The sequence below is a fragment of the Hafnia alvei genome, from assembly GCF_900095695.1.
In the GTDB taxonomy this organism is placed as follows: Bacteria; Pseudomonadota; Gammaproteobacteria; order Enterobacterales; family Enterobacteriaceae; genus Hafnia; species Hafnia alvei_B.
Genome location: NZ_FMIQ01000068.1, coordinates 1 through 57,671, shown reverse-complemented (window position 1 = coordinate 57,671; position 57,671 = coordinate 1). Strand labels below are relative to the sequence as shown.

The 57,671-nt window shown below is 47.8% G+C and carries 41 protein-coding genes; 13 read left to right on the top strand and 28 right to left on the bottom strand.

Annotated elements, in window-relative coordinates; translation table 11 throughout:
• The first annotated feature begins 284 nt into the window (after positions 1-284).
• A complete protein-coding gene (gene ssuE / locus BN1044_RS18675; RefSeq protein ID WP_072309942.1) occupies positions 285-854 on the top strand; it encodes an NADPH-dependent FMN reductase in 570 nt (189 codons plus the stop codon).
• A gap of 55 nt (positions 855-909) precedes the next feature.
• On the opposite strand, the gene pepN is transcribed toward ssuE, so the two are convergent.
• Complete coding sequence (pepN, locus tag BN1044_RS18670) at positions 910-3,528, bottom strand: aminopeptidase N (protein WP_072309941.1); 2,619 nt, start codon at positions 3,526-3,528, stop codon at positions 910-912.
• Positions 3,529-4,002: 474 nt separating this feature from the next.
• Between pepN and BN1044_RS18665 the strand changes: the two genes are divergently transcribed.
• The 5 genes from BN1044_RS18665 to BN1044_RS18645 all read left to right on the top strand — a co-directional run bounded on the left by BN1044_RS18665 (position 4,003) and on the right by BN1044_RS18645 (position 11,766).
• Entirely contained in the window at positions 4,003-5,733 is a 1,731-nt protein-coding gene (locus tag BN1044_RS18665) for a GGDEF domain-containing protein (RefSeq protein WP_072309940.1), read from the top strand.
• A gap of 219 nt (positions 5,734-5,952) precedes the next feature.
• Complete coding sequence (pncB, locus tag BN1044_RS18660; protein ID WP_072309939.1) at positions 5,953-7,158, top strand: nicotinate phosphoribosyltransferase; 1,206 nt, start codon at positions 5,953-5,955, stop codon at positions 7,156-7,158.
• Between the two features lie 265 nt (positions 7,159-7,423).
• Positions 7,424-8,824, top strand: coding sequence for an asparagine--tRNA ligase (gene asnS / locus BN1044_RS18655; protein ID WP_072309938.1), 1,401 nt, complete (start codon positions 7,424-7,426; stop codon positions 8,822-8,824).
• Between the two features lie 327 nt (positions 8,825-9,151).
• The gene (ompC, locus tag BN1044_RS18650; RefSeq protein ID WP_072309937.1) at positions 9,152-10,267 is read left to right on the top strand and encodes a porin OmpC; all 1,116 of its coding nucleotides are present in this window, start codon (positions 9,152-9,154) and stop codon (positions 10,265-10,267) included.
• A gap of 305 nt (positions 10,268-10,572) precedes the next feature.
• On the top strand, positions 10,573-11,766 hold the full coding sequence (locus BN1044_RS18645) for an amino acid aminotransferase (RefSeq protein ID WP_072309936.1): 1,194 nt from the start codon (positions 10,573-10,575) through the stop codon (positions 11,764-11,766).
• Positions 11,767-11,838: 72 nt separating this feature from the next.
• Here the strand turns inward: BN1044_RS18645 and BN1044_RS18640 are convergent, their stop codons facing one another.
• The 7 genes from BN1044_RS18640 to cmoM all read right to left on the bottom strand — a co-directional run bounded on the left by BN1044_RS18640 (position 11,839) and on the right by cmoM (position 22,617).
• Positions 11,839-12,486, bottom strand: coding sequence for an MBL fold metallo-hydrolase (locus BN1044_RS18640; RefSeq protein ID WP_072309935.1), 648 nt, complete (start codon positions 12,484-12,486; stop codon positions 11,839-11,841).
• An 83-nt stretch (positions 12,487-12,569) separates the two neighbouring features.
• On the bottom strand, positions 12,570-13,118 hold the full coding sequence (locus BN1044_RS18635) for a peptidoglycan L,D-endopeptidase MepK (RefSeq protein WP_072309934.1): 549 nt from the start codon (positions 13,116-13,118) through the stop codon (positions 12,570-12,572).
• Positions 13,119-13,296: 178 nt separating this feature from the next.
• Positions 13,297-15,111 (bottom strand): L,D-transpeptidase, encoded by a 1,815-nt coding sequence (ldtD, locus tag BN1044_RS18630; protein ID WP_072309933.1) that lies wholly within the window; start codon positions 15,109-15,111, stop codon positions 13,297-13,299.
• Positions 15,112-15,340: 229 nt separating this feature from the next.
• Positions 15,341-19,795: a chromosome partition protein MukB gene (gene mukB, locus BN1044_RS18625; RefSeq protein WP_072309932.1), complete on the bottom strand. Its 4,455-nt coding sequence runs from the start codon at positions 19,793-19,795 to the stop codon at positions 15,341-15,343.
• Positions 19,792-20,520 carry a chromosome partition protein MukE gene (gene mukE / locus BN1044_RS18620; protein ID WP_025800984.1) on the bottom strand — a complete coding sequence of 243 codons (729 nt, stop codon included), beginning with the start codon at positions 20,518-20,520 and terminating at the stop codon, positions 19,792-19,794. The genes mukB and mukE overlap by 4 nt, the downstream gene beginning before the upstream one ends.
• A complete protein-coding gene (gene mukF / locus BN1044_RS18615; protein WP_025800983.1) occupies positions 20,501-21,823 on the bottom strand; it encodes a chromosome partition protein MukF in 1,323 nt (440 codons plus the stop codon). Before mukF ends, mukE begins: the two co-directional genes overlap by 20 nt.
• Entirely contained in the window at positions 21,820-22,617 is a 798-nt protein-coding gene (gene cmoM / locus BN1044_RS18610) for a tRNA uridine 5-oxyacetic acid(34) methyltransferase CmoM (protein WP_072309931.1), read from the bottom strand. Before cmoM ends, mukF begins: the two co-directional genes overlap by 4 nt.
• Positions 22,618-22,781: 164 nt before the next feature.
• Between cmoM and elyC the strand changes: the two genes are divergently transcribed.
• Entirely contained in the window at positions 22,782-23,552 is a 771-nt protein-coding gene (elyC, locus tag BN1044_RS18605) for an envelope biogenesis factor ElyC (protein ID WP_072309930.1), read from the top strand.
• Complete coding sequence (locus BN1044_RS18600; RefSeq protein ID WP_072309929.1) at positions 23,549-23,812, top strand: hypothetical protein; 264 nt, start codon at positions 23,549-23,551, stop codon at positions 23,810-23,812. Before elyC ends, BN1044_RS18600 begins: the two co-directional genes overlap by 4 nt.
• Positions 23,813-23,824: 12 nt before the next feature.
• Here BN1044_RS18600 and BN1044_RS18595 read toward each other — a convergent pair whose 3' ends face one another.
• The 6 genes from BN1044_RS18595 to BN1044_RS18570 all read right to left on the bottom strand — a co-directional run bounded on the left by BN1044_RS18595 (position 23,825) and on the right by BN1044_RS18570 (position 30,594).
• The gene (locus BN1044_RS18595; RefSeq protein WP_072309928.1) at positions 23,825-25,192 is read right to left on the bottom strand and encodes an 8-oxoguanine deaminase; all 1,368 of its coding nucleotides are present in this window, start codon (positions 25,190-25,192) and stop codon (positions 23,825-23,827) included.
• A complete protein-coding gene (locus tag BN1044_RS18590; RefSeq protein ID WP_175421626.1) occupies positions 25,167-26,648 on the bottom strand; it encodes a uracil-xanthine permease family protein in 1,482 nt (493 codons plus the stop codon). The genes BN1044_RS18595 and BN1044_RS18590 overlap by 26 nt, the downstream gene beginning before the upstream one ends.
• A gap of 115 nt (positions 26,649-26,763) precedes the next feature.
• Complete coding sequence (locus BN1044_RS18585) at positions 26,764-28,122, bottom strand: nucleobase:cation symporter-2 family protein (RefSeq protein ID WP_432613001.1); 1,359 nt, start codon at positions 28,120-28,122, stop codon at positions 26,764-26,766.
• A 485-nt stretch (positions 28,123-28,607) separates the two neighbouring features.
• Positions 28,608-29,501 carry a YcbJ family phosphotransferase gene (locus BN1044_RS18580; RefSeq protein WP_072309963.1) on the bottom strand — a complete coding sequence of 298 codons (894 nt, stop codon included), beginning with the start codon at positions 29,499-29,501 and terminating at the stop codon, positions 28,608-28,610.
• Positions 29,502-29,657: 156 nt separating this feature from the next.
• Positions 29,658-30,413: a 3-deoxy-manno-octulosonate cytidylyltransferase gene (gene kdsB / locus BN1044_RS18575; protein ID WP_072309925.1), complete on the bottom strand. Its 756-nt coding sequence runs from the start codon at positions 30,411-30,413 to the stop codon at positions 29,658-29,660.
• A gap of 4 nt (positions 30,414-30,417) precedes the next feature.
• Complete coding sequence (locus BN1044_RS18570) at positions 30,418-30,594, bottom strand: Trm112 family protein (protein WP_072309924.1); 177 nt, start codon at positions 30,592-30,594, stop codon at positions 30,418-30,420.
• Between the two features lie 458 nt (positions 30,595-31,052).
• Here BN1044_RS18570 and BN1044_RS18565 point away from each other — a divergent pair, with 458 nt between their 5' ends.
• Both BN1044_RS18565 and BN1044_RS18560 read left to right on the top strand, forming a co-directional pair.
• Positions 31,053-34,277, top strand: coding sequence for a molybdopterin cofactor-binding domain-containing protein (locus BN1044_RS18565; RefSeq protein WP_072309923.1), 3,225 nt, complete (start codon positions 31,053-31,055; stop codon positions 34,275-34,277).
• A gap of 10 nt (positions 34,278-34,287) precedes the next feature.
• Positions 34,288-34,746, top strand: a complete 459-nt coding sequence (locus BN1044_RS18560) for a (2Fe-2S)-binding protein (protein WP_072309922.1) — start codon at positions 34,288-34,290, stop codon at positions 34,744-34,746.
• A 261-nt stretch (positions 34,747-35,007) separates the two neighbouring features.
• Here BN1044_RS18560 and BN1044_RS18555 read toward each other — a convergent pair whose 3' ends face one another.
• The 13 genes from BN1044_RS18555 to ansB form a co-directional block, all read right to left on the bottom strand.
• Positions 35,008-36,252 carry a winged helix-turn-helix domain-containing protein gene (locus BN1044_RS18555; protein WP_072309921.1) on the bottom strand — a complete coding sequence of 415 codons (1,245 nt, stop codon included), beginning with the start codon at positions 36,250-36,252 and terminating at the stop codon, positions 35,008-35,010.
• A 137-nt stretch (positions 36,253-36,389) separates the two neighbouring features.
• On the bottom strand, positions 36,390-36,599 hold the full coding sequence (locus BN1044_RS18550) for a cold-shock protein (protein ID WP_004095731.1): 210 nt from the start codon (positions 36,597-36,599) through the stop codon (positions 36,390-36,392).
• Between the two features lie 206 nt (positions 36,600-36,805).
• Entirely contained in the window at positions 36,806-37,015 is a 210-nt protein-coding gene (gene cspE / locus BN1044_RS18545) for a transcription antiterminator/RNA stability regulator CspE (RefSeq protein ID WP_004095733.1), read from the bottom strand.
• Positions 37,016-37,334: 319 nt separating this feature from the next.
• On the bottom strand, positions 37,335-38,321 hold the full coding sequence (gene lpxK, locus BN1044_RS18540) for a tetraacyldisaccharide 4'-kinase (protein ID WP_072309920.1): 987 nt from the start codon (positions 38,319-38,321) through the stop codon (positions 37,335-37,337).
• Entirely contained in the window at positions 38,318-40,066 is a 1,749-nt protein-coding gene (msbA, locus tag BN1044_RS18535) for a lipid A ABC transporter ATP-binding protein/permease MsbA (RefSeq protein WP_072309919.1), read from the bottom strand. The genes lpxK and msbA overlap by 4 nt, the downstream gene beginning before the upstream one ends.
• Positions 40,067-40,102: 36 nt before the next feature.
• The gene (locus BN1044_RS18530; RefSeq protein WP_254663939.1) at positions 40,103-42,319 is read right to left on the bottom strand and encodes a DNA internalization-related competence protein ComEC/Rec2; all 2,217 of its coding nucleotides are present in this window, start codon (positions 42,317-42,319) and stop codon (positions 40,103-40,105) included.
• Positions 42,320-42,622: 303 nt separating this feature from the next.
• Entirely contained in the window at positions 42,623-42,907 is a 285-nt protein-coding gene (gene ihfB, locus BN1044_RS18525) for an integration host factor subunit beta (RefSeq protein WP_004095742.1), read from the bottom strand.
• A gap of 85 nt (positions 42,908-42,992) precedes the next feature.
• Positions 42,993-44,669 (bottom strand): 30S ribosomal protein S1, encoded by a 1,677-nt coding sequence (gene rpsA / locus BN1044_RS18520; protein WP_072309917.1) that lies wholly within the window; start codon positions 44,667-44,669, stop codon positions 42,993-42,995.
• 221 nt (positions 44,670-44,890) lie between these two features.
• Positions 44,891-45,580: a (d)CMP kinase gene (gene cmk, locus BN1044_RS18515; RefSeq protein WP_025800967.1), complete on the bottom strand. Its 690-nt coding sequence runs from the start codon at positions 45,578-45,580 to the stop codon at positions 44,891-44,893.
• A gap of 350 nt (positions 45,581-45,930) precedes the next feature.
• Entirely contained in the window at positions 45,931-47,211 is a 1,281-nt protein-coding gene (gene aroA, locus BN1044_RS18510) for a 3-phosphoshikimate 1-carboxyvinyltransferase (protein ID WP_072309916.1), read from the bottom strand.
• 153 nt (positions 47,212-47,364) lie between these two features.
• A complete protein-coding gene (gene serC / locus BN1044_RS18505; RefSeq protein ID WP_072309915.1) occupies positions 47,365-48,453 on the bottom strand; it encodes a 3-phosphoserine/phosphohydroxythreonine transaminase in 1,089 nt (362 codons plus the stop codon).
• A gap of 275 nt (positions 48,454-48,728) precedes the next feature.
• Entirely contained in the window at positions 48,729-49,421 is a 693-nt protein-coding gene (locus BN1044_RS18500; protein ID WP_072309914.1) for a DUF421 domain-containing protein, read from the bottom strand.
• Between the two features lie 91 nt (positions 49,422-49,512).
• Positions 49,513-50,559 carry an L-asparaginase 2 gene (gene ansB, locus BN1044_RS18495; RefSeq protein ID WP_072309913.1) on the bottom strand — a complete coding sequence of 349 codons (1,047 nt, stop codon included), beginning with the start codon at positions 50,557-50,559 and terminating at the stop codon, positions 49,513-49,515.
• A 143-nt stretch (positions 50,560-50,702) separates the two neighbouring features.
• Here ansB and ycaO point away from each other — a divergent pair, with 143 nt between their 5' ends.
• The 3 genes from ycaO (at position 50,703) to pflB (ending at position 56,183) form a co-directional block, all read left to right on the top strand.
• A complete protein-coding gene (gene ycaO, locus BN1044_RS18490; protein ID WP_072309912.1) occupies positions 50,703-52,463 on the top strand; it encodes a 30S ribosomal protein S12 methylthiotransferase accessory factor YcaO in 1,761 nt (586 codons plus the stop codon).
• A 518-nt stretch (positions 52,464-52,981) separates the two neighbouring features.
• Positions 52,982-53,839 (top strand): formate transporter FocA, encoded by an 858-nt coding sequence (focA, locus tag BN1044_RS18485; RefSeq protein ID WP_072309911.1) that lies wholly within the window; start codon positions 52,982-52,984, stop codon positions 53,837-53,839.
• A 61-nt stretch (positions 53,840-53,900) separates the two neighbouring features.
• Positions 53,901-56,183, top strand: coding sequence for a formate C-acetyltransferase (gene pflB, locus BN1044_RS18480; RefSeq protein WP_072309910.1), 2,283 nt, complete (start codon positions 53,901-53,903; stop codon positions 56,181-56,183).
• 712 nt (positions 56,184-56,895) lie between these two features.
• On the opposite strand, the gene BN1044_RS18475 is transcribed toward pflB, so the two are convergent.
• On the bottom strand, positions 56,896-57,671 hold a 776-nt coding region (locus tag BN1044_RS18475), incomplete at its 5' end, for an Ig-like domain-containing protein (protein ID WP_217492955.1).

Below are 57,671 nucleotides of genomic sequence, written 5' to 3'. Positions count from 1 at the left end.
TTTATCCGGTGGCAAGTCGGGGCGGTATTATCCGGTATCTTTCAACAGATTGGAATTGATTAAAGACAAAAAGAACGCATTCAGCGCAAACGATTACTCTTACCTACTTATTTATAGACACTTAGCGGCGTTTAGGTTTTGAGATAGCGGCAAGATATCTGATTGCCTATATAAAATTTTTGAACTTAAAAGAATAAAAAGAAATTTTTAATAACTTATTTTGGCTGTTAGGGTGAAATGGAATTTAGATTTAACATTCTATTTACGCTTACTTGGAGCCTTCTATGGTTATTGTTTCGCTTGCTGGTAGCCCAAAACAGCCATCACGTTCTTCCGCCCTACTGGCAGTTGCTCACCGCTGGCTCGCACGTCATAACGTAGAAATCGTGCATTTTAGCCTGCAAGATTTCGTCGCCGAAGATCTCTTATTCGCCAATTTTAATAGCCCACCAATACTGGCATTGAACCAGGCTTTGAGCCGAGCAGATGGTCTGCTGGTTGCCACACCGGTTTATAAGGCAGCTTATTCTGGCGCATTGAAAAGCATTCTGGATCTCCTCCCCGAGCGTGCACTTGAACATAAAGTCGTGCTTCCGCTTGCTACAGCGGGGTCGTCCAATCATTTTTTAGCGTTGGACTATGCACTCAAACCCGTACTCAGCGCGTTAAAAGCCCAAGAAGTATTACACGGTGTTTTTGCAACCGACGTGCAGATTGATTACACCTCGCGTGAAGCCGCGCTGGACACTGCACTGACTGAACGCCTAGAAGCGTCACTGACCACATTTTATGCCGCCATTCAGCGTAGAGGACTATCTCTGGTCACAAAACAACATGCGACCAGCCATCAATAAAAAAAGCCCCGCGATACATGCTGCGGGGCTCCAATTTAGTGCTTTAAATCAATGGTTATGCATTGAGCGCTTTGGTGATTTTCTCAAACAGATCGCCGGATAGATTTTCCAATCCTTTCAGCTCTTCCAGTGATTTCCGCATCAGAGCCTGACGGCTTTCGTCGTAGCGTTTCAAGCGGATCAGAGGTTCGATCATGCGTGCCGCAACCTGTGGGTTACGGGTATTCAGATCTTTCAAGATCTCTGTTAAGAACGCATAGCCTGAACCATCTGCAGCGTGGAATGCTGACGGATTAGCCTGTGCAAATGCCCCCACCAGCGAGCGAATGCGGTTTGGATTGCTCAGCGTAAATGAACGGTGTTTAAGCAGCGCTTTTACATTGTCTAAAACCAACGCAGACGGGCTGGTCGCTTGCAGCATAAACCACTTGTCCATCACCAAACCATCTTGATGCCAGCGCTCGTCAAATTCTGTCATCAGGCGGTCGCGGCACGGCAGCTCTGCGCCAACGGCAGCCGACAGCGCGGCTAACGAATCGGTCATATTGTTCGCATTTTCATACTGACGCACCACTAACTCATCGGCCAGCACCACGTCTTCGCCAAAGGCTAAATAGCGCAGGCAGACGTTACGCAGCGAACGTTTGGCAATATCAGCATGGTCAATGCGATATTCAGGCGTACGGTTATTGTTGTAAACCGCCAGCCATTCGTCCGCCATTTCTTTCGCCAGTAGACGCGTGATTGCTGCGTGTACCGCACCGATCGCTTCAGGATCGATGATGCTAAACAGCTCGGCCATTTCATTCTCAGAAGGCAGCGTCAGAATTTGTGCCGCCAGTGCCGGATCCAACGTTTCATCCAATAGCACCGCACGGAACGCATCAACAACATGCATTGGCAGCGACAAAGGCTGATTCTGTTGGAATTTAGCGACGTTAAGGCGCACATATTTTGCCAACAACATTTGAGCCGCATCCCAACGCGAGAAATCATTGCGCGCATGCTGCATTAAGAAACTGAGCTGCTGATCGCTATACGGATACTCTAATTTTACCGGGGCTGAGAACTCACGTAACAAAGAAGGAATGGGCTTATGTGGAACGTTATCAAACGCGAAGCTTTGCTCAGACTCCGTCACATTAAGCACGTTACTCACAGGCTCGCCGTCAATCATCAGCGGGATCACGTTACCCTGCGGATCGTAAAGCTCGATATCCAGCGGGATATGCAACGGCAACTTATCTGTTTGCTCAGAGGTCGGCGGCGTTTGCTGTGTGACGTAGAGACGATATTGCTGATGCTCTGCATCATACTCATCACGCACACTGAGCTCTGGCGTACCCGCTTGGCTATACCAACGGCGGAATAGCGTCAAATCAACGCCAGAAGCATCTTCCATCGCCTGAACAAAATCATCACAGGTTGCTGCGCTGCCGTCATGACGTTCAAAATAGAGCTTCATGCCTTTCTGGAAGTTTTCTTCGCCTAATAACGTATGCATCATACGAATAACTTCAGAACCTTTCTCATAGACGGTTAGCGTATAGAAGTTATTCATCTCGATGACTTTATCAGGACGAATTGGATGCGCCATTGGGCTGGCATCCTCTGCAAACTGCGCACCACGCATCACTCGGACATTATCAATGCGGTTTACCGCACGTGAACCTAAATCCGAGCTGAATTCTTGATCGCGGAAGACGGTTAAACCTTCCTTCAAACTCAGCTGGAACCAGTCACGACAGGTGACGCGGTTACCGGTCCAGTTATGGAAATACTCGTGGCCAATAACGGCCTCAATGCCCAGATAATCTTTGTCAGTCGCGGTTTCCGCTTTAGCCAGAACATACTTGGAGTTGAATATGTTCAGGCCTTTGTTTTCCATCGCGCCCATATTAAAGAAGTCGACGGCGACGACCATATAGATGTCGAGGTCATACTCTAAGCCAAAGCGGGTTTCGTCCCACTTCATTGCATTTTTTAGCGATGTCATCGCCCAGCCAGTACGATCGAGATTACCACGGTCAACGTAGAGCTCTAATGCAACGTCACGGCCGCTTTGGGTAGTAAAGCTATCGCGCAAAACGTCAAAATCACCGGCAACCAGCGCGAACAGATAGCTTGGTTTTGGGAACGGGTCTTCCCATTGCACCCAGTGGCGGCCATCCTGTAACTCGCCTTGCGCAATACGATTGCCGTTAGACAGCAGGAATGGATAGCGCGCTTTATCCGCCACGATGCGCGTACGGAAGCGAGCCAGAACATCTGGGCGATCCTGATAATACGTGATATGGCGGAAACCTTCGGCTTCGCACTGGGTACACAGCGCATCACCCGAAAGATAGAGTCCTTCCAACGCACTGTTTTTAGCCGGATAAATTTCATTCACAATTGTCAACGTGAATGCTTCCGGCAGGTTTTCAAGAATGAGCTGATTCTCTGACTCGCGGTAGTGCTCCCAAGGAGCATCATTCACACTGACGCTCTTTAGGGTGAGATCTTCACCGTTGAGAATTAGAGGTGCCTGCGCAGCGCCTTGACGTTTAACCTGACTGACTGCGGTAACCGTAGTTACCTCTGCGTCTAAATCAAAATCCAGAGCCAGATCGGTGATCGTATAATCTGGCGCCTGATAGTCGTGACGATACTTGGCTTGAGGTTGTTGTGTCATAAATACCCTTATAGGATTCGCCGAAAATATGTGCCCTAAATAATTCAAGCTGCAGGAAGGCGGTATCGCGGTAGACCGCGCCATTGCTGAATAGCCACTGACTAAAAATCAGCACCCTAACCAACCATTAACTAAACTGTATCACACCGATCGAAAAACCGAAGCTCTGCCTAGAAACTCCGGTGCGTTTGCCTGTTATTCACGCAAGTGGCATCAAAAGCTTGCCAAGCAAAACTGAATCAGAACCGAGCGCAGCGCAATGCTTAAGTCATAAAAGGTAAAGGCTAGCTAAACATTCGCCATAATGGAGCAAGATTATTCTCAGTCCTAAATACTTACTCTGAGTGCCGATATTCTGACATAATGATCATAGTTACCTTATCGTTCGACGTTTCTTGTTCATTACGCCCGCTTTGGCGGCCAGTAATATATTAAATGAGCTCCTCGAAGTTCTAAAACCAGAAAACAGCGTGCATGAAGCTAAAAAACCTTATCTACATTTTCACCACGGCATTGGTGTTCTTTTTTGGTATTTTTATCTATAGCTCATTGCATAAAGCACATATCGATTTCGCGCAAAACCAGCAAAACCTCTACAAAGTAAAACGACTACGCGAGCTCACTGAAGTTTTCCAATCTGCACTGTTAGTTCATCGCTTAAAGCGTATCAGTTTCATGAGCGATTCCATTACGCAAAATGAGATCCTTGACGCAGAAAAACAGGTCAGGCTCGACTCTGAAGCACTGGTTCTTCCTCCTACTGACAAGTCAGCGACAGAATTAGAACAACAGACTCATGAGATGTTTAGCCAAGCAAAATCTCTCGTCTACAGACTGACGGCCAACGATAATCAAGAATTATCCGCAGCCGGCCCTCTAATGCAGGCTCAGCTTGATGTGAAGAGCAATTATTTTATCACCGAACTTAATAAGCTCTATTTCCTGTATGTCTATAACACGACGTTATCCGACACTCATTCCTACAAATTTATCGAGAGCGTCCGCTTAAATAACCGCTTAACGTTAACGGCAACCGAGCTTATTGATCAGTTAGTCGATATCAAAACGGATGAAGTGAAGCGCAATCAATCTTATCTACGTTCGATAGAGTTGATTGGCGTGCTGGACTCTTTGCGCTCGCGGGTAGATTTTATTATTGCAACCGCGCCTGGTGGAGCACATCCATCGGCAAACATTGACGAACTATTAAACAAACTCAGCAAAGACAGCATGCAGCATCTGACTGCCGACCTTACCAGCGTGATGCAGAGTCGCTCATCCAATGCATTTGACGGCTTCTACCGCTACATCATCAGCATTGATAAAGCCTCTGCTCTCTTCGTAAATAACAGCTATAACCTTGAGTTGCATGAGCTAGAAAAGAAGATAAGTATCAGCCGAGTTCAGCTTTACGGCATGATTTCACTGTGCTGGCTGCTAGCGTTATATATCGTGATGCCAATCTTGGTTTTTTCATCCAAAATTAGTCTGTGGCTGACGCTCACCAATAAAAATATCATGAAGTTATCTCAAGGCGACCTCAACATATATCCAGATAACTCGATCATGACCGGAGAACTGTCGGCAATATCCGATGCTATTAATCAGCTACGCCAAAATCAAATAGAAAAGCACCTGTTAGAAACTGAAAAGCAAGAGCTTATCAATGAGCTGCTCGAAGCATCTTCAACCGATCCGCTGACCAATATTTATAATCGTCGCAAATTCTTCAATCAGTGCAGCCAGATTACCGAGAAAGACTACCCTCTCGCCTTCTGTCTAATTGATATCGATAATTTTAAAAGACTAAACGACCGCTATGGCCATGACGTTGGAGATTTAGCGCTTATCGCCTTTAGCCAAACGCTGGAACAGTCGCTGCCGAAAAGTACGGTTTATTGTCGCTACGGTGGGGAAGAGTTTGCTATTTTAATTAAATATGAAGATATGCATCAATCAATGAAGATTATTGATGTGGTTCGCCATCGTACCGAAATGCTACGTATTGCCATCCCGAATAAGCCTAGCGTTGGCTTCACCATTAGCTGTGGATTGGCGCGTCTTGATGACTATCAAAATATTAACCACTCTATAAAGCAAGCGGATGAAGCGCTCTATTACTCGAAGAAACGCGGTAAAAACCAAGTCAGTTTTTATTCGCCAAGTGGATTCATTAGCTTTGATGCTAACAATGAAAATGCGTGATATTTGTTCAGGAAACGAGACTGGGATCAAGGTATGTATATTGTACAATTGCACAGTAACTTAATCGGTGCTACTGCAAATGGCACGTTTAATCCTCGACCTATCAAATGTCATATGGTGTTATGAGGCTTCAATCTCGGGATAAACTAGGTATACTCCTCCGACTTTGCCGACTATCCCGAACGTGGAATATCCCTGACGAGGATGCAGTAACGCGCCATGACTCAACATGCTTCCCCGATATTAACTTCATTATTGGATACTGACGCCTATAAGCTGCACATGCAGCAGGCGGTGTATCATCGTTACCGCAATCTCTCCGTAGCGGCTGAATTTCGTTGCCGTGGCGACGAGTTACTGGGCAGTTATGCCAACGAAATTATTCAGCAGGTTGCTTTGATGGGCGATCTTGCGCTGACAGATGAAGAATATAACTATCTCAGCACTCTGCCTTTCTTCAAAAAAGATTATCTGGACTGGTTGCGCGATTTTCGCTTTAACCCGCAACAGGTCGATATCCATGACGAAGATGGCCACCTCAATATCCGCATCACTGGCCCTTGGCGTGAAGTGATTATGTGGGAAGTCCCACTGCTCGCCGTTATCAGTGAAGTGGTACACCGCGCCCGCTCACCGCTGGCAACGCCAGAAATGGCCGTGGCACAGCTGCGTAAAAAGCTCGACTCATTTAAGCAACTGAGCGCAGATATCGATCTTTCTGGCTTCAAGCTGATGGATTTCGGCACCCGCCGTCGTTTCTCACACGATGTCCAACGTGCCATTATTGAAACGCTGAAAACGGATTTCCCACATTTGGTCGGCACTAGCAACTATAAGTTTGCCCAGCTGCTAGACCTTGCACCGATGGGGACTCAGGCTCATGAGTGGTTCCAAGCCCACCAACAGATTTGCCCGGTATTAGCAAACAGCCAACGGGCAGCCCTTCAGGCGTGGCTAGATGAATACCCCGATCAGCTTGGCATTGCCCTCACCGACTGCATCACGATGGATGCTTTCCTACGCGATTTTGGCCCGCAGTTTGCCAATCGCTATCAAGGTCTGCGTCATGATTCCGGTGAACCGGTTGAATGGGGAGAGAAAGCCATCGCCCATTACCAAAAACTGGGCATTGATCCGATGACAAAAACGCTGGTGTTTTCCGATAACCTCGATCTCGAAAAAGCCTTAGAGCTGTATCGTCATTTCCATAACCGCATTAATCTTGGCTTCGGTATCGGCACCCGTTTAACCTGCGATATTCCAGAGGTTAAACCACTAAACATTGTGATTAAGCTGGTTGAGTGTAACGGTAAGCCCGTCGCCAAACTGTCTGATAGCCCGGGTAAAACCATTTGCCATGACAAAGCTTTCGTTAAAGCGCTGCGCAAAGCCTTTGATTTACCGCTGGTAAAAAAAGCCAGTTAAATTATTTGGTTTAATCGTTCGCACAACAAATATTATGAGGGTGTATGCTACGCCCTCTTTTTTTGCCTAAAAAACGCCAATTTTTACTGATAAAATCGATTATTCTCCTTTTTTTCATTCAATCCCCCAATATCTCGTCAAGTTCTTGCGATTTGTCTGCGATTTCTTCTTGTGTCTGTTTGCATGACAAGTAACATAGCAACATGCCCGTATTATCTGGGCTGTAGGTTATTTATCATCCAAGATCAATAAAAGAGAGAAATCTATGAGCGTAGTGCCTGTAGTCGACGTACTGCAAGGTCGTGCCGCGGTAGACACTGAAGTCACCGTGCGCGGTTGGGTACGTACCCGGAGAGATTCTAAAGCTGGTATCTCCTTCCTCGCCGTTTATGACGGCTCCTGCTTTAATCCGTTACAGGCCGTCGTTAATAATTCTCTACCGAATTATGAAAGTGATGTTTTGCGCCTGACTACGGGCTGTTCGCTGGAAGTCACCGGTAAAGTTGTTGCTTCTCCGGGTGAAGGCCAGAGTTTCGAACTGCAAGCCACGGAAGTTAAAGTCGTGGGTTGGGTTGAAGATCCAGACACTTATCCAATGGCGGCAAAGCGCCACAGCATCGAATATCTGCGCGAAGTGGCTCACCTACGCCCACGTACCAATATTATCGGTGCGGTGGCTCGCGTTCGTCATACGCTGGCACAGGCTATTCATCGTTACTTCCATGAAAACGGCTATTTCTGGGTTTCAACCCCGCTGATTACCGCTTCTGATACCGAAGGCGCTGGTGAAATGTTCCGCGTTTCAACGTTGGATATGGAAAACCTGCCGCGTACCGATGAAGGTAAAGTCGATTTCGGTGAAGACTTCTTTGGTCGTGAAGCGTTCCTGACCGTATCCGGCCAGCTGAACGGCGAGACCTACGCCTGCGCGCTGTCTAAGGTTTATACCTTTGGCCCAACGTTCCGCGCGGAAAACTCGAACACCAGCCGCCATCTGGCTGAATTCTGGATGGTTGAGCCTGAAGTTGCATTTGCGGATCTCGACGATATCGCCGGCGTTGCCGAAGGAATGTTGAAATACGTCTTCCAAGCCGTGCTTGATGAACGTGCCGATGACATGGAGTTCTTCGCTCAGCGCGTAGATAAAGACGCCATCGATCGCCTGAAGCGTTTTGTCACCTCCGATTTTGCTCAGGTGGATTACACCGACGCGGTTGATATTCTGCTTAAGTGCGGTAAGACCTTTGAAAACCCAGTTTACTGGGGCGTCGATTTGTCTTCTGAGCATGAACGTTATTTAGCAGAACAGCACTTTAAAGCACCGGTGGTAGTGAAAAACTATCCAAAAGACATCAAAGCGTTCTACATGCGCATGAACGAAGATGGCAAAACCGTTGCTGCAATGGACGTGTTAGCACCTGGCATTGGTGAAATTATCGGCGGTTCTCAGCGTGAAGAGCGTTTAGACGTTCTCGATGCACGTTTAGAAGAAATGGGTCTGAACAAAGAAGATTATTGGTGGTATCGCGATCTTCGTCGTTACGGCACCGTTCCTCACTCTGGTTTTGGCCTCGGATTTGAACGTTTAATCGCCTATGTGACCGGCGTACAAAACGTTCGTGACGTGATCCCGTTCCCACGCACACCAAGAAACGCAACCTTCTAATTAAGTAATAAAACAACATTTCAACGTTTTGATCACAAAAAAGGGGCCAGCAATGCTGGCCCCTCTCTTTTTTAAACTTAGACCCCTGTCACAAAGTTCCCAAAATTTTACATTTTGAAACACATTCTTGCGTTCTGTTACTCGAATTATAGTTTTGTATCATTTTCGATGTAGATTATCGCTCTAGTGAATGGAACACTGCGATGCAGACACAGGAAGACACCATACTTTCTCTTTTAGTTCCGTAAGTGATGAAATAGTTCCGCGCAGAATTAAATTAGGCAGTGGCAGGTGTCAAAAAAAAAATAACTCCTTTAGAGGGTAACAATGATGAAACGCAATATTCTTGCAGTAGTGATCCCAGCGCTGTTAGCAGCCGGTGCAGCAAACGCAGCTGAAGTCTATAACAAAGACGGTAACAAGCTGGATCTGTACGGTAAAGTTGACGGTCTGCACTACTTCTCTGACGACAAAGGTTCAGACGGCGACCAGTCTTACGCTCGTTTCGGCTTCAAAGGCGAAACTCAGATCAACGACCAACTGGCTGGTTACGGTCAGTGGGAATACAACATCAAAGTAAACAACACCGAAAGCAATGGCTCTTCTAAAAACGCAACCCGTCTGGGCTTTGCGGGCCTGAAATTCGGTGATTACGGTTCATTAGACTACGGCCGTAACTACGGCGTAATCTACGACGTTGAAGCATGGACCGATATGCTGCCAGAATTCGGTGGTGACTCTTACACCAACACCGACAACTTCATGACTGGCCGTACCAACGGCGTTGCGACCTATCGTAACAACAACTTCTTCGGTCTGGTTGACGGCCTGAGCATCGCCGCTCAGTACCAAGGCAAAAATGGCAACGCGACCGAAAGCAACAACGGCCGTGACTACCAGCAGCAGAACGGTGACGGCTACGGTCTGTCTACCTCTTACGATTTCGGTATGGGCATCAGCGCTGGTGCAGCGTACTCTTCATCTGACCGTACCAACGAGCAAGTTACTCGTGGTCGCGTAGCTAACAGTAACGTTGCTGGCGGCGATAAAGCTGACGCATGGACCACTGGTCTGAAATACGACGCTAACAACGTATACTTGGCAGCTATGTATGCAGAAACTCGCAACATGACTCCATACGGTTCTACCGGTGTTGCTAACAAAACTCAGAACTTTGAAGTTGTTGCACAGTACCAGTTCGACTTCGGTCTGCGTCCATCCGTTGCTTACCTGCAGTCTAAAGGTAAAGACCTGAACACCAACGTAGATGGCAAAAAAGATCTGGTTAAATACGTTGATGTCGGCGCGACTTACTACTTCAACAAAAACATGTCTACCTACGTTGATTACAAAATCAACCTGCTGGATGACAACGATTTCACCAAAGCTAACAGCATCGCAACTGACGATATCGTAGCTCTGGGTCTGGTATACCAGTTCTAATCTGACGGCAACCTCGCGGTTGTAGCAGAACAGAATCAAAGGCAGAGCTTCGGCTCTGCTTTTTGTTATCTAGGGTTTGGCTCCACTCATCAAGAGTTATTTATCTCCCCTACTTTTAGTCCGTGTTCTACCGCCCTATTTCCTGCCTAATTTTCTGGTTTTCTTCTTATTTTTGGTGCTTTTATCGGCATTGAAGCATTCAGGTAACAACTTTGTATTCTTTTTGTGGCAAACGGTTGGCAAGCTCGCGGCGTAGCGGTAACCTGAGGGTTCTCTGGCTCAATCCCACACATGGAAGCTCTTACATGTTTGAAAATATCCCAGCCGCACCAGCGGATCCGATTTTAGGTCTTGCCGATTTATTCCGTGCCGATGCCCGTACCAACAAAATCAATTTAGGTATTGGCGTCTATAAAGATGAAACAGGTAAAACACCGGTTCTGACCAGCGTTAAAAAAGCTGAGCAGTATCTGCTGGAAAACGAAACCACGAAAAACTATCTGAGCATCGATGGTATTCCTGCTTTCGCTACCTGCACGCTGGAATTACTGTTTGGTAAAGAAAGCCCAATCATTCAGGACAAACGTGCTCATGCGGCTCAAACCCCAGGTGGGACTGGTGCTCTGCGCGTAGCTGCTGATTTTATTGCCAATAAAACCTCAGCCAAGCGCGTATGGGTGAGCAACCCTAGCTGGCCTAACCATAAAAGCGTATTTAACGCCGCAGGGCTTGAGGTACGCGAATATGATTACTACGACGCGGCAAATCATCAGTTAGACTTTGCAGCCCTCCAGAACAGCTTAGAGCAAGCAGAAGCCGGTGATGTGGTTCTATTCCACGGTTGCTGTCATAACCCAACCGGTATTGACCCAACACCAGAACAATGGGAAGCGCTGGCAGAAATGTCTGTCGCGAAAGGTTGGTTACCGCTGTTTGACTTCGCCTACCAAGGCTTTGCCAAGGGTTTAGAAGAAGATGCACAGGGCCTGCGCATTTTTGCCGCTAAGCATGATGAATTGCTGGTTGCGAGTTCATATTCCAAAAACTTCGGCCTCTACAACGAGCGCGTTGGTGCTTGCACGTTAGTTGCCGCTGATAGTGAAACCGCCGATAAAGCATTTAGCCAGATTAAAGCCACTATCCGCGCAAACTACTCCAACCCACCAGCACACGGTGGTTCGGTGGTAGCGACTATTCTGGGTAATGAAGCCCTGCGTACTATTTGGGAGCAAGAACTCACAGACATGCGCCAACGTATTCAGCGTATGCGTCAGTTGTTCGTTAACACCCTGCAGGAAAAAGGCGCTGAGCAGGACTTCAGCTTCATCATCAAGCAGAATGGTATGTTCTCATTCAGTGGACTCACCAAAGATCAGGTGATCCGCCTGCGCGATGAATTCGGCGTCTATGCCGTAAACTCTGGCCGCGTCAACGTAGCCGGAATGACGCCAGACAATATGGCACCGCTGTGTGAAGCCATTGTCGCCGTATTGAAATAAATACGCGCATTGAAACGACAAAAGGAGCCGAATGGCTCCTTTTTTATGCTGCAAATATCATTCACCGCGACGCTACCAAACCGCAGGTTCATCGCGAACAAATGGGTTGGTCTGGCGCTCTTGACCGAAGGTCGACATTGGGCCGTGTCCTGGAATAAACGCAACATCATTACCCAGAAGCCAAAGCTTAGTTTTAATTGAGTTAATCAATGCCTGATGGTCTCCACGGGGAAAATCGCTACGCCCGACACCGCCACTGAATAACACATCGCCTACCTGTGCCAAACGTGATTTTTCACTAAAGAAAATCACATGGCCTGGCGTATGACCAGGGCAATGGAAAACCTGCAACGTCTCATTACCTACCGACAAGGTTTCGCCGTCGTTTAACCAACGGGTAGGCACCAAGGGATCACAATCGCCAAGGCCAAACATTTTGCTCTGAGCTGGCAGCCCCTCCAGCCAAAACTGATCTTCTTCCTGCGGGCCATAGATCGGCACATTTAAGGTTTTCGCCAAGCTGCCAGCGGCTCCCACGTGGTCTAAATGTCCGTGAGTCAGCAGAATTTGAGTGACCGTTAAACCCAGTGCTTCAACTTCACGCTGAATTTTGGCTGCTTCACCGCCCGGATCGACGATCGCGGCCTGAAGCGTATCCTCACACCATAAAACAGTACAATTCTGCTGAAATGCAGTGACGGGAATGATTTTATATTTCATGTTTGCCCCAATATAAAAAACGCCGGCAAAGGCCGACGTTTAGGATCTCTTTGACTACCTAATAATACCGTCTTAAAGCGCCATTACCAATTTCTAACGGGGCCGGTATCAATATGCACGAAATTACTACGCGGATAATATCCAACGCCACCCGCTCGCATTTTCAATGCAGCTTTACGAATATTGGCTAGCTGGACACCTTCAATATGGAAATCCATCGCCTGCCCTAGCGTATGGTAGCTATGTTTCGCCACACCGCTGCCGCGCTCGCGTAATTCATTATTGGTGCGTGGGGAACGATAACCGGAAATAAGTTGAATCGGTTTACGTGTGCCAATCATCGCCTGCAAACGAAAAATTTGATCGAATAAGCGAGGGTCGATACTTTTTACTTTATTCGCGCGGTAGTCGCGGAACAAATGATTCAGGCGAACTAATTCTTCCTGAATATAGTTTTTTCCGTCGAAGAACTCAGCCTTAAGTTGTTCGCCAGTATTTAAATTATTGAGTAACAAAATACGAGGACGTGGTGTAGAAAGCGTTGCTAACGCTTGCCCTGGTAGCATTGCCATTCCCATAGCAACGCCACCTAAAGCCAACCACTTGCGACGATGAATATTAACTGGATCCATGAGATATGTTTTACTCGGCAAAATGTCTGAAAATCACGCACCAAAGCGCACCGTCAGGCACCATAACCGCCATGGAAGATCGAGTCAACCCGCTACCCGCCAAGGTTGACGGGTTATCACAGAATTTTATGGCTATTATTTACAACATTACAAAAACTATGGTTTTGCTAACTGCTTGCTAGAGTTGAAAAAGCCGCTCGGCTTGCGCAGCAATTTTTGCCCCTGAACGTACAGTGTCATCATAATTGTAAATATCTGTGCGGAACTGCGGCTTGCCATCTTCAGAAACCCATGCAGTCAAATAATAGAGGCGAACAGGAATGCGATGACGTATCGGGACATATTTCGTATTCCCCTCTTTCAACGCAGACGAAACCCGCGCGTCGTTCCAACCAGCATCTTGAAGTAGCATATTTGCCAGCGTCGAAGCCTTATTCACGCGAACACAACCTGAACTTAGCGCACGAATATCTTTTTCAAATAATCCGTGGTTTGGAGTGTCATGCAGATAAATAGCATCTTGGCTTGGCATATTAAACTTATATCGACCTAGCGAATTATTCGCGCCCGGTGCTTGCTGAATTCGATACGGGAAATTACGCGGCGACACAGACGCCCAGTCGATCATATAAGGATTGACCGCTTCGGCATCGTTGCTCCATCCAGAAAACAGGCGATATCCGTGGCGTTCGAAATAGCCCGGATCGTGCATAGCTTTCGGAACAATATCTTCACGAATCAGCGTTGTTGGCACGTTCCACGGTGGATTAACTACCACGTTATTCAATTCACTATTCATCAGCGGCGTTTTACGCGATGGGCGCCCCACAATCACTCGAGATGAAAGTACTTCAGCGCCGTTCTGGTAATAAATCAGCGAGTAGTTAGGGATATTAACCATAATGCCGGTATTCACTTCTCCCGGCAAAATACGCAAGCGTTGAATATTTAAGGCCAGCAGTGTAGCGCGCGTTTGCGGCGATACGTTCAGCCACTCGCGTGTGCGCTTGCCAATCACCCCGTCACTGGCTAAACCTTGCCACTGCTGGAAACGTTTCACTGCCTCAACAAGCTCAGGCGTATAACGGTTATCGATCACCGAAACGGACGCCGCTTTTGCTGGCTCAGCCTCTGGTGATGGTTGTTGCTTGGTCAAATCAGTAACCGCAGTGGTTGATGGACTGATGACCGCATTAGGATCCTGACTCGCAGGAGATTGCAACGGCTGCGCCTCAGGCACCGGCGTTGGCTTCACGCTGGAATCGCCTTCCAACATTCCTGTACGCTGCAACACTTCACGCAGCGCTGGCATATCCGCGCTCAGGTCACCCGGTTTTAAACTCGGGCCGTCGCTCACCACGGGCCAAGGGCGCGCATCCGCTAACAGATTTTTTAACGCCTTATGCATCGCGGCATACTGAGGATGCGCAGGTTCCAACGATTTAACAAAAGTATTCAAGCGGCCATCACGAATCGACAGCTGCCAGTTATTCACCAGCGTTGCCGGCGGCTCTGCCATTGCATAAGGCACCGAGCTGTATAGCCAACTGCCTTTGGTTGCGCTCACGCCAGAGACAAATTGCAAATAGCCCTGCATCGCGTCAGATAAAACGGCGTCACGCGCCATGCCACTAACATCAGGATTAGTCAGCGCCTGAACCCATTGGGTGAACTGAGGCTGAACGCCAGAGAGTGCAACTTCAGCGAGCTGCTGTTGAAATTGCTGAACGGCTGTACGATCTTGCCACATTGGCTGCATGTGGTTAGCGGCGTAGAGCGCAGAAAGTTGGTTCAAATAACGCAGCGAAACGCCCTGTGGAAGCTGCGACAACAGCGCCGAACGCGATTGAGGTACACTCATGGTCGCCACTGAAACCACGGGTTGATTAGCAACTTCTGCATAGGCTGGCATGATGCTTAGCGCCAATGCACTCATTGCTATTGAACCACCGACAACCATATGGCTTAGACGGAATCTGTTATTCAGCACCATCCCTTGCTCCCTAGTTAGCTCACAGGCACCGAATTTCGGAACCTTAGCTTAATTATACAAATAGAAATGACATTTTGCCGTTTCAGTGTCGGTTGGTGCGTCAACGACCCAGACATTGCACGTTAATTATATGATGATACGTCACTGGCTATATTCTGCCAAAAAAAACGGCCTTATATGAAGGCCGTTTGCGTTAATAATGATTTCAGTATGCGGAATTTACAAGAAATTATGTTTCAGATTCTTCTTGAGCCACTGATTCTATAGGACTTTTCTCAGGAGCAAAGCCTCTCAATCCCACGACATGAACATGTTCAGTGTTATTGAACACTTTACGCACCAGTTTATAGGTAGTGCCTTTTTCTGGGCTGATGTTTTCTGGTGCCGCAATAATTAACTGCATTTCCAGACGTTCACACAGCTCAAACAGCGTCGCAATGGATTTCGCATCCAGACGCGCTGCTTCATCAAGGAATAGCAGTCGGCATGGCGAAATATCTTTACCGCGCAGGCGGCGAGATTCTTCTTCCCAACTCTGAACCACCATCACCAGAATGGACATACCGGTACCGATAGCTTCGCCCGTTGACAGCGCCCCACTTTCAGCACGCAGCCAACCGTCTGAGCCACGGTTAACCTCTACTTCCATTTCTAGGTAATTACGATAATCCAGCAGCTCTTCGCCGATGGTTTGTGGCGTACGCTGCCCCATATCAATCTGTGGATTGAGGCGCTGATAGAGTTTTGCTAGCGCTTCAGAGAACGTCAGTCGATTGCTGTTAAACAGATCCTGATGTTGCTCTTGCTGTTCTGACAACACCGTCAGCAACGTTGAATGCGCTTCACGCACGTTAACATTCAAACGCACGCTATTCACCTGACCGAAGGCCACCGTCTGTAGGCCTTGGTTTAGCATACGAATACGGTTTTGTTCGCGCTGAATTGTTTTGCGAATAATATTCGCCACGCTCTTCGAACTGATCGCCAATTTTTGTTCGCGTGATGTCAGCTCTTCGGTCAAACGCGCCAGCTCAATTTCCATCTGTTCGATGGCATCGACAGGATCGTCGCTGCGGATAATATCCTGACGAATACGCTCACGTAGATGTTGGTAAACCGCAATGTAGAACTGGATTTTACGTTCTGGACGTTTAGGATCTTCTGACAGACGCAGCACATCGCGCAGATGTTCGTTGTCCGCTACGGCCAGCCGTAACGCACCCAGCGCCTTATCCGACATAGAACGCAATTCATCCGCATCCATATAGGCAAGCTCACGACGATGCAGACGTCGTTCAACGCCGTTGTCTTTCACCAAACGCATTACCGCACACCAGCCCGCTTTCGCGGTGGTCACTTGTTCGCGGATCTGGTGGTAATCGCGTTCGACCTTACGCAGGCGCTTTTGCAGATTATCCATTTCAGATTCACAGAACATGATCTGTTTTTCGAGCTGATTGCGACGCGCACGGTTGTTGCTCAGCGCGGTATGCAGCTCATCACGACGGATACGTGCACGCTCTTCCGCATTAGGATCGGCCTGAACCCCGATATCTTGCAACTCTTGCGACAGCTCTTTGAGCATGTCACGTTTAGCTTCAAACGAACTTTTTAGCGAAGCTAATACCTGATGATACTGGGCCAGCTGTGCCTGTTGTTGACGAAGCTGCTCACGCGTACGGCTGCGATCGGCTTCGGCATGCTCTAAACGCTGGCGCAATTTATCGTTGAGATCGGAGTTCTCGGTCAGCATACCGGCAGAATCGCTGTAGCTGAAGTGGGCACGACGCTGCACCACTTCTGTTAACGCGAACGCCTGTTGCTTAGCCGTACGCTGATTCTGCTGAGCCTGCTGATAATCCTGACGTAGCTGCTCATGCTGTTCTGGATCGCTTTGCAATACGGAAAGCATCGGCTCTAGCTTAGTCAGATTGGTGCCGTGCTGTTGCAGATAGCGCGCGGCTTCCTGCGCCTCTTCGAGCTCTTCACGGATCTCTTCTACGCGATCTTGCAGGGTTTCATCAGCCAACAAACCGATATGCGGCGTGAGCTTATGCAACAGAGCGACGCTCTCTTTGGCCTGTGACAGCTGCTGGCGCTGCTGTTGCGTCACGTTATCCTGATTATTGAACTCACGTTCTATCTCAGTACGACGGCTGTTGATTTGACGTAATTCAGCTTCTGGGTCCTGCTCAAAGGCCACCGCTAAGTGATTGCCAATAAAACGGCTAAACGCTTGATGTAAACGCTGCGTTTTTTGCACATCAAACGACAGGTTCGCATAACGCTCTGCCAGCTCATCGCGCTGTGCATACAGCGTTTCTAAGCGGCTTTCACGCGCGGCGCGACCAAACAGCGGCACCTCAGGGAAACGGGAGTAGCGCCATTGACGATCGGCAGTTTTCACCACCACGGCGCGTTCCAGTTCATCGGCGGCAAATACGCTGTCATCAAATGACTGCGGATCCCCTTCGATCAGATAGAGATCTTCTGGACAGTCTTCTAATCCCACCAGATGCTCGCGCACCAAGGAAAGATCGGGAACAACAATCGCGTGTCGTGCTGGACCATATAACGCCGAGAAATACGGCGCATCGTCGATGGTGACGTCATCGTAGATTTCAGACAGCAGCACGCCGCCAAAACGTTCAGCTAACGCAATCAGACGCCCATCTTCGGCACCGCTTGGCTGGCTTAAACGCTCGATTTGGCTTTCAATTTCACGTTTTTGATGAGCAACTTCGTCGCGTTCAACGGTAGATTCACGTTCACGCTCCAGCAATTGCTGCATCTGCTCAGTGACCTGACGGCTGTCTGACAGCTCTTCACCGCATTGTTCGCTCAGCTGACTCAGCGCTTCCTGCGCCGCAAGCCACACTGGGGCTTTCGTGGTCAAATCCTTCGCTTTCGCCGTGATTTGCTCAAGCTCTTGGCGCAGCACCATACGGCGCTCGCTGGCTTCAGCCACATCAATCGTCAGCGTTTCAATGCGTTCTTCCATCTCACGCTGCGCATCATCCAGTTCTTCTGGCTGATACTGCTGCCCGGTGCGTTTGCAGAAGTCTTGCAACAGACGTTCGGCATCTTGTTGCGAACGCAAGCGCTGCTCCAGTTCGGCCAAACGCATGCGTAATGGTTGCACACGCTCCGACTGATGCTGAAGCGAAGACCAGTCACGCAATAAATCACGCCCCGCCTGCCATGCTTCGCTACGACTCACTTCGCCCACCAGCTTAACCACCAGCTGATAAGCATTTTCGAACTGTGAATGCGCTGCGCTTGCCACATTCATTTTCTGCTCAAGCTGCATCAGGATTTCAGTTGCTTCCTGCTCGCGCGCACTGAACGTTTCTAACCACTCTTCGCTATTGTCCGCATTGAGGTCGGGCAACTGACACACTTGGCGTGCGCGTTCTAGCGCCTGTAGCGCCTGCTGGTATTGAATTGCACGGGTTTGCTGAACGTCCAAGGCTTGCTGATAATCAGCCAGCTGGCTTTTTAGTTCATCCACTTCGGCTTCAGCGGCTTCTGAGCGGGCTTCATAATCAGCATGCAGATCGCTCGCTTCAGCCACCACTTCATTCTGTTCTTCTAAACGGTAGGTCAGCTCTTCCAGATCGCCCTGATAGCGCTCGATCTTTTCCTGCTGGCGCATTGCAGTTTGCACCAGATTTAAATGATCGCTTGCCGCCTGATAATCGGTTTCGAGATCGGATTCCGACCCGCTTTGCTCGGCTAATTCACGCGACATTTCCACGTGGCGATACTGTTCGGCCAGCAGCTGTTTACGGCCTCCCAGCAATTCACGGCGCAGCAATAATGCCTGATCGAGGTGTATGCGCCGCTCATTGGCATGGCGCATATAGTCAGCAGAAACGTAGGACGTTGCTTCGGTGATCAGATGCTTAAACAGATCGCGGTCAGACTGCGTGACGCGAATCGCTTCCAGCGTCATGCGGTTTTCACGCAAAGCCGCTTCCATATCTTGGAAAGCTTTACGTACGCCGCTGTTTTCTGGCAGCAGATAATCGCGCAGGGAACGGGTAATCGCACTCGAAATACCGCCGTAAAGCGACGCTTCAATCAGGCGATAAAACTTGCTGCGATCCGATGCCGAACGTAAACGGCGTGGGATCACACCCAAATCAAACATCAGGGAGTGGTAGTCGGTAATCGAGTTAAACTGTTTGAACTGCACGCCTTCAATGGCTTCCACGCGCTCTTTCAGCTCGTTTAACGGCAGCACACGAGCCTGACGCTCCCCCACGGTTTGCGTTAGGATTTCCGTTGGCTGGAATGAGGTTGGCAAGCCTTGAATGGTGAACGGCTTGATATCCACTTTTCGATCGCGCCCGGCAACCTGCTGTAGACGGACACCGACTAACACGCGCTGATGGCGTGAGTTAACCACGTCGAGGGTGGCATAACAGACACCAGCGCGTAACTTTCCGTGCAAGCCTTTGTCGCGTGACCCTGAAGTCGCACCGGCTTCTGTGGTATTACGAAAATGCAGCAGCGTTAAGTCAGGGATCAGCGCCGTAACAAACGCCGCCATGGTGGTGGATTTACCTGCACCGTTACCGCCGGACAGCGTTGTTACCAATTCATCCAGATCAAAAGTTCGGGCAAAGAAACCGTTCCAGTTAACCAATGTCAGCGAGCGAAACTTTCCGCGTTCAATCATTCCTGTTCATCCTCCGCGTTGTCCGCGCTACCGTCCGCACTGGATTCGTTTTCTTCGTTTTCATCATTCAGTGATAACGTGTTTTCTAACGGCATGGCTTCGCCGTCACGGATCATTCTCAACTGGGATTCACGTGGATCGTCACCGCTACGCACATCTGCACCAAAGCGGAACACCGCTTCGGTGATGCGGAATTTTGTGCTGTCATTCCCCATGAAATAGACCATGCCCAAACGGCGTAGACGATTTAATGAGGTACGCACTTTCTCCTGCAGTTTCTGGCGGTCGAGATCCGAGCCAGTTGAACGCTGGTTAACGTATTTCAGCAGCTTGTTTTCATCGGCCAAAGACAGTAACTCATCATAGAGTTCTTGCTGGCTGAAAATGCCTTCATGCGCCAAACGCTCAGGGCTAAGGTAGAGATAACACAGGATTTTTCCGACCATCATATCCAGTTCAGACAGCACCGAACGTGGGATCAATGTGGTCGAACGCGGCCTGAGATAGAAGAAACCTTCAGGAGCGCGGATGAGCTCAACGTTATAACGGCTATAAAATAATTCAAGCTCGTCCTGGAAATCCATCAGGAAAGCATGGTTATCTAGCTCATCAATGCCGATGTGACGTCCGGATCGCAGTTGGCTATCCAGTGCAGGGAATAGCGGGTTAAACACCGCTAGCGCCAGTTTAGCTGGCATCATATTTTCAGTATTTGTCGATGACATGGGCCTGTACCTTGGCTCCGTAATCATTGATTGCCTGCCATTGAGCAGGTAATCCGGTGAAATCAGCTTCAGCCACACCTAAGCGAACCGCTTGGTCGACCAAAATTCTTGCCAAATCGAAATGACGTTGGCGCGGATACTGGGTTAGGTATTCGCGCAAAACCGCGCCTAAATCCAATGGACGCTGTTCTTTTTGATAAATCTTCAACTCTTGCTCAATCATTGCTGCCAGCTGCTCACGGATCTCAGAGAACTCTTCGTACTCCATATCCGGAGGCAGTTCGCCGGTGACCTCTTCGTTCAGCAACGCGAGCTCTTCATCACGCATATCGAACAGACGATCGGCATTGGCAATGGTCAGTGCCCACGGGTTATCAAAGTAGTTCTGTACTGATTGGCGTAAACGCTGAGCAAAGACTCGGTTTTTATCCATATCGATCGCGGTACGGATAAACTTATGCACGTGTCTGTCGTAGCCGATCCACAGATCGATGGTCAACTGGCCCCAACTAATAATGCGGTCTAACTTGTTTTGCAGATCAAACACCAGTTTGTCAACGAATGCCAAATCAGGGTTATTCAGGTTGGCGTCTTGGATTCGCAGCAGGTTTGCCTGCAGCTTATCACCCGCCGCTTCAAGCGTATCTTGCAATTCGCGCAAGGTGCCTGAAGTTTCCGAGAGCAGAACTTCACAGCTTGAGATAGCAGCACGCCAGTCTTTATTCAGCAACGCCGCAATATCTGCTTTAACGCCCTGCTGCTGTTCATCCATGATGCGCTGAGTTAAGTCGATACTGTCAAAAATCTCAGCAACAGAGTATTTCAGCGGGGCAAACACATTACGATGCCAGTGATACTCATCACCACCCTCTTCTGCCGCTTCGGCTGCGCTGCGTAGCTCTTGCGCCACGATAGACAGCTGCATAGACAGGCGCAGCGTTGAGAACTCTCGCTGACGAATATAGTAATCCGTAATGCCAATGCCTAACGGCGTCAAACGATAGATTGCATTTCCATCGGCTAACTCGCTGGTAAAGCGGTTTAGCAGGCGCTGCTTAACGAGATCGTTAATCGCATTATTGGCACGGATGGCTACCGTTTCATGTGTTTGTTCAAAAGCTTTGCTGACGTGTCGGAATGCATCGATCAGTTCACCTTCACTCATCTCACCGTCAAGTCGTTCGCTGTTCAAAGTGGCAATAGCCAAAATGAACGCCAAACGTTCGGTGGGAAGTGAAATTGAAAAGTCATTTTTCCGCGCCCAGGCAACCAGCTCCGGTACAGTCTGGGAGAAATCACTCATAGTTGGTCCTTCGTGTCGGGTTTGTGCGCCATCACATGGATGTAGCGCCCCAAACTCACAAAAGGCTCCTGACGACAATAACGCTGCTCCAGCGCTAATAGATCATCAAAAGCCTCAATTTGTTGCGTCTTGTCTCGTAGGTAATCATGGAATACCCGCACGCCCGTTTTACCGGAAATTGTCAGCCCAATGTCTTCAAGCCAGCCGTACACCTTTTGTGGATCCAACGGATGGTCAGGTGACAACGTGCGTGTCTTACGTTTTTGCATCCCTTGATTGACGTATGCCGTATTGCCAATGATCACATTTCGCATTAACAGGCCATTGTAGTTATAGAACATTAACGACAATGCGCCGCCCGGCGTTAAGCACTTTATCAAAGATGCCAACGTTTCTTGAGGTTCAGCAACCCATTCCAAAACCGCATGGAACAATATCAGATCAACCGGCTGTTCTAAATGCTGATGCATCTCTTGCGCCGGACTTTGCACAAAACGCATGTGTTGGATCACACCTTTCTCTTCAGCATAAGCCTGCGCGCGCTTGAGCATTTCACCCGAGATGTCACAGAGCGTGATCTGATGACCGCGTGCGGCAAGCTCACAGGATACCTGCCCAAGCCCACCGCCTGCATCAAGAATGTGTAAGGATCTTTGCGGGAGCTGCGTCAGCAACTGTTCTAGATCCTGCCATAACACTGCCTGACGGATTTTTCCTTTGGTCGTGCCGTAAATGTTGCGCGCAAATTTTTCAGCGATATTGTCAAAATTACGATCTTGCGTACCTCGACTCATGAATATGTCGGCTCCTGAATATTTGCACAGCGCACCACCAGAAAAATCTCCCCGTGAGGGACGCTTTAAACCTGCTATTTTGACACAGGCTGGCTTAGAATGAATCTTATCGGCCATATATTCTATCTAGATGTCGTTTTTTCATTCAGAAAGGCACCTGATTCATGCTGTTTACGCTAAAAAAGTTTATCGGCGGGCTACTTTTGCCTCTTCCTCTGTTGCTGCTGATCGTCGCGGTAGGCCTGATTTTTATCTGCTGGACGCGCTGGCTACGACTAGGAAAAATCTGCATTTCTCTCGGTTGGCTTGGGATCTTGCTGCTAAGCCTACAACCTGTCGCCGATCGAATACTGGCTCCGCTTGAAAATAGCTATCCTACATTAAACCAAACGAGCAACGCAGATTACATCGTAGTGCTCGGTGGCGGTTATACTTTTAACCCTGATTGGGCACCCAGCTCAAACCTAATTAACAACAGTTTGCCGCGCGTCACAGAAGGGATCCGCCAGCTTGAAATGAATCCCAATGCCAAAATTATTTTCACCGGCGCTGCGGCTATCGGCAACCCGGTGAGCAGCGCACGCGTTGCTGCCAACGTGGCAGAAAGTTTAGGCGTTCCTGCGGATAAAATTATTGTGCTTGATAAGCCGCGCGATACGCAGCAAGAGGCTAAAGAGGTGGCTAAAATCACAGACCAGCAGAAAGTCCTGCTGGTCACGTCGGCAAACCATTTGACTCGCGCATTACGCTTTTTTAAGGCCGAGGGGCTTAGTCCGATCCCCGTTCCAGCCAATCAATTAGCTATTTCGTCGCCGTTAAATCCTTGGGAACGTTGGCTACCTTCGCCGCTTTATCTTGGTCATAGCGAACGAGCATGGTATGAAACTTTGGGGAGTTGGTGGCAGGCAATTATCACGACAAAGGGTGAAAAATGAGACTCCGACTGATTAGCCTTTTTACGGCGATTATCGTATTTGAAATGCAGGTAGTTTTACTCGACTTACTTTCTAAAGCTGAAAATATGCCCGTAAGCTTCAATCCACTCAATGCTATTAGCGCAGTGGGATTTGTACTCGGATGGACGACGGGACTAAACACCGTGATGGCGTTGATCGCAGCGGCAGTTGCTCTTTTACTTATCCCCATTGGCGTCTATTGTCTTTGCCATGCTTGGCTTAGACAAAGACGCCGCTGAAGGTGATATCAATTACAGCCGATGTCTATTCACTAATAAGCATGCTAAACGATTGTGATGTTGCACAACCGAAGGTAAGTCAATGGTCTGCAATGTCCCTTCACGGATGACAACTTGCCCATTAATCACGCTGAAAGCCACATTCCCTGGCGTACAGAAAACTAACGCCGCCAGCGGATCGTGTTTAGCCCCTGCAAGATTCAAAGTATTGAGATCAAACGCAACAAAATCAGCGGCCATACCAGTGGCTAAATAGCCAATATCGTCTCGGTTAAGTACTTTCGCACCACCACGCGTCGCGATCTCTAAAGCCTGCCTTGCATTCATGGCATCAGGGCCGAAGCCAACCCGCTGCAATAGCAGCGCCTGCCGCGTTTCTGCGATCATGTTTCCTGCATCGTTAGATGCTGAACCGTCAACGCCAAGGCCAACAGACACACCTTCATCAAGCATCGTGCGAATAGGAGCAATGCCTGATGCCAATCTCATATTTGAACATGGGCAATGCGCCACACCGGTTCCGGTTCTCGCAAACAACGAAATCCCAGCCCTATCCAGTTTGACACAGTGTGCATGCCAAACATCGGTTCCAACCCATCCTAAATCTTCGGCGTACTGCGCTGGCGTCATGCCAAAGTGCGCCTGACTGTAGCTTACATCGCTGTCATTTTCAGCTAAATGGGTATGAAGTGAAACACCATGTTCGCGCGCCATCTGCGCTGTTTTCACCATTAACTCGCGGCTAACAGAAAAAGGCGAGCAAGGAGCCAACGCGATACGCAACATGCTATAGCGCTGGGCGTCGTGGTAGCTATAAATTAAGCGCAATGAGTCTTCTAAAATAGCCTGTTCATTTTCGACTAATTCATCTGGCGGTAAGCCCCCTTTACTGCGCCCTACGCTCATACTTCCTCGGCAAGCATGGAAGCGCATGCCTATTTCACGAGCTCCATCAATGCTGTCGTCTAAACGACAACCGTTTGGATAAACATAGAGATGATCGCTGGAAGTGGTACACCCCGAAAGCATCAGTTCAGCCATCGCGGTTTGAGTCGAAACTCGGATCATCTCTGGGGTGAGCCCAGCCCAAATGGGATAAAGATTATTTAGCCAGTCAAAAAGCTCACCGTCCTGCGCATCAGGTATCACACGCGTCAAAGACTGAAACATATGATGATGTGTATTGATCAGTCCAGGAATAACGATATGTCCACGCAGGTCTATTTCTTCATCTGCCGGTGCAGCACAAAGCTCGTCACCACCAACGGCAACGATGCGATTTCCCTCCACCAGCAGGCAACCACCTCTAATTTCTCGTCGTTCGTCATCCATCGTGACGAGTAATTCCGCGTTCTTAAAGAGCAGCGTTCTTTTGTGCATTTTGTCTCTTCCTCCGCATAGCGATATATTCGCGCGTCGTGCTAAAGACCTCTCGAGCCGCCGTGCTGTTTACATTGACCTCTTGCAGCTCGCACTCTTTGCACCCAGGGATTTTTGCTTGTCTATCGCGGCCATTCAGGATCAAATTAGCGCCTATTGCCACAACGGTACCAATGGTAATCCCGCTGTGTAGGAACATCTCTGCGGCCTGTGGCATTTGTTGAAATAACTGAGGAACCATCACCGGTAACATGCCAAGACCGAGCGTTAACGCTACAACCATCCCATTATTGTTATTACGATAATCAACCTGTCCTAGCGTTCGAATTCCTGACACAGCAACCATGCCAAACATAACGATCCCTGCGCCGCCAAGCACCGGCTTCGGCACAGCGACAACAAAGGCCGCGAGTTTTGGGAACAGGCCAAGAGTAATAAGAATGCAGCCTGCTACTCCAACAATGAAACGGCTGCGAACACCGGTCATGCTGACAAGCCCTACGTTTTGAGCAAAGGCTGCATAGGGGAACATATTAAAAAAGCCGCCAAACAACGTTGCAGACCCACAGGCGTACAGGCCACGTTTTAAGGTTTTTTGATCTGCTGGGCGGTCCACGATTTCCCCCATGGCCATCATCGAAGACATGGTTTCTACCATGACAACGACCATCACCATACACATCAACACGGCAGGAAAGAGATGAAATTCAGGAACCGCAAAGCGCATTGGGTATGGGAATGTCATCCAACTGGTCGATGCCACTTGGGAAAGATCGAGTTTTCCCATGAAGTAATATCCCAGTGTGCCAATGATAATTCCCACCAGCACAGCCACATTCTTCAACATGCCTTTGCCAAAGGTATAAATTAGCATCACTACGGCCAACGTAAATAAGGCCATCAGCAGCGAACCGTAGCTGCCGAAACTTACTGCATCGAGATCTCCACCGCCGATCCATCCTCCTGCGACCGGTAAGATCGACAGACCAATAAGCGTCACTATCGTGCCCATAACGGCTTTAGGGAAAAAGCGGACAAGTTTGCATACAAAAGGAGCACACAGTAGCGTAAATACCCCGGCAACAATAACCGCGCCTGAAATACCGCCAATGCCATACTGTTGGCCGATAAGCGTCATCGGAATAAGCGCAGCGAAGGTGCACCCCTGAACAATTGGGAGTTTGCTACCAATAATATTCAATAAGCCTATTGACTGCAGGATCGTACCGCAGCCACATATAAAGAGATCGGTGCTGATTAAAAATATAATTTGTTCCGGCGTAAACCCAACCGCCTTACCAATAATTAAAGGAACCGCAATGGCACCGGCATACATGACTAATACGTGCTGAAAACCGTAAACCAACATTTGTCCAATCGGCAATATTTCATCGACAGGATCGACATCTGCTTTCTTTTGAGGGGAGGTTTGGCTCTCCTGTAAATAATTTTCCATACGATTAATCGCTTTCACAATAACGCCCTCTATCTGCGAGTATTATTTATACATTTCATTTGATGGCATGTAGAACATGGCCCCTCTCCATGATCGACATCTCGGTTAAATCTGTTTATTCAGTTATTTCTTGTGCAGCTTCATTTTCAACGTTATTGCTATCTGATTCCTTATCTGGATGATAGCCATTGAAATAGAGATTGAGGCTTACCGCGCATACGGTAGCTAATAAAATACCGCTATGCAGTAATGGCTGAATTGCCGCTGGTAGCTGGCTAAAAAAATCATGTGACACGGTAGGTATCATGCCGATACCAATACTGATAGCAACGATGTAAAGGTTGTAGCGATTGGTGCTGTAGTTAGCACGTGAAAGAATACGGATCCCGGTTGCCAGAACCATTCCAAACATCACTATACCGGCACCGCCCAACACGAACTGTGGAATAGAGGCAACGATAAGCGCCATTTTAGGGATCAAGCCGAAGAGAATTAAAATCCCGCCCGACATAACACAAACCCAACGACTGGAAATACCCGTTACGCTAACCAAACCAACGTTCTGTGAAAAAGAAGTATGTGGAAAACTATTAAACAGCCCGCCAATAACGGTGCCGATTCCATCTACTCGTAAACCACGAATAATATCGGCTTGTTTAGTTGGTCTTCCCACAATATCGCCAAGGGCAAGAAACATCCCCATCGATTCGATGAAGGTAATTAGCATAATAATGGTGAGCGTAAGAATACTGACAGGTTCAAATGTAGGCATACCAAATGCAAATGGCTTTATAGGAGCAAACCATGCGGCGTTATCTAATCCAGCGAAATTCACCTTCCCCATAGAATAAGCAATGGCAAAACCAAAAAGAATGCCGAGCAGTACAGAAATATTACACAAGAAACCTTTAGCAAAACGGGTCACTAGCAGAATAAAAACCAGCACTAAGAGCGAGGTACCAATATATATTGGGCTACCGTAATCAGGATTACCTTTTCCACCGGCGGCCCAATCAATACCCACCTGCATAATGCTAATACCGATAGAGGTAATAACTACGCCGGTCACAACCGTCGGAAACAATGGCATAAGTCGCCCAATCACGGGAACGAGTAATGTTGCAATAATCCCTGATGCTATTGTGGCACCGAATATTCCCGTCAGCCCTATATTAGGATCTGCGCCAATCGCCAACATCGGAGTTACCGCGGCGAATGTGACAGACATGATAACGGGGAGTCGGATACCTGCGAAACGGCCAATACCCAAACATTGCAACAGCGTCACTACGCCGCAGCAGAAAAGGTCTGAACTAATTAAAAAAGCGATTTGGTCTTTTGGTAAACCTAGGCTGCCTCCGATAACCAGAGGCACAGCAACGGCACCAGCATACATAACAAGAACATGTTGCAGACCTAACGTGAACAGCTGCGCAATTGGTAGCCTGCGCTCAACGGCATCGTCTAGCGGCATGCTTTTACTGTGCTCTATTTTTAGATGCGGATTTATCACGCTCATGGACACATCACTCCTTACGGCTCGGCTAATATGGTGGATAACCAGCTACGATTCGAGAGCCTTTGCTCCCCTATTTACGGATGTACAGCGTTTTCATCAGCGCAAATGTTTTTAAGGTTGATAGAACACATCAGTTATTTGCGCACATGCCAACTATGCACAGAGCATGCGAACTTTTATTTATGAGAGGAAAAATAGGGAGATAAACAAAATAATTGCGGGCGGTATCACATTTGATACTTAATAAGACGTTATATTTCAGCGAAATTAGCGAGAAAAAGCATCAAGGGAAAATGAGGTAGGTAGCTTGTTTAACCAAGAAAAATATCAAAGTGGTAGCGATTTGTATCATTATCAGATTATCACCTCTCATAGTGATTGATAATTAACCAGCAAATCGATATGACTTGCCGGCTCTCATACTTAAATTCAGTCAGTCATTATCCCAACCAAGGAAGCAGTTGCTGAGCTGCGCGTTCGACAACTGGACGATCTACCACGCCAGTATGTAAATAGCGTCCAATCGACTCCCATAGAACATATAGCCAGCGGCGTACCATAAAATCATCGCTCACGGGTGCTTTCTGCAAATAGGAGTAGAGCAATTCGGTAGCCATCCCGTCCTCGCTCAGGCGGAATAGATCGTACTCACGCGGTGCCCAGAGCATCATACCGGGGTTAAGCATGGCAAGCAGTTGATCGCTTTTGGGATCTTTTAGCATGCTTCTTAGGGTTAAGTTGCCATGAACCAGCACGCAGCTATCGTCGAAGCCCGCAAACAGCTCAGGCAATTGTTCTTTACTGCGAAACAAAATACGGCGAGCTTCAATACTTAAATCAGGCGTTGGCATATTACCAAGCGTGGCCCAGATGACTTCTAAACGCTGTGCGTACCAGTGCGCCCAGCGATTTTCCTGCACGCTGTCAACGTTACCGACACAACCGTGGCTATCAATGCGGTGCCAAGAGAGGATCCCTTCTGCAATTTGGTCTTTTAAGCACGACCAACGCTGTGGCGTTCGAGTCGGTGCCTCGACGGAAACGCCACGTAATCGTTCAATTAATAGAACTTCTTTGAATGGCGCCTGATGGGTTGTCAGAACGCCATAAACCGTTGGTAAGCGGATATCGCCCTGCCGTGCAAGCATCGACAGCTTGTAAGCTTCCTGTTGGGCAATTCCTTGGCATAAAAAGGTCTTAGCCACCAAGGGTAAAGGCGTGCCCTGCTGATTATAAAGGGCAAAAAGGCTGGCATATGGCTGTTCACTGATCTGCTCTAAGCGGCCAATTGACTCACCAAGAACAACGCTAAGTTCGGCTTTTAAATGATCCATATTGTGATACAGGTTTTGCTGCATTGCGCGGTACCTTTTTTCACCAGATAGAGAGCCATCATGGCGGATTTATCAAGGTATTGTATTCGACTAGATCAAAAGAGCGTGCACTTGCACGCTCTTAATTTAAACCTAAATGCCTTGCGATAAACCGACCTATTGAGCCGCCGCAAAAATAGCGCGCACTGTTTCCAAGTCTTCAATGGTGTCAACGCCTGGGCTTGGCGCGGTTTTAGCAACATCCACATGAATTTTTTCGCCGTACCAAAGCACTCGCAGCTGCTCAAGCATTTCAATCTGCTCAAGATCGCTAGGTGCCCAAGTGACATAACGACGAATAAAACCAGCACGATAAGCGTAAATGCCAATGTGACGCAGGAAAACATGACCAATTTCATCACGAGATATCGCAAAACGATCGCGATCCCATGGAATTGTCGCGCGTGAGAAATAGAGCGCATAGCCATTTTTATCACAAACGACTTTTACCGCATTTGGATTAAATGCTTCTTCGCTAGTAGTAATCGGTACCGCCAGTGTCGCCATGCCCGCTTCACTAGCGGCCAAATTCTGCGCCACCTGACGGATAATTGCCGGCGGGATCAGCGGCTCATCGCCTTGAATATTGACGATAATTTCATCGTCTGCAAAGCCACACTTCTCAATCACTTCAGCCAAACGTTCGGTGCCAGAATGATGATCGGCTCGCGTCATGCAGACTTCACCGCCCGCCGCTTCTACGGCTTTTTTAACATCTGCATGATCGGTAGCCACGATAACGCGCGCAGCGCCAGACGCCAGCGCTCTTTCCATAACATGCACAACCATCGGTTTGCCGCCAATATCGGCTAAAGGCTTACCCGGTAGGCGTGTCGAAGAGTAGCGAGCAGGGATAATAGCAATAAAACTCATCAGATTATTTCTCATCCACTGGAAGTATGCGGGCTTCATTCTCGAGCAATACTGGAATGCCATCACGCAGCGGATACCCAAGGCGATCCGCTTTGCACACTAATTCCTGATTTTCTTTATTGAAGTAGAGTTTTCCATTACAGACGGGGCAAGCAATAATTTCGAGTAAGCGATGATCCATGATTGTTCCTAAACGAGTTCTTGTATCAGCGAAAAAGCATGGTGTAAGGATAACTCGCAACAGCAAAATTATCACGGCTTGTATGACCATACGGTTAAAAACCGTTTAATGAACCGCTCTACCTATCAGATTGATAACACAACATCTCATTATGACGTTTATTTGTGTTTCAGCCGTTTTTCCTCTAGAAACGCACAAACCCAAACTGTTCAAAAACCGTACCAAGTCACCGCTATCATACGGCCGTTATGCGAGATAAATCACATATTAAACGCACCGTTGGACCATTTTTCCGTTGTGGCACAAGTGTTGAATCTAATTCAATCAGCCATGGATAGCGTCGAGCATTTACCCCTCAAACTCGCCACTTTTCATTACTTTTAATCACTGTTAACTCTGATGGCCAGCCATAACAATCTGGTTCGTAATAGCGTTACGTAATACGTAAGGAGATACCCATGAGTGCGCCTAGCACCTCATCATCAATCCGTCGCGTCGATGGACTGGCAAAAGTCACTGGAACAGCCGTCTACGGCAATGACATAACCCTACCCGGAATGTTGTATGGCGTGTGTCGCTATGCCGATATTGCCGCTGGAAGAATTGATAACCTCGATCTTAGTGAAGCACTAGCGGTGCCAGGCGTTGTCAAGATCGCAACGTATCAAGATATCCCCGGCGAACCCGTCGTTGGCATCATGGTGAAAGACTACCTTCCTATTATTAAAGATGAAGTCGTTTTTCACGGTGATGTAATTGCGGTTATTGCCGCAGAAACCTACGAAGCCGCCTGTCTGGCAGCAGATAAAATTCATATTTCTTATACACCTTACGCGCCCATTACCGACGTTGAGCATGCGCTAAAACCCGACGCGCGGCTTATTCATCCGGAGAAAGGGGATAATATCGCGGCGCATCATCACACGATTAAAGGCGACATCTCAGCGGGATTTTCGGCCAGCGCACATATTCTTGAGCGCGAATATGAAGTCGGTTTTCAAGAGCATGCTTACATTGAACCTGAAGTGGTGCTCACTTGGCTCGATCCCACTGAGCGCCATTTGATTATCTCTGGTTCCATTCAAAACCCACACCGCGTACGTAGCTTTGTCGCTAGATTCATGGGCTGCCCGCAGGGGCATATCAACATTAAACGCGCGGTGATGGGCGGCTCATTTGGCGGTAAAGACGATATTATCGATCATCTTGCCTGTCGCTCTGCGCTACTGACAACGCTAACCGGTAGGCCGGTCAAATTTTGTTATACCCGCGAACATTCTATTTTAGAAAGTTGTAAGCGACATCCCTATAAAATGAAATATAAGGTTGGACTGGATGAATCTGGCCAGATCTTAGCCATGAAGGTCGATATCCTCGCCGACAGTGGAGGGTATGCGGCTTCAACGCCTTTCGTTACCTGGCGAAGCTCAGTTCAGGCTGCGGGGCCTTATCGTATCCCCAATATTCGCATCGACGTGACCGGCGTATACACCAACAACAGCTACACCTCTGCCATGCGAGGCTTTGGCTCACCGCAGGTGGTATATGCCAACGAATCATTAATGGACGAAATCGCCGAGTATTTAAAGATATCTCCCGTCGAAATTCGTCAAATTAACGCATTAAAACAAGGTGATGCTTCGATCACCGGACAAGTTTTTGACAAACATACCGTATCCGCCCTTGAGGTTTTAAGCAAAGCAGTCACCTCAGCTGAATTTGATAGCAAGCGCCAGCATTATGCTCAACTCAATCAACAAGGTGGCGTTTATCGCTATGGCATCGGTCTCGCCCTCAGCTACCGCGGGTGCTCTATTGGCGCCGAAGGTGTCGATACGTCAACCGCGCTGGTGCAGGTTAACGAAGACGGCAGCGTGAATATTGCCACTTCCGTATCCGAAAATGGCCAAGGGCTACAGACAACGATGTCGCTCATCGCCGCAGAGGCTTTTGGCATTCCACTATCCGAAATAATGTTTAGCGAGCCACCGACCTCAGTGATTGGTGATGGTGGCTCTACTGCCGCCACACGCGGAACACTCGTTGGCGGCGGCGCGATCCTTGATGCGGCGGTTAAAATTAAACAACGTATTTTAGGCGTTGTGTGCGACGTGCTGGGCACGAAAGAATTAGATAATACGCTGTGGCAAAACGGGTTTATCAGCAACAAAAATAACCCATCACAAACGATAGATTTCAAAACCGCCGTCAACAAAACCAAATGGGCAAGCGTGAGCCTGACCGAATATGGCTGGTTTGTACCACCGCCAATTCACTGGGACGAGGAAAAAGGAACCGGCAGCCCCTACTTCACGTGGGTTTATGGCTGTCAAATTGCCGAGGTGCGCGTCAACACCAGCACAGGGAAAACGGATCTTCTTCACGTTACGGCAGCACACGATGTGGGCCATATTATTAATCCTGTGGGTTTCAATGGGCAGGTCAGCGGCGGAATAGCTCAGGGATTTGGCTATGCGCTACTCGAAGATTTCAACATTGAAAACGGACAGGTAAAATCAGAAAACTTCGATACCTATCTACTACCAACTATTAAAGATATCCCTGAAATCACCATTATTGGTGTAGAAAACCCCGATCAGGCAGGCCCTCTCGGCGCTAAAGGTATCGGTGAACCCGCCACTGAGTTAGCCGCAGCGGCTATTAACAACGCCCTTAGCTTCGCCTTGAACGCTCGCTTCAACAAGCTACCGCTCACCCTTGAGCAGGTTATTTTAGGTTATAACCTCAAAAAACCAGCTCGGCAAAGCGAGTTAATGGTTGAAGCCGATAACAAAAAACAGGTTTTACGTTTAACCGATGTCACGGTGACAAGAGCCAAAACGGTACCAGAAGCCTTAACGTTGCTTGCTCAGGATAACGTTAGCATTATTGCTGGCGGCACCGATGTCATTGTTCAAGGGCGATTGCAGACCAAGGCCATGAACCTCATTGATATATCGCGCATACCTGAACTGACGCAAATTACCGAAGATAACGGAGCTGTCGTCATTGGCGCCGCGGTAACATTTAACCGTATCGTCGAACACGAATTGGTTAGAGAGCGTTATCCCCTGCTCGCTCAAGCGTGTAAAACGGTTGGCTCAAACCAAATTCGTAACCGTGCAACTATCGGCGGCAATATGGTTAACGCTGCGCCCTGCGGCGACTCACTACCGCCCTCAATTATCTATGATGCCCAAATTGAGCTGCAATCGCTTGATGGCGCACGGCGCATGCCGCTGTGCGAATTCTTACAGTCGGGATATAAAACACAGCGTAAGCCTAATGAACTGATGACAAAGGTCATATTGCCACCGCCACCAAACCCAAGGCCACACGCTTTCTATCACCAATTGGGGCGCCGAAATGCGCTGAACATTACCCGCCAGAGCTTAACCTGTCTGATTTCTTGCGATCCCGATGGCACAGTGAACTATTGCCGTTTAGTCGATGGGGCGCTGTTTAGTAAACCGCAGCGACTTCTCGATATCGAACGCTGTTTACTGGGCCACCGACTCACACAGGAAACAATCGATCTCGCCTGCCAGTTGTTAGAAAAGCTGATTTATGCCGCTATTGGCAAACGCTGGTCAGCTGCCTATAAACAACCTGTGTTTATTAATATGTTCCGCGACATGATGGTGGAAGCCGCTGGTTCTCTCTATCAATCAGAGCTGGCATAAGGAGTTGATGATGAGCAATATCAAAGTGAAGGTAAACGGCAAACTGATTGATGCGCAGGTGACAGGGCAAATGCGCTTGCTAGATTTCGTACGAGATAAATTAAGCTTAACGGCAACAAAGGAAGGGTGTGCCGTTGGTGAGTGCGGCGCTTGCACCGTTATCATGGATGGAAACGCAGTTTGCTCGTGTTTGGTTTTAGCTGAACAATGCGATGGTGCCGACATTACCACGCTCGAAGGGCTACGTGATGATCCGATAACCAAAAAACTTCAAAATGCGTTTATTGAGCATGGCGGCGTGCAGTGCGGCTTCTGTACCCCTGGCGTTCTTGTTAGCACATCGGCATTACTGGCCAAGCACCCTAACCCCAGCGATGAGCAACTCATGGATGCACTTGAAGGTAATATTTGCCGCTGTACGGGTTATCAACCGATTATCCAGTCAATTCATGCCGCGCTGAAAGACTAAAGATCGTCTTGATGTGCCAAAGTAAAAATCGGCCTAGTGCCGATTTTTACTTTTATTAACATTAAACACTCATAAACAAAACATGTTGCAGTTGGTTTTGCAGAGGAGTAAATTACCTAACGTGATGTATATCACAATTTCCTGCAAAAACTAGAAAGTAAGATACATATGAAACTGCTGCATAAAATCATCGCAATGTTCGCCAACTACAGTAACTAATTGGCCGAAGGGCAATGGAAACGACCATTGCCCTTTTTGCATTTAAGCCTGTGTAGATACCCCATCCAGCAACCAACCGTCCCCCCAAAAATACCGCCAATCATCGGGCTGATACTGAATTTTAACTTCGGTCGCCTGCTGCCAAGCGGCAAAAAGAGTAATAGCAGCTTTCAGCTCAGCCCTCTTTTTCTCCGTAAACCGTACACCTTTTTCTTGATGACACGATTTCAGCTCCAGCACCTTTTCTTTGCGATGCATTTTGGCATCGATCCGACCAACTAGAGCGCCACGCTGAAGTATCGGTAGCGAAAAGTAGCCAAAGTTTCTTTTAGCTTCAGGGGTATAGCATTCTAAGCGGTAGTCAAAACCAAATAATTCAGATGCACGCTTTCGGTCCCATACAACAGGATCAAAAGGAGAAAGCAGCGTAGTATGCGTCGCTTTTATTTCATTGTTTTGTGCCTTTGCTAATAAATGCGCAAGGCTATGATGAATATAGTAGAGCTCTTGGGTTTCCCTTTGCCGTACCCCAATAATCTCTTGGCTGTCCAACATGTTATGTATCATCTTTTTGGTATCAATTTTCTTAAGACGATAATAATCAGCTAGCCACTGCGCTTTAAATACGCCTAGGCTGCGAGCACTGTTTGCCATCATTTGTTGTTGAGCAAGCGCTGAGCTAATACTGTTTGCATCATCATTCCACTCTGGAATGACACGTTCAGGCAAGTCGTATACGCGGTGAAAATTAATTCGCTCTTTCACCATCAACTGGCCACAGGAAAATAGCGTTTCCAAATGTCGTTTCTCTGGTTTCCACTCCCACCAGCCGCTGGTTTTTCTATTCTTTGCACTAAAATCAGTAGCTTTAACAGGCCCATTGTGGCGGATATGAGTGAGCAGTTTGCTAATGTCGTCATGATGTTTCTGATGCCACTCAGGGGAATACTTCCATCCCATATTTTCCGGGGCCATCATCTGTGGACGAACCAGCCGATAATCCTCTTTTGGGATAAAACATGCCTCATGCGCCCAATATTCAAAGATATCACCGTTGCGTAAAGCTTCATCTAGCCACCGCTCTGAATACAAACCCAGACGTGAAAACAACACCAGATAGGGACTACGAGCGACAACGTTGATTGTATCAATCTGTAGCAGACTCATTTGGCGTATACACGCAATCACATCAAGGGGCGTTGCTTTGTGCCTGCGCGGTTTATCTAAACCTTGAGCATGAAGATGAAGGTTTCTAAGCGCACTTAAGGATAGGGATATTTCAGCCATCGTAGCCAGACGAACCTCATGATGAGAAAGCCGGAGAGATGATTATACGCGAAGCTTATCGAGTTGCAGCAGGGAAGGGAAAACAGTTCAGCCAGCGTGAAGATGCGTAGGGAATAACGCTGGCTGATACGATGTCATCAGTAGGCGATGACGTCTTCTGCGGTGAGACCGCGACTACCTAGGTAAGTTGAAAATTCAACGCGCTGACCTTCTGTCAGTAATTTTTTGCGTGAATTAGCAATGCCTGAACGATTAACGTAGATATCATTTCCACCATCCAGTGGAGAGATAATACCGAAGCCTTCAGACTGGCTATACCATTTTACGAGACCCATTTTCAGTGTCATATTTTTTTACCTTATATTTACATCCCTCTAAATTCTAGTTCAGATTAGGATGTGTAGCTCATATTCAAGTTATCGTTAAGAACCTCTTCGAGCGGATTATTAAAAACAAAAGCCCGCCAATGGCGGGCTTTCTGGTCTTGTTACTGACTCCGCAGAACGCGCTGCGATAACGATCAGTTCAGTATCAAAACAAGTTCTCTGTAATCTTACAGAGCAACAACATTCGCAGCAGCCGGCCCGCGCGGGCTGTCCTGAATGGTGTATTCTACACGCTGGCCTTCGGCCAGAGTTTTGAAACCTTCGCTAGCGATAGCAGAGAAATGTACGAATACATCTTTACCGCCGTCGTGCTGTTCGATGAAACCGAAGCCTTTGCTTTCGTTAAACCATTTTACCTGACCGGTCTTCTTAGTCATTTGTATTACCTTTATAACTGATATCACTTAAAAATTTGCCCTAAGGCGTAGAGGCCTAGCTCAGAAGATTACTTATGGATGGCACTAAGAAGATGGTTCGTCTAACAAGCGGAATCGGAAGATAACGTCTTAAGGAGGAACTGCTTTATCTCATGTCGTGCATAAATAGGTCTATATCACAGGCCGCAGTCATTTACTCATAAAGGTGATTGATGAGCAAGTTTTTCTTTTAAAAAAATGACGCTACGGAAGTATTTAAACGTAAAACTATATGCATTCGAAGATAACAGAAGCTGATTCATTTATTATCATTTGAAAATTAAGGATTAATTTTAATCAAGCTCGTAATTTTTGCTAACAATTCATTCCCTTGTTCAGCCGGAATTTCTGCATTAACTGGCAGATACCACCAATTAGGTTGAGCAAATTTGCGACATTTTACCGCGTCTTTTTCAGTCATTAACAACGGCTGCCCTTTCGGTGTCAACGCACTTAATGTCTTCAGATCATATTCTTGGTGATCGGCAAACGCGACTGTGTTGACTACTTGCGTACCCAATTGGCTCAGCGTGGCAAAAAAGCGAGGAGGATGCCCTATTCCCGCCATTGCAACAGCCGGAGCTAAACCATCGGCAGCACAGCGTTCACCAGTATGTATATTCACTAAAATACGTCCAGCCAGCGTCATGGGTATTTCGCCAACGGCAGCCTTCCCACCATTAGTGATAACCGCATCTACGCGACGCAAACGCCCTACTCTCTCTCGCATAGGCCCTGCAGGTAACCACCAACCATTGCCAAAGCGACGAACGCCATCCACAACAACCAGCTCAACATCACGCGCAAGCGCGTAATGCTGTAGGCCGTCATCGGTGATGATGACGTCTACTGTAGCATGCTGAAGTAAAGCTTTTACTGCATCGCTACGCTTAGGCGCAACGGCAACTGAAGCCCCCGTTCGCTGATAGATGAGAACAGGTTCGTCTCCCGCTTGCGCCGTTGACGTTTCACTATTCAATAATAGAGGGTAATGATCCGAGCGCCCACCATAGCCACGCGACACGACACCCACGCGAAAACCACGGGTCTGTAACTGTTCAACCAACCAAATAACCACGGGGGTTTTACCGTTGCCACCCGCAGTTAAGTTACCGACCACAACAACTGGGCAAGGTGCTTTCCAGCTTTTTAACCAGCCTATGCGATAAAATAATTGGCGGATACCGCTCACTAAGCCATACAGCCAAGAGAGCGGTAACAGGAGCAGGTATAAAGGCGATTGCCCAGACCAGATGCGCTCAATCATTGCCCGAATTGCAACCTATGCAACTGAGCATACGCCCCATTCTTCGCCAATAGCGTTGCATGATCGCCACGCTCGGCGATATACCCATCTTCAACCACGATAATTTCATCGGCTTTTTCGATAGTTGATAAGCGGTGAGCAATAACCAACGAAGTACGGTTTTTCTGTAATTCATCTAGCGCGGACTGAATCGCACGTTCAGACTCGGTATCTAGTGCGGATGTAGCTTCATCCAAAATAAGAACCGGACTATCGCGCAGCAACGCACGAGCAATAGCGATACGCTGGCGCTGCCCACCCGACAGCAATACGCCGTTTTCGCCAATGACGGTGTCTAAACCGTTGTCCATTTTATCAATGAAGTCCATCGCATATGCCATACGAGCTGCTTCTTCGATTTGCTCACGGGTATAAACTTCATTACGTGCATAGGCGATATTGTTCGCAATGGTATCGTTGAAGAGGTGAACATTTTGCGAAACCAAGCCAACCTGATTACGTAGAGAACTCAGCGTATATTCACGTAGGTCATGCCCATCCAGCAGGATCTCGCCCTCTTGGATGTCATAAAAACGCGTCAACAGATTTGCAATCGTTGATTTGCCGGAACCTGAACGCCCAACGAGGGCCACGGTTTTATTGGCAGGAATTTTAAAGCTCACGTTTTTCAGCGCAGGGGCGCCTTTATTGTTATAGCTGAAAGTAACATCACGGAACTCAACATCACCTTTAGCACGTTTAACTTCCAGCTTACCGGTGTCTTTTTCCTGTTCGAGATCCAAAATCGCAAACAGCGTTTGACATGCCGCCATACCGCGTTGGAACTTAGCGTTGACGTTAGTCAAGGACTTCAGTGGACGCATTAATGCAATCATCGAAGAGAACACTACGGTAATTGTACCAGCAGACAGTGTATCCATTACCGATGGGATGCTTGCTGCATACAGCACGAAAGCAAGGGCAAAGGAGGCAATCAACTGAATAATGGGATCTGAAACAGAAGACGCAGCGACCATCTTCATATTCTGCTGACGCATCCAGTTACTGGTTTTGTCAAAACGCTTGCTCTCAACTTCCTGCCCACCAAAGATCAGTACTTCTTTATGACCTTTTAGCATCTGTTCCGCGCTAGTGGTCAGTGTGCCCATTGTGTTTTGCATATTCTTACTGATGTTACGAAAACGCTTTGACACCATGCGAATCGCGATTGAAACCACAGGAGCAATAACAATCAGAATCAGAGAGAGCTGCCAGCTGTAATAAAACATCATACAGAACAATGCAATAATTGAAGCACCTTCACGCACAACCGTAATCAATGCATCCGATGACGAAGAGGCAACCTGCTCAGAGTCATAGGTGATTCGTGATAGCAGCGTACCAGTCGACTGTTGGTCAAAGAAGGAAACCGGCATTCCCATCATATGACTGAACAAGCGACGACGCATATTCATTACCACCTTGCCGGCCACCCAAGAGACGCAATAGCTGGAGATGAAACCAGAAATCCCGCGTACGATCATCAATCCAATAACGACGAATGGCATCCATTTCAGAATATCGGACCCTGTCTTGCCAAAACCATCATCCAATAATGGCTTTAACAAGGAGAGCATGTAGGCATCGCTACCCGCGTTAATTACGAGTGCGACTGACGCAACAATCAGTCCTGCCTTGAAAGGAGAGATCGATGGCCATAAGCGACGAAATGTTTGCCAGGTCGAAAGATCTTTGTCATTCAGCATTTAGTTAACCAGCTTAGGATGAAATAGCGGATCATTTTACTCATTATGACTCCTTACGCCAAACCAACCGTGATACCAACGTGGATTTAATTGCGTTTTTAGTTCACTTATTCGCCAATTATCTGTTTTTGCCGTCATTATGACCTCTCCAGCATGTGCTGTATCATGCCAATGAATACTTTGATTGCGATAACGCGCAGTCACTTTAGGTGAAGGAAAATGCCACGGAGAAAATCGAGCCGAGGAACTTATCGCTTCTTTTGGCTCAACCGTACGCAGTAAAAGGCTACTCGACGAGGTATTGCTGCCATGATGTGGCACCTGCAAAAGATCGGCTTTAAGCTGCTTTTTCCATCGCTGTACCAGTTGAGTTTCCGCTTCAGTTTCAATATCGCCAGTGAGCAGAATTTTACGCGCCCCCACTACAACCATGACGACACAAGAGTCATTATTTTTCGGGACAGCAATCTGACGAGGTGGCCAAAGCACGGTAAAACGCACGCCTTGCCAGACCCAATCGCTGCCAATATGGCAGGAAAAATCGCGAGGATCTGGGCTTCGCACCCAAGCGAGTGGAAACGCATGACTGAGAGAATACCGCCCACCGCTATGGTCTGAGTCGCTATGGCTAATAACCATGCCATCCAGCACCAACCCATGCCACCGCAAGTAAGGAATAATTTCACTGGTGGCAATATCTCCGCCGTCCCATTTATTACCCACATCATACAAAATTGCATTACCGCGACGTTCGATAAGCACCGCCAGCCCGTGCCCGACATCCAGCATATGAACGCGCAGGTCACCATCATCACTTTTTTTAGCACCGAATATCCAAAGATAACACGCGGCTTGAACAGCACACCAAAGCGGCAGCCCTGCTTTAGAAAAAGAAAAGTTAATAACAAACAGGGTCAAGAGACTCAAGCTTATCCAGAGCCCGCCAGTGCTAATATCTGCCCAGAACGAGGGCCCGCTAGATAATCCCCATTGCATCATATCTAGCAGATATCCTGCCGCGTGCCATGCACCTAACGGGTCGTTCCACCAACAGGAACCAATGCCCACTAAAATCAGCGGTACAACAAGATAAGTCACCAAAGGCACGGAAAAAAAATTGGCCCACAGCGCACTCCCGCTAATGCCATGAAACAAATAAATTTGTACGGGCATCAGGCACACAGCGATACCAAATTGCAGATGTAATAACCTGAGCCAAAATAATCGCTTTTGTATTTGTAATGATGAGGGCAATGGCGCAAGCCAATACCAAAACAGAAGGCTTGAAACTGCAATAACAGATAGCCAAAAGCTGTCAGACAGCAACACAAGTGGATCCCAAACCACCATGAGACAGACCACATTCAGCAGATATTTCTTGGGGGGGATAAATTTTCCCCAAACGCCATAACCAGCGATAAGTATCATCGCAACGCCAACCCGAATGGCTGGAGGATTGGCGCCTGCAAGCCATACATAACCCCAGCCAACACCCATCATCATTGCCATTGGAAAATAGGGATTAATCCAACGGAGAGGAAAACATAGCTGTATCGCCCTTGCAGCACACCAGCCCAGCATCGCCGCCAAAGCGATATGCAGCCCCGAAATGGCGAGCAAATGAGACAAACCATTTAAGCGAAAAAGTGAATTCTGCTCACGCGTGAGCAGCGCTCTTTCACCAAAAGCCAATGCGACGAGAATGGGTTTAGATGATGAGTCCGGTATCGCTTTTATCGATCTGCTTATAATATGTTGTCGCCAATCACACCCACTAGACAAACGTTGATAAGCCGTCGGCATGCCTTGCAAAACGGCATGATGACTCACTGATGTTCGTTGTGCATCGTACCCACCCAGGTTAAGACGCCCATGAACGGGCCGCAGGGCAACGGTTAGCGCCCACCGTTGCCCTGCACAAAATGGATAACGCTCTGAGTTCCAATATAAGGTGATATTGAATCTATCTTTCACATTTTGGCTATTAACCTTAGAAACGCGGAACATTACCTTATCCTGTGGCGAAACGACGCCAAGCGTTACGCTAACGACGTCTCCCGTTATTTTGACGGTCCGAGAAATATCATCGTCCAAAGGTGCTAATACACTCTCCGCACAAATAATCCCCCATGCCAGTCCCAGCATAACAAATGCGATTTTTCGTAAACGCCCAGAGCAAACATAGAAAAACACCAGAGCAACAGACAAGACCCCATAGGCTACATATTTAGCGGGCAAGCTCGGCAGAAACATTAACGGCAAGCAACCTAACGCAACACAATGAATATGCTCATCCCATGTCATTCTCACCTGTGATACCTCTCACTGAGCAGATACAGAATGTTGACTTAACTCAGTGGAAGCAAAAACTGGCTATATCGAATAATGCATAAGAGATTGAAAGGAATCGTAGCAACAGCGTTCAGCTCAACTTTTTATTGCGAACAGCATCGCTAGTTTTAGCAGGAGAAGATTAAAAACAAGGAGGATACATGGATGAATTTTAGATATGAAAACGGCACCCGAAGGTGCCGTTTTAGACTCTAAGCAGGTTGCTTAAGCGTAGATGTTCGCCCGGTCACGTAGTTCTTTGCCAGGTTTAAAATGGGGAACGTATTTACCTTCCAGTTCCACTTTATCGCCAGTTTTAGGATTACGACCGACGCGAGGCGCACGGTAGTGAAGTGAAAAACTGCCGAATCCACGGATCTCAATGCGTTCACCGTCAGCAAGCGTTGTTGCCATATGCTCAAGCATTTCTTTCACTGCATCCTCAACCGCCTTTGCAGGCAGATGTGGTTGCTGGCTAGCAAGTCTTTCAATAAGTTCGGACTTGGTCATATTTCCTCCAAGCTATTTCCCCTCATTGGGGAACGCACTTTGCAGCTTAACTACCGTTACAGGGCGGCCGAAACCGCCCTCATCATTATTCGCCTTTAGCTGCTTTAAATGCTTCAGCCATAGCGTTAGAGAAGTTTGGTGCATCTTCCTGCTTGTTGTTAACAACAGCAATTGCATCTTTCTCATCAGCTTCGTCTTTAGCACGTACAGACAGGCTTACAACGCGATTCTTGCGGTCTACGCCAGTGAATTTAGCTTCAACTTCGTCGCCTACGCTCAGAACCAGAGTGGCATCTTCAACGCGGTCACGGGAAGCTTCAGAAGCACGCAGATAGCCTTCTACGCCATCAGCTAATTCAACTGTAGCACCTTTAGCGTCAACTGCAGTTACTTTACCAGTAACAATTACACCTTTCTTATTCATAGAGATGTAGTTGTTGAATGGATCTTCTGCCAGTTGTTTAACGCCAAGGGAGATACGCTCGCGCTCTGCATCAACCTGCAGAACAACTGCTGCGATTTCGTCGCCTTTCTTGTATTCACGTACTGCTTCTTCGCCTGCAACGTTCCAGGAGATGTCAGACAGGTGAACCAGGCCATCGATGCCACCGTCCAGGCCGATGAAGATACCGAAGTCAGTGATAGACTTGATTTTACCTTCAACGCGGTCGCCCTTGTTGTGGGTTTCTGCGAACAGCTGCCATGGGTTAGATTTACACTGCTTCAGACCCAAGGAGATACGACGACGTTCTTCGTCGATATCCAGAACCATAACTTCCACAACATCACCAACGTTAACAACTTTGGATGGGTGGATGTTTTTGTTGGTCCAATCCATTTCGGAAACGTGAACCAGACCTTCAACGCCTTCTTCGATTTCTACGAAGCAGCCGTAATCAGTCAGGTTAGTCACGCGACCAGTCAGTTTGGTACCTTCTGGATAACGCTTAGCAATAGCTACCCATGGATCTTCGCCCAGCTGTTTCAGGCCCAGAGATACACGAGTACGTTCGCGGTCGAACTTCAGCACTTTAACAGTGATTTCGTCGCCCACATTCACGATTTCGCTTGGGTGCTTAACGCGTTTCCAAGCCATATCAGTGATGTGCAGCAGGCCGTCAACACCGCCCAGATCAACGAATGCGCCGTAGTCAGTCAGGTTCTTAACGATACCCTTAACTTCCATACCTTCTTGCAGGTTTTCCAGCAGCTGATCGCGTTCTGCGCTGTTCTCAGATTCGATAACGGCACGACGAGAAACAACAACGTTGTTGCGTTTCTGGTCCAGCTTAATGACTTTAAACTCAAGCTCTTTGCCTTCGAGGTGCAGAGTGTCACGTACCGGACGAACGTCTACCAGAGAACCTGGCAGGAATGCACGGATACCGTTCAGCTCGACAGTGAAGCCACCCTTAACTTTACCGTTGATAACGCCGGTAACAGTTGCAGCTTCTTCGTAAGCTTTTTCCAACGTGATCCAAGCTTCATGACGCTTAGCTTTCTCACGGGACAGCTGAGTTTCACCGAAGCCGTCTTCAACTGCATCCAGAGCAACATCAACTTCGTCGCCTACCTGAATTTCCAGTTCGCCCTGTGCGTTTTTGAACTGTTCTGCTGGAATTGCAGACTCAGATTTCAGACCAGCGTCAACCAGTACGATATCTTTGTCGATAGCAACAACAACGCCACGAACGATGGAACCCGGGCGGGTTTCGATTGTTTTTAAGGATTCTTCAAAGAGTTGAGCAAAAGATTCAGTCATATTGATAATCTTCAGGGTTCTTTATTTTAACGTCCATCAGGCATCCTGCTAGATGGGGTTGTTTAACATGCCCCGCGACAATCCATAGCGGCAGGGAGGGTAATATTATACATCGTTCAGCAATATTAGCTGAACAAATTTATCAATAACAACAATAGCCATAATGTAGTTTAACATTATGGCTATCGGCTTATCCTTAACGGTAAGCTTTCCTTTCCACCCTACTCGGCAGAAAGTTGTAATGTCTGCTTGGCATAAGCCAGTGCTTTTTCAATCACTTGTTCAATCGACATCTGGGTTGAATCCAGCATGAGCGCGTCCTGCGCAGGAACAAGCGGAGCCACTGAACGATTACGATCGCGATAGTCGCGTTCTTTTATTTCGTCCAAAAGGCGTTCAAAGTTAACACTAAAGCCCTTCTCCTGCAACTGAAGCATGCGTCTACGCGCACGCTCTTCTGAGCTCGCGTCGAGAAAAATCTTAACCGGCGCATCTGGGAAAACCACGGTGCCCATATCACGGCCATCGGCGATGAGACCGGGAAATTCACGGAACGCACGCTGACGACGCAATAACGCTTCTCTTACACGCGGAAATGCGGCGGCCTGAGAGGCGGTGCTGCCCACAGATTCCGTTCGAATTTCATTGCTCACATCTTCGCCTTCAAGGATGACTTGTAACTGCCCATCCTGTGCGACGAAACGAACGTCAAGATGTGCAGCCAATGGCACCAAGGCCTCTTCTGACGTGATATCGACCTGGTGATGCAACGCAGCCAGGGCAAGAACGCGATAAATCGCGCCGGAGTCTAAAAGACACCAGCCCAAAGATTCAGCCAACGCTTTACACAAAGTCCCTTTACCCGCACCACTCGGCCCGTCAACGGTAATTACCGGAGCTATTGCCGTCATTTTTCTCTCCTTTCTGGGGGAAACAACTGCCCGCATAGACTCTGTCTACGAAGACTTGGGTGTGCTCTGCTATGGCGAGACGATATATTTGCATCTAGGCAGAATGACCATAGCAGGACACACACATCGAACGGCGCGCATTATACGCCGATCAACGACTCACTGTTACCCTCAGCGATGCTGGTTGCTGGAAAAACTCGCACCCACTAACAAACGCTGGTTCCATAGTTTAGGCGAAAGCGATGTAACGAGACGCGAAAAAATCCTAGCTAATCGGTTGCGGAAGCTTTATGTGGCAATGTACAAAAAAGAAAGGGCCTACAGTAAGTAGACCCTTTTTAGGATTTGGACTACTGGCTTAACCGAGCGAACTGCTGGAAATAATCTGGGAAGGTTTTCGCCGTACACTTAGGATCGAGGATCGTTACCGGCGTATCCGACAACGCGACCAATGAGAAGCACATCGCCATGCGATGATCGTTATAGGTACCAATCTCAGCGGCTTTCAAATGTGCGGGAGGCACAACGCGAATAAAATCTTCGCCCTCTTCAACTTCAGCGCCCACTTTGCGCAACTCAGTGGCCATCGCGGATAGGCGGTCGGTCTCTTTTACACGCCAGTTATAGATGTTACGGATAGTGGTTGGCGCATCGGCAAACAACGCGGTGGTGGCAATGGTCATGGCCGCATCGGGAATATGGTTCATATCCATATCAATGCCATGCAGTTCACCGCGAGAGCATTCAATAAAATCATCACCCCAAGTGATTTTTGCGCCCATTTCTTCCAGAACATCAGCGAAACGAATATCACCTTGCACACTATTTTTGCCAATTCCGGTCACACGTACAGTGCCGCCTTTAATCGCAGCCGCGGCGAGGAAATAGGATGCAGAAGACGCATCCCCTTCAACGAGATAGTTACCCGGAGAAATATAGTGTTGCCCACCAGCAATACGGAAAACCTGATAATTATCGTTCTCAACGCTAACGCCAAAACTGTGCATCAACGCCAGCGTAATATCGATATAGGGTTTCGAAACTAAATCCCCTTTAATGGAGATAACGGTATCTCGCGTGGCCAGCGGTGCCATCATCAATAACGCAGTCAAAAACTGGCTGGAGACCGAACCATCAACCTCAATGTCGCCGCCGGTATACCCACCGCGCAGGCGCAGAGGTGGATAGTTTTCTTGTTCCAGATAATCGATCTGGGCTCCACCTTGACGCAACGCGTCAACCAGATGCCCAATCGGACGCTCTTTCATACGCGGCTCGCCGGTGAGGATCACATCCCCATCACCCAAACATAACGCGGCTGCAAGTGGGCGCATGGCCGTTCCTGCGTTACCTAAAAATAGTTCAAGCGCGCTTTGCGCTTTTAGGGCACCCGCGTTGCCCGTAATTTCGCAACGGGTATGCCCATCGGATAATTGGAAATGAATGCCCAGTTGCTTTAACGCAGTTAGCATATGGCGAACATCATCGCTATCAAGCAAGTTATGTAAACATGTTGTTCCACTCGCAAGAGCCGAGAGCAGTAACGCACGGTTAGATACGCTCTTGGAACCCGGTAAATTTATTTCACCAGAAAAATGTGCAATAGGTTGTAAAATCAGGGAATCCTGCATCAAATTCACTCCAAATATTCAGTTAATGCAGCGAATCCCGTCACTGCAAATAAATCATTACATTGTTGTACCGTTTTTCGTGACGGCTGTCATCTTTCTTATACACAAACAAAAAACCCCGGCATGCCGGGGTTTAAAACCGATTCAGCCTAATTATCCATGACGGCGTTCAAAATCAGCCATAAAGTCGGTCAGCGCTTTAACACCTTCAATCGACATCGCATTATAAATCGACGCTCTCATTCCCCCCGCCACGCGGTGGCCTTTCAAAGCGACTAAGCCAATGGCCTTCGCTTCCTGTAAGAACAACGGGTCTAATGCAGGATTTGCCATCTGGAACGGCACGTTCATACGTGAACGATTTTGTAATGCCACGCCATTACGATAAAAATCACTGCGATCGATAGCGCTATAAAGAAGGTCAGCTTTAGCTTTATTGCGTTTTTCCATCTCAATCAGGCCGCCCTGCTCTTTCAGCCATTTGAATACCATGCCTGAGAGATACCATGCAAAAGTCGGTGGTGTGTTGAACATAGAATCGTTTTCAGCCAAAACGGTGTAATCGAGAATCGATGGTAGTTCTTGGCGAGCTTTGCCCAGCAAATCTTCACGCACAATAACCACGGTGATCCCCGCGGGACCGATGTTTTTTTGCGCTCCGGCATAAATCACGCCATAGCGGCTAACATCAATTGGGCGAGAAAGAATGGTGGAAGAGAGATCGGCAACAACGATTTTATCGCCAAAATCAGGCTCTTCATCGATGGCAATGCCATCAATGGTTTCGTTTGGGCAATAATGCACATAGGCAGCATTGTCGCTCAGCGTCCAATCACGCATCGGCTTGATCGCTTGGAGGCCATTATCGTCGGTGGTCTTAATATCAACAACATTCGGCGTGCAGTATTTCTGTGCTTCATTAATAGCGCTATGTGCCCAGTAACCACCGTCCATATAATCAGCTGAGTTGCTATCGCCCAGCAGATTTAACGGAACCGCGGCAAATTGCGCACGCGCACCGCCGTGGCAGAATAAGATTTTATAGTTATCAGGAACTTTCAGCAGAGAACGCAAATCTTGTTCAGCCTGCGCCGCGACCTGCATAAACTCTTTACCGCGGTGGCTGATTTCCATGACCGAAGTACCCAGGCCATTCCAGTTACACAGTTCTTGTTCAGCACGACGCAATACTTCTACCGGCATCATTGCTGGGCCAGCACTAAAATTGTACACCTGTGTCATTTCGCCTCACCGCTTTCGTTACGTTTAGTCAATTGTTTACATGTCGGCAAAACCCTAGACATGAGGATTATCAGCCCACATTAATATCGAATTTATTCACATCTGATTTACTTTATCATTTGGTTTTATCATTCACGCGCTCAGGCTGCAACGGTTATTGGTGACTGTCCCCAATGCGCTGAACTCTGCGCCACCAGGCTACTATAGGCGTTTTAAAAATAAAGTCCTGTATCAAGGCGGGAGCAAAAAACTTTCATACTTTTTTGTATTTATTTTCAGTTTACCCGACTGTTATTTTTGGCCTCTACCCAGCATTGATTTCCACAGCGCGGGCAGACCGGCGAACACCCCGCAGCTTGATGTTCAATCAAGCTGCATTCGCTGCACGCGTATGTGCCTATATCTAAAATCTTATCTACTTTTTTAATGCAGCTGTTTGGCAACACAGGAAGTCCGTATCGAACGCTGTCGTTATCAAAAAAGTAGACGCTGATAGAACCATTAACTTCCAGAATGGCCAACCGCACTTGTCCCAAGTGTTCAACGCCCTCTTGCCTCAACTCCATAAAAAATTCATCGTGAGTAATATTTTCGCGGTTTAAGGTTTCCCAGATAAACGTACCGTCACGGATAATGACCAACGGTTTACCTTCCATCCAAGTCTGAATTCTTTCACTTTTAGACATCAAGAACGTTGAAAAACGATAAAGCAGCATGATGCAAATAAAGACGGTAAAAACCGGCAGCATAGGGACATCGTCATAAAACGCTACATCACCCGCCGCAGATCCTAACGTTAAGATGACCACCACTTCAAACAGCGACATTTGCCGCACGCCGCGGCGCCCCGTCATTTTGAGAAAGATAAATACCAAAAAGAATGTAAATAAGCAGCGCACCGCAACTTCCGCAAGAAAATCTGGCGGCACCTTATCGAAGGCCATACGTTTCAAATCAAAGGATTGCATCGGAATGGATGTCCATTTGCCTTAAGTGATGAATATAGCTTAGTCGGCAAAAGACAAAGGGGAGCCGGAACGCTCCCCTTTTAGGTAGAACTTAGTACTGGTTAAACATCTGCTGGATCTGTTTTGGATCTTTAGTTTGTGTCAGAGCTAATTGAAGCAAGATGCGTGCTTTTTGTGGATTGAGCGTGCCTGATGCTACAAAACCATATTTCACGTCATCAATTTCAGCGTCTTCCGTGGTTGACCCAGAAGGAACGCGTGATGAACGCACCACGGCTACGCCGTTATGTGCCGCAGTAGCTAAAGTATCGAAAATCGATTTGTACAGATTGCCGTTGCCAACCCCTGCACTCACAATCCCTTGATAGCCTGCTTCAAGCAGCGCCTTAGCTGGCAGATCCGACGCGTTGGCGTAGTTGTACACGATGCCAACTTTCGGCAATGAGGTTAACTTACTCACGTCAAATGGCGTTTGCGTGGTGTGTTTACGCTCAGGCGAACGCTGGTAGTCAACTTTGCCATTATGAATGTATCCCAATGGGCCGTAGTTAACCGCTTGGAATGTCTGTACACCGGTGGTGTTCGTTTTGGTCACATCACGACCATCCAGCACCGTATCGTTCATCGCAACCAAAACACCGCGTTTGGCAGAAGCCGGATCTGCGGCGGTCACAACGGCGTTATACAGGTTGAAGGGGCCATCGGCGCTCATGGCGGTTGATGGGCGCATCGCGCCAACCATCACCACAGGTTTGTCGCATTTTACGGTTAAATCGAGGAAGTAAGCCGTCTCTTCCATGGTATCCGTGCCGTGGGTAATCACGAAGCCATCGGTTTTATTGCAATCAGCGTTGATTTTTTTGGCAAGTTTCAGCCACACATCGTCATTCATATCCTGCGAACCGATGCTGACTACCTGCTCACCTTTGATGTTTGCGATATCTTTAAGCTGAGGCACCGCATCAACCAAAGACTCTACGCCCACTTTCCCGGCGGTATAATTTGATTTTGTTGCTGAGTCACCGCCCCCGGCGATAGTGCCGCCCGTTGCCAAAATGGTGATATTAGGCAACGCAAAAGCCGCGCCGCTAAACCCTGAAACCAACAGCGCCAGCAAACTTACTTTAACCAACTTCATTCGATTTCTCCTATTAGATAACTGCATGAATTATCTTTTATATCCATAAAAAAAATGTGACATTCCCTATGGATATGGAATTCATGGAGGAATAGGCTAAAAAAACGTATCATGCCGTTTTTTGCAGCTAACAAGTGACTCAAATGACGCAGACCTATATTCCCGGCAAAGATGCCGCGCTGGAAGATTCTATTGCACGCTTCCAACAGCAATTGACCGACCTTGGGTTCAATATTGAAGAAGCCTCTTGGCTAAACCCTGTTCCGCATGTTTGGTCTGTACACATCCGCGACCGTGATTGCCCGCTTTGTTTTACCAACGGCAAAGGCGCTAGCAAAAAAGCCGCGCTGGCCTCGGCGTTAGGTGAATATTTTGAGCGCTTGTCGACTAACTATTTCTTCGCTGATTTCTACCTTGGCCGTGAAATTGCGCAAGGGGACTTCGTCCACTATCCAAATGAGAAGTGGTTCCCTGTTCCCGCCGACGACAGCCTGCCTGAAGGCATCTTAGATGAGCGTTTGCATGCGTTTTACAATCCAGAAGGTGATGTAGGCGCGCAGGATCTTATCGATCTGCAATCCGGCAACGTCGATCGCGGCATCTGCGCGCTGCCGTTTACCCGCCAGTCCGATCAGCAAACTGTTTATATTCCAATGAACATCATTGGCAACCTGTACGTTTCAAACGGCATGTCTGCGGGCAACACGCGCAACGAAGCCCGCGTGCAAGGTTTGTCTGAAGTTTTCGAACGCTACGTGAAAAACCGTATCATCGCGGAATCTATCAGCCTGCCAGAGATCCCTGCCGACATTTTAAACCGCTATCCAGAAGTGGTTGAAGCGATTGCAAAACTAGAACAGGAAGGCTTCCCTATTCTGTCCTACGATGCTTCACTCGGGGGACAATATCCGGTTATCTGCGTTGTGCTGTTTAACCCAGCCAACGGCACCTGTTTTGCCTCTTTCGGCGCCCACCCTGACTTTGGCGTGGCTTTAGAACGTACGGTAACAGAGCTGCTGCAAGGCCGAAGCCTGAAAGATCTCGACGTCTTCACCGCACCGACCTTCGATGACGAAGAAGTCGGCGAGCATGCCAACCTTGAAACTCACTTCATCGATTCTAGCGGTTTGATTTCTTGGGATATGTTCAAGCAAGACGCCGATTATGCCTTTGCCGATTGGTCGTTTAAAGGTACCACCGAAGAAGAGTTCAGCACGTTGATGAGCATCTTCGAACAAGAAGATAAAGAAGTTTACATCGCGGATTATGAACACCTTGATGTCTATGCCTGCCGCATCATCGTTCCGGGTATGTCCGATATCTATCCTGCCGAAGATTTGCTCTTAGCTAATAACAGCATGGGCGCGCACTTACGCACTCAGTTACTTCAGCTGCCAGCGTCCAATCTGACGAAAGAAGAGTATTTACAGATCATCGAACAGCTCGATGACGAAGGCCTTGACGACTTCACTCGTGTGCGCGAGCTGTTAGGTATCGCAACGGGTAAAGACAACGGCTGGTATACCCTGCGTGTAGGTGAATTGAAAGCTATGCTGGCATTAGCGGGCGGCGATCTGGAGCAAGCGCTGATATGGACCGAATGGACTCAGGACTTCAATGCCTCAGTATTCAGCCCAGAACGCGCCAATTTCTATCGCTGCCTACAAACCTTGCTGCTGCTAAGCATTGAAGAAGAGCGCGACCCTGCTCAGTACTACCATGCGTTCAGCCGCATGTATGGCGCCGAAACGCTTGAAGCCGCTTCGGCAATTATCGCTGGAGAAGAGCGTTTCTATGGTCTTCCTGCAATTGACGACGATTTGAAAGCCCTCCCTGCGCATCAAGCGCTGCTACAGGCGTATCAAAAACTTCAGGCAGCAAAACGCCGTTATTGGTCTAAATAATAGGCTTGTTGATCTAAGCGAACGTCTGCGCGCGTGCACCGGCGCAGACGTTTTTGATCAATAAACGCGCAAACCTGCCGAATCCCACCTCCAAACGCATTTATCATCACGGAAAAAATGACACAACGACTATCATAGTCGTATGTCCTTGTGCGGTAAGTTTAAAAGGTGGGCTTTTCTACTATATGTATGAATCTCTATAACCGTCATTCAGATGTAATTTAATTGTTGTATATAAGTAATGTTATTACTGACATTGAAAAATAATATCTTCAATTTGATCGAATTCTTAAGTTATTTATTTACCTTTTACACTTTCTGTTAGCGTGCTCATTCAACTTAGCGTGTAAAATTTAAAAAATATTTTTCCTTTTGAATTCAACGAGTTTATTATTTAACTTACTGTTTTTAGGGGTATTTTGGGTATGCTAGTTCTGCGCATCATGATCCAGATCAATTTTTGCCGTATACTGCTTTGTTAGTATCTCAACGCTGATTAATATTAAGAGAGAGTTAGTGTGAAAGCTGACAACCCCTTTGATCTACTACTACCAGCAGCAATGGCCAAAGTGGCCGAAGATGCTGGCGTTTATAAAGCCACTAAGCACCCGCTGAAGACTTTTTATTTAGCGATCACGGCTGGTGTCTTCATTTCTATTGCTTTCGTTTTCTACATTACCGCGACAACCGGCACTGCTGGTGTACCTTTTGGCTTTGCCAAGCTGGTTGGTGGTATCTGTTTCTCTCTTGGCCTGATGCTTGTTGTGGTTTGCGGGGCTGACCTGTTTACTTCAACCGTATTAATTGTCGTTGCCAAGGCCAGTGGGCGCATTACCTGGAGACAGTTAGGCCTCAACTGGTTAAATGTTTATGTAGGCAACCTGATTGGTGCACTTTTCTTTGTGGCACTGATGTGGTTTGCCGGCGAGCACATGACAGCGAATGGCGCGTGGGGTCTCAATGTGCTGCAAACAGCCGATCACAAATTGCATCATACGTTTGTTGAAGCCGTTTGCCTGGGGATCTTGGCCAACTTGATGGTTTGTCTTGCAGTTTGGATGAGCTATTCCGGCCGTAGCCTGATGGACAAAATGTTTGCAATGGTTTTACCGGTGGCCATGTTTGTGGCGAGCGGTTTTGAACATAGCATTGCAAATATGTTCATGATCCCATTAGGGATTGTGATTAAGAATTTCGCAGCGCCGGAGTTTTGGCAAGCCATTGGTACTGCACCAGAACAGTTCTCAAACTTGACCGTTAGCCACTTCATTACCGATAACCTGATCCCTGTCACGATCGGGAACATCATCGGCGGTGGCTTACTGGTTGGTCTGACATACTGGGTTATTTATCTGCGCGGTGGCGATAAGCACTAATTATGTGCTTTACCACAGCGCCGGGTTTACAAAGAAATCCACACTAGAAGGTAGGTGTTAAATGTCCGAGCTTAATGAAAAACAAGCAGCCGCATGGGAAGGTTTCACTAAAGGCGACTGGCAGAATGAAGTCAACGTTCGTGATTTCATCCAGAAAAACTACACCCCGTACGAAGGTGACGAATCCTTCCTGGCTGGCGCTACTCAAGCGACGACCAACCTGTGGGATAAAGTCATGGACGGTATCAAAATTGAAAACCGTACCCATGCGCCGGTTGATTTCGATACCAACGTAGCTGCAACCATCACCTCTCATGATGCTGGCTACATCAGCAAAGACCTCGAACAAATCGTTGGTCTGCAAACTGATGCGCCTCTGAAACGTGCTCTGATTCCGTTCGGCGGCATCAAGATGGTTGAAGGTTCATGTAAAGTTTACGGTCGTGAGCTTGATCCAATGATCAAGAAAATCTTCACCGAATACCGTAAAACTCACAACCAGGGCGTGTTTGACGTTTACACCAAAGACATCCTGAACTGCCGTAAATCTGGTGTTCTGACTGGTCTGCCAGATGCGTATGGCCGTGGTCGTATCATCGGTGACTACCGTCGTATCGCCGTTTACGGTATCGACTTCCTGATGAAAGACAAATTCGCTCAGTTCCAATCACTGCAGACCAAACTGGAAAACGGTGAAGATCTGGAAGCGACTATTCGTCTGCGTGAAGAAATTGCTGACCAGCATCGCGCTCTGGGCCAGATCAAAGAAATGGCTGCCAAATATGGTTGCGATATCTCTGCTCCAGCTAAAAACGCAAAAGAAGCTGTACAGTGGACTTACTTCGGCTACCTGGCTGCGGTTAAATCTCAGAACGGTGCTGCAATGTCCTTCGGTCGTGTATCCAGCTTCCTGGATATCTACATCGAACGTGACCTGCAAGAAGGCAAACTGACTGAAGAAGAAGCTCAGGAACTGATTGACCATCTGGTTATGAAACTGCGTATGGTTCGTTTCCTGCGTACTCCAGAATATGATGAACTGTTCTCTGGTGACCCAATCTGGGCAACAGAATCCCTGGCTGGTATGGGTCTGGACGGTCGTACTCTGGTTACCAAAAACAGCTTCCGTTTCCTGAACACCCTGTACACCATGGGTCCATCTCCAGAGCCAAACATGACCATCCTGTGGTCTGAAAAACTGCCTCTGCCGTTCAAGAAATTTGCTGCTAAAGTTTCCATCGATACCTCATCTGTACAGTATGAGAACGATGACCTGATGCGCCCTGACTTCAACAATGATGACTACGCAATTGCTTGCTGCGTAAGCCCAATGATTGTTGGTAAACAAATGCAGTTCTTCGGTGCTCGTGCAAACTTGGCTAAAACCATGCTGTACGCAATCAACGGCGGCGTTGATGAAAAACTGAAAATGCAGGTTGGCCCGAAAGAAGCTCCAATGATGGATACCGTACTGGACTATGACAAAGTCATGGAACGTATGGATCACTTCATGGATTGGCTGGCTAAACAGTATGTCACCGCGCTGAACATCATCCATTACATGCATGACAAGTACAGCTACGAAGCATCCCTGATGGCTCTGCATGACCGTGACGTATATCGTACTATGGCATGTGGTATCGCAGGTCTGTCTGTTGCTGCTGACTCCCTGTCTGCAATCAAATATGCGAAAGTTTCTACTATTCGTGACGAAGACGGCCTGGCTGTTGACTTCGACATCGAAGGTGAATACCCGCAGTTTGGTAACAACGACCCACGCGTCGATGATATCGCTTGTGACCTGGTAGAACGTTTCATGAAGAAAATTCAGAAACTGACTACTTACCGCAACGCGGTTCCTACTCAGTCTGTTCTGACCATCACCTCTAACGTGGTTTATGGTAAGAAAACAGGTAACACCCCAGATGGTCGTCGTGCTGGCGCGCCATTCGGTCCAGGTGCTAACCCAATGCACGGCCGTGACCAGAAAGGTGCTGTTGCCTCTCTGACCTCCGTTGCTAAACTGCCGTTTGCTTATGCTAAAGATGGTATTTCTTATACCTTCTCTATCGTTCCTAACGCTCTGGGTAAAGACGACGAAGTTCGTAAAGCTAACTTGGCTGGCCTGATGGATGGTTACTTCCACCACGAAGCTAGCATCGAAGGTGGTCAACACCTGAACGTTAACGTTATGAACCGCGAAATGCTGTTAGACGCGATGGAAAATCCTGAGAAATATCCTCAGCTGACCATCCGTGTATCTGGCTACGCTGTACGCTTCAACTCTTTGACCAAAGAACAGCAGCAGGACGTAATTACTCGTACTTTCACTCAGTCCATGTAATTACCTGCCAGCTTAAAATGGCATAAAATAGAGGCTCCACTTAGGTGGGGCCTTTTTATTTTTGATAGCTCTCGCAATCTGATGCTGTAGTGTAGGCTTTACCTTCGGTGAGCCATCATCGTTAGTAGACCGCAGCGATATTCTCGCCCCCCAAGTGCATCAACAACGTAAATAGTTTGCACCGCCAGTCAATTTTGCATAGTTGGCGCAAAGCCTACGCGTAACCATTCACCACAGCTCACCGATTTAGGTGAAGCGCAACATTCACGCCAGCACTTTGCCCCCCACTTCTTCTTTGCTCAGTCAGCATGAGTTTAGCCGCTACGTGCTCGACTATCTGGTCTTTGAAAATATCTTTTGAGAGAAGCGTTTTAATCAGCTTGGGGAGGTCATGTAACTGGAGTGCTCACCGGAGAAATATACCCGCCGAGGCGTTGAGGAGGATGTTTATTGGTTCGTGCAGTCATGTACCACATGCAATTGCATGCATGTAATTGCATAAATACGGAGACGTAAATCGCCATAAAAATGCTGATTGCTATAATGCCGAAGAAATAGAGAACTATGGGTGCAGGGTTATTCTATCGCTCTGGAAATAAGTATAATCTTCAAATATTTTACATCGAATACTGAAACGCAAAGTCGCCCGAGATATTTCCTCGGGCGACTTTTTTAATTAAAAAACAACCTTGTTATTTATCAAATCGTTCTTTTAGTAAAGATAATAATTTATACCAGACACAGTATCGGATACAGATGTTGCATATACTGTTGCAGTCACACTCGTACCCATAGAAGTCCCACCAGAAGTATGGCAGGTCATTTTGCTTTCTCCATTCGCATCTGTAATTTCATTGTTGATACTGCAAACTACATACCCTCCTGGCTGGGTATAGCGAACCGTTAATCCTTGAAGTTTGTGCCCCACGGCATCGGTGACGACTGCTGTATATATGATCGGATCCTTGGCCGAGCCTCTCGCTCCATTTTGCGTTAATACCAATGACGTTGGCACCGAGCTAAAAGTCATTGTTGCTGATGAATGGCTTCCATTATTAAGTGTACCGGTGAATGTAACCACTTCAGCAACAGTATCGGTAAAGTTTACAGTTACCCATCCTGTTGTATCCGTTTTCCCTGATGGGCTGCCAAGCGTTGCAGAGCCACTTACGCTAAAAGTTACCGTCTCATTATTTACAGCTGTTCCACTTGCATCAACAACATGAACTTTTGCGACGATGTTATCAGTGATATGTGCACCGCTTGTGCTACCTGTGCCATCGCTTTTTAGGCTGACTTGATCAATCTTGAACTGTGCAGGGTCAGGGACAAAGCTACTCGGTTTAGACTGACTTGTACTGTTCACGGTGGCGGTGATGTTCACTGTTTCCGCTTTCAGGTCGGTAAACGTCACGGTAGTTTGGCCGTTGCCGTCGGTTTTGGCCGAAGTGCCCACTACCGCACTGCCATTCTGTGACCACACAACAT

What these genes read in the sequence shown, in the direction of transcription:
- ssuE (WP_072309942.1), top strand. Translation starts at nt 285, where the DNA reads ATGGTTATTGTTTCGCTTGCTGGTAGCCCAAAACAGCCATCACGTTCT.
- pepN (WP_072309941.1), bottom strand. Translation starts at nt 3,528, where the DNA reads ATGACACAACAACCTCAAGCCAAGTATCGTCACGACTATCAGGCGCCA.
- BN1044_RS18665 (WP_072309940.1), top strand. Translation starts at nt 4,003, where the DNA reads ATGAAGCTAAAAAACCTTATCTACATTTTCACCACGGCATTGGTGTTC.
- pncB (WP_072309939.1), top strand. Translation starts at nt 5,953, where the DNA reads ATGACTCAACATGCTTCCCCGATATTAACTTCATTATTGGATACTGAC.
- asnS (WP_072309938.1), top strand. Translation starts at nt 7,424, where the DNA reads ATGAGCGTAGTGCCTGTAGTCGACGTACTGCAAGGTCGTGCCGCGGTA.
- ompC (WP_072309937.1), top strand. Translation starts at nt 9,152, where the DNA reads ATGATGAAACGCAATATTCTTGCAGTAGTGATCCCAGCGCTGTTAGCA.
- BN1044_RS18645 (WP_072309936.1), top strand. Translation starts at nt 10,573, where the DNA reads ATGTTTGAAAATATCCCAGCCGCACCAGCGGATCCGATTTTAGGTCTT.
- BN1044_RS18640 (WP_072309935.1), bottom strand. Translation starts at nt 12,486, where the DNA reads ATGAAATATAAAATCATTCCCGTCACTGCATTTCAGCAGAATTGTACT.
- BN1044_RS18635 (WP_072309934.1), bottom strand. Translation starts at nt 13,118, where the DNA reads ATGGATCCAGTTAATATTCATCGTCGCAAGTGGTTGGCTTTAGGTGGC.
- ldtD (WP_072309933.1), bottom strand. Translation starts at nt 15,111, where the DNA reads ATGGTGCTGAATAACAGATTCCGTCTAAGCCATATGGTTGTCGGTGGT.
- mukB (WP_072309932.1), bottom strand. Translation starts at nt 19,795, where the DNA reads ATGATTGAACGCGGAAAGTTTCGCTCGCTGACATTGGTTAACTGGAAC.
- mukE (WP_025800984.1), bottom strand. Translation starts at nt 20,520, where the DNA reads ATGTCATCGACAAATACTGAAAATATGATGCCAGCTAAACTGGCGCTA.
- mukF (WP_025800983.1), bottom strand. Translation starts at nt 21,823, where the DNA reads ATGAGTGATTTCTCCCAGACTGTACCGGAGCTGGTTGCCTGGGCGCGG.
- cmoM (WP_072309931.1), bottom strand. Translation starts at nt 22,617, where the DNA reads ATGAGTCGAGGTACGCAAGATCGTAATTTTGACAATATCGCTGAAAAA.
- elyC (WP_072309930.1), top strand. Translation starts at nt 22,782, where the DNA reads ATGCTGTTTACGCTAAAAAAGTTTATCGGCGGGCTACTTTTGCCTCTT.
- BN1044_RS18600 (WP_072309929.1), top strand. Translation starts at nt 23,549, where the DNA reads ATGAGACTCCGACTGATTAGCCTTTTTACGGCGATTATCGTATTTGAA.
- BN1044_RS18595 (WP_072309928.1), bottom strand. Translation starts at nt 25,192, where the DNA reads ATGCACAAAAGAACGCTGCTCTTTAAGAACGCGGAATTACTCGTCACG.
- BN1044_RS18590 (WP_175421626.1), bottom strand. Translation starts at nt 26,648, where the DNA reads ATGGAAAATTATTTACAGGAGAGCCAAACCTCCCCTCAAAAGAAAGCA.
- BN1044_RS18585 (WP_432613001.1), bottom strand. Translation starts at nt 28,122, where the DNA reads ATGCCGCTAGACGATGCCGTTGAGCGCAGGCTACCAATTGCGCAGCTG.
- BN1044_RS18580 (WP_072309963.1), bottom strand. Translation starts at nt 29,501, where the DNA reads ATGGATCATTTAAAAGCCGAACTTAGCGTTGTTCTTGGTGAGTCAATT.
- kdsB (WP_072309925.1), bottom strand. Translation starts at nt 30,413, where the DNA reads ATGAGTTTTATTGCTATTATCCCTGCTCGCTACTCTTCGACACGCCTA.
- BN1044_RS18570 (WP_072309924.1), bottom strand. Translation starts at nt 30,594, where the DNA reads ATGGATCATCGCTTACTCGAAATTATTGCTTGCCCCGTCTGTAATGGA.
- BN1044_RS18565 (WP_072309923.1), top strand. Translation starts at nt 31,053, where the DNA reads ATGAGTGCGCCTAGCACCTCATCATCAATCCGTCGCGTCGATGGACTG.
- BN1044_RS18560 (WP_072309922.1), top strand. Translation starts at nt 34,288, where the DNA reads ATGAGCAATATCAAAGTGAAGGTAAACGGCAAACTGATTGATGCGCAG.
- BN1044_RS18555 (WP_072309921.1), bottom strand. Translation starts at nt 36,252, where the DNA reads ATGGCTGAAATATCCCTATCCTTAAGTGCGCTTAGAAACCTTCATCTT.
- BN1044_RS18550 (WP_004095731.1), bottom strand. Translation starts at nt 36,599, where the DNA reads ATGACACTGAAAATGGGTCTCGTAAAATGGTATAGCCAGTCTGAAGGC.
- cspE (WP_004095733.1), bottom strand. Translation starts at nt 37,015, where the DNA reads ATGACTAAGAAGACCGGTCAGGTAAAATGGTTTAACGAAAGCAAAGGC.
- lpxK (WP_072309920.1), bottom strand. Translation starts at nt 38,321, where the DNA reads ATGATTGAGCGCATCTGGTCTGGGCAATCGCCTTTATACCTGCTCCTG.
- msbA (WP_072309919.1), bottom strand. Translation starts at nt 40,066, where the DNA reads ATGCTGAATGACAAAGATCTTTCGACCTGGCAAACATTTCGTCGCTTA.
- BN1044_RS18530 (WP_254663939.1), bottom strand. Translation starts at nt 42,319, where the DNA reads ATGTTTCTGCCGAGCTTGCCCGCTAAATATGTAGCCTATGGGGTCTTG.
- ihfB (WP_004095742.1), bottom strand. Translation starts at nt 42,907, where the DNA reads ATGACCAAGTCCGAACTTATTGAAAGACTTGCTAGCCAGCAACCACAT.
- rpsA (WP_072309917.1), bottom strand. Translation starts at nt 44,669, where the DNA reads ATGACTGAATCTTTTGCTCAACTCTTTGAAGAATCCTTAAAAACAATC.
- cmk (WP_025800967.1), bottom strand. Translation starts at nt 45,580, where the DNA reads ATGACGGCAATAGCTCCGGTAATTACCGTTGACGGGCCGAGTGGTGCG.
- aroA (WP_072309916.1), bottom strand. Translation starts at nt 47,211, where the DNA reads ATGCAGGATTCCCTGATTTTACAACCTATTGCACATTTTTCTGGTGAA.
- serC (WP_072309915.1), bottom strand. Translation starts at nt 48,453, where the DNA reads ATGACACAGGTGTACAATTTTAGTGCTGGCCCAGCAATGATGCCGGTA.
- BN1044_RS18500 (WP_072309914.1), bottom strand. Translation starts at nt 49,421, where the DNA reads ATGCAATCCTTTGATTTGAAACGTATGGCCTTCGATAAGGTGCCGCCA.
- ansB (WP_072309913.1), bottom strand. Translation starts at nt 50,559, where the DNA reads ATGAAGTTGGTTAAAGTAAGTTTGCTGGCGCTGTTGGTTTCAGGGTTT.
- ycaO (WP_072309912.1), top strand. Translation starts at nt 50,703, where the DNA reads ATGACGCAGACCTATATTCCCGGCAAAGATGCCGCGCTGGAAGATTCT.
- pflB (WP_072309910.1), top strand. Translation starts at nt 53,901, where the DNA reads ATGTCCGAGCTTAATGAAAAACAAGCAGCCGCATGGGAAGGTTTCACT.